At 65.3% G+C, this 55,050-nt stretch carries 56 protein-coding genes, 2 tRNA genes and 6 pseudogenes (2 of these 64 cut by a window edge); 20 read left to right on the top strand and 44 right to left on the bottom strand.

Annotated features, from left to right (window positions below; all coding sequences use genetic code 11):
* The 3 genes from LRS09_RS25655 to LRS09_RS25665 all read right to left on the bottom strand — a co-directional run.
* Window positions 1-197: the 5' end (the start) of a hypothetical protein gene (locus LRS09_RS25655; protein ID WP_257809872.1), read on the bottom strand. 2,704 nt of this gene lie to the left of the window's left edge; 197 of the gene's 2,901 nt are visible here — the first part of the coding sequence; it begins with the start codon at window positions 195-197; its stop codon lies off the left edge, out of view.
* A gap of 100 nt (window positions 198-297) precedes the next feature.
* Window positions 298-2,055 (bottom strand): arginine--tRNA ligase, encoded by a 1,758-nt coding sequence (gene argS, locus LRS09_RS25660; protein ID WP_257809873.1) that lies wholly within the window; start codon window positions 2,053-2,055, stop codon window positions 298-300.
* Between the two features lie 62 nt (window positions 2,056-2,117).
* A complete protein-coding gene (locus LRS09_RS25665; RefSeq protein ID WP_257809874.1) occupies window positions 2,118-3,341 on the bottom strand; it encodes a deoxyguanosinetriphosphate triphosphohydrolase in 1,224 nt (407 codons plus the stop codon).
* A gap of 74 nt (window positions 3,342-3,415) precedes the next feature.
* On the opposite strand from LRS09_RS25665, the gene erpA reads away from it, so the two are divergent.
* Window positions 3,416-3,766 (top strand): iron-sulfur cluster insertion protein ErpA, encoded by a 351-nt coding sequence (erpA, locus tag LRS09_RS25670; protein WP_257810314.1) that lies wholly within the window; start codon window positions 3,416-3,418, stop codon window positions 3,764-3,766.
* Between the two features lie 5 nt (window positions 3,767-3,771).
* Window positions 3,772-4,585, top strand: a pseudogene (gene xth / locus LRS09_RS25675) (exodeoxyribonuclease III).
* 15 nt (window positions 4,586-4,600) lie between these two features.
* Here xth and LRS09_RS25680 read toward each other — a convergent pair.
* The 3 genes from LRS09_RS25680 to LRS09_RS25690 form a co-directional block, all read right to left on the bottom strand.
* A complete protein-coding gene (locus LRS09_RS25680; protein ID WP_257809875.1) occupies window positions 4,601-5,392 on the bottom strand; it encodes a tetratricopeptide repeat protein in 792 nt (263 codons plus the stop codon).
* 394 nt (window positions 5,393-5,786) lie between these two features.
* Window positions 5,787-7,622: a dihydroxy-acid dehydratase gene (gene ilvD / locus LRS09_RS25685; protein ID WP_257809876.1), complete on the bottom strand. Its 1,836-nt coding sequence runs from the start codon at window positions 7,620-7,622 to the stop codon at window positions 5,787-5,789.
* 153 nt (window positions 7,623-7,775) lie between these two features.
* Entirely contained in the window at window positions 7,776-8,363 is a 588-nt protein-coding gene (locus LRS09_RS25690; protein WP_257809877.1) for a TetR/AcrR family transcriptional regulator, read from the bottom strand.
* A 140-nt stretch (window positions 8,364-8,503) separates the two neighbouring features.
* Between LRS09_RS25690 and LRS09_RS25695 the strand changes: the two genes are divergently transcribed.
* On the top strand, window positions 8,504-9,001 hold the full coding sequence (locus LRS09_RS25695) for a hypothetical protein (RefSeq protein WP_257809878.1): 498 nt from the start codon (window positions 8,504-8,506) through the stop codon (window positions 8,999-9,001).
* 43 nt (window positions 9,002-9,044) lie between these two features.
* On the opposite strand, the gene LRS09_RS25700 is transcribed toward LRS09_RS25695, so the two are convergent.
* The 7 genes and pseudogenes from LRS09_RS25700 to LRS09_RS25730 form a co-directional block, all read right to left on the bottom strand.
* Window positions 9,045-11,819 (bottom strand): valine--tRNA ligase, encoded by a 2,775-nt coding sequence (locus LRS09_RS25700; protein ID WP_257809882.1) that lies wholly within the window; start codon window positions 11,817-11,819, stop codon window positions 9,045-9,047.
* 140 nt (window positions 11,820-11,959) lie between these two features.
* On the bottom strand, window positions 11,960-12,133 hold the full coding sequence (locus tag LRS09_RS25705) for a hypothetical protein (protein WP_257809884.1): 174 nt from the start codon (window positions 12,131-12,133) through the stop codon (window positions 11,960-11,962).
* 247 nt (window positions 12,134-12,380) lie between these two features.
* Window positions 12,381-13,028 carry a PopZ family protein gene (locus LRS09_RS25710; protein WP_257809885.1) on the bottom strand — a complete coding sequence of 216 codons (648 nt, stop codon included), beginning with the start codon at window positions 13,026-13,028 and terminating at the stop codon, window positions 12,381-12,383.
* A gap of 192 nt (window positions 13,029-13,220) precedes the next feature.
* Window positions 13,221-14,532 (bottom strand): annotated as a pseudogene (locus LRS09_RS25715) (TolC family outer membrane protein).
* Between the two features lie 222 nt (window positions 14,533-14,754).
* The gene (locus LRS09_RS25720) at window positions 14,755-15,411 is read right to left on the bottom strand and encodes a protein-L-isoaspartate O-methyltransferase (protein ID WP_257809886.1); all 657 of its coding nucleotides are present in this window, start codon (window positions 15,409-15,411) and stop codon (window positions 14,755-14,757) included.
* An 81-nt stretch (window positions 15,412-15,492) separates the two neighbouring features.
* Window positions 15,493-15,566 (bottom strand) — tRNA-Cys (locus LRS09_RS25725).
* A gap of 101 nt (window positions 15,567-15,667) precedes the next feature.
* Window positions 15,668-15,946 carry a hypothetical protein gene (locus LRS09_RS25730; protein ID WP_257809887.1) on the bottom strand — a complete coding sequence of 93 codons (279 nt, stop codon included), beginning with the start codon at window positions 15,944-15,946 and terminating at the stop codon, window positions 15,668-15,670.
* 171 nt (window positions 15,947-16,117) lie between these two features.
* On the opposite strand from LRS09_RS25730, the gene LRS09_RS25735 reads away from it, so the two are divergent.
* A tRNA-Asn gene (locus LRS09_RS25735) sits at window positions 16,118-16,192 on the top strand.
* A gap of 540 nt (window positions 16,193-16,732) precedes the next feature.
* Here the strand turns inward: LRS09_RS25735 and LRS09_RS25740 are convergent.
* The 14 genes and pseudogenes from LRS09_RS25740 to LRS09_RS25800 form a co-directional block, all read right to left on the bottom strand.
* On the bottom strand, window positions 16,733-17,056 hold the full coding sequence (locus tag LRS09_RS25740; protein ID WP_257809888.1) for an SMP-30/gluconolactonase/LRE family protein: 324 nt from the start codon (window positions 17,054-17,056) through the stop codon (window positions 16,733-16,735).
* A gap of 447 nt (window positions 17,057-17,503) precedes the next feature.
* Window positions 17,504-18,276: pseudogene (locus tag LRS09_RS25745) on the bottom strand (enoyl-CoA hydratase-related protein).
* On the bottom strand, window positions 18,273-19,070 hold the full coding sequence (locus LRS09_RS25750; RefSeq protein WP_257809890.1) for an alpha/beta hydrolase: 798 nt from the start codon (window positions 19,068-19,070) through the stop codon (window positions 18,273-18,275). The pseudogene LRS09_RS25745 and the gene LRS09_RS25750 overlap by 4 nt, the downstream one beginning before the upstream one ends.
* Window positions 19,071-19,075: 5 nt before the next feature.
* Window positions 19,076-19,363 carry a carboxymuconolactone decarboxylase family protein gene (locus tag LRS09_RS25755; protein WP_308240368.1) on the bottom strand — a complete coding sequence of 96 codons (288 nt, stop codon included), beginning with the start codon at window positions 19,361-19,363 and terminating at the stop codon, window positions 19,076-19,078.
* Window positions 19,276-19,530 (bottom strand): hypothetical protein, encoded by a 255-nt coding sequence (locus LRS09_RS25760; protein WP_257809891.1) that lies wholly within the window; start codon window positions 19,528-19,530, stop codon window positions 19,276-19,278. Before LRS09_RS25760 ends, LRS09_RS25755 begins: the two co-directional genes overlap by 88 nt.
* Window positions 19,515-19,763 carry a hypothetical protein gene (locus LRS09_RS25765; protein ID WP_257809893.1) on the bottom strand — a complete coding sequence of 83 codons (249 nt, stop codon included), beginning with the start codon at window positions 19,761-19,763 and terminating at the stop codon, window positions 19,515-19,517. The genes LRS09_RS25760 and LRS09_RS25765 overlap by 16 nt, the downstream gene beginning before the upstream one ends.
* 12 nt (window positions 19,764-19,775) lie before the next feature.
* Window positions 19,776-20,801 (bottom strand): acyl-CoA dehydrogenase family protein, encoded by a 1,026-nt coding sequence (locus LRS09_RS25770; protein WP_257809895.1) that lies wholly within the window; start codon window positions 20,799-20,801, stop codon window positions 19,776-19,778.
* Window positions 20,798-21,961, bottom strand: coding sequence for an acyl-CoA dehydrogenase family protein (locus LRS09_RS25775; protein ID WP_257809896.1), 1,164 nt, complete (start codon window positions 21,959-21,961; stop codon window positions 20,798-20,800). The genes LRS09_RS25770 and LRS09_RS25775 overlap by 4 nt, the downstream gene beginning before the upstream one ends.
* A 3-nt stretch (window positions 21,962-21,964) precedes the next feature.
* Entirely contained in the window at window positions 21,965-22,771 is an 807-nt protein-coding gene (locus LRS09_RS25780; RefSeq protein ID WP_257809897.1) for an acetate--CoA ligase family protein, read from the bottom strand.
* 274 nt (window positions 22,772-23,045) lie between these two features.
* Window positions 23,046-23,231 (bottom strand): annotated as a pseudogene (locus LRS09_RS30445) (hypothetical protein); the annotation flags it as partial.
* Window positions 23,191-24,102: pseudogene (locus LRS09_RS25785) on the bottom strand (CoA-binding protein); the annotation flags it as partial. The pseudogenes LRS09_RS25785 and LRS09_RS30445, both read right to left, overlap by 41 nt.
* Complete coding sequence (locus LRS09_RS25790; RefSeq protein WP_257809899.1) at window positions 24,099-25,292, bottom strand: CaiB/BaiF CoA-transferase family protein; 1,194 nt, start codon at window positions 25,290-25,292, stop codon at window positions 24,099-24,101. The pseudogene LRS09_RS25785 and the gene LRS09_RS25790, both read right to left, overlap by 4 nt.
* Window positions 25,293-25,341: 49 nt before the next feature.
* Window positions 25,342-25,785 carry a MaoC family dehydratase gene (locus LRS09_RS25795; RefSeq protein ID WP_257809900.1) on the bottom strand — a complete coding sequence of 148 codons (444 nt, stop codon included), beginning with the start codon at window positions 25,783-25,785 and terminating at the stop codon, window positions 25,342-25,344.
* A gap of 10 nt (window positions 25,786-25,795) precedes the next feature.
* Complete coding sequence (locus LRS09_RS25800; protein WP_257809901.1) at window positions 25,796-26,089, bottom strand: hypothetical protein; 294 nt, start codon at window positions 26,087-26,089, stop codon at window positions 25,796-25,798.
* A gap of 310 nt (window positions 26,090-26,399) precedes the next feature.
* Here LRS09_RS25800 and LRS09_RS25805 point away from each other — a divergent pair, with 310 nt between their 5' ends.
* Complete coding sequence (locus LRS09_RS25805; protein WP_257809902.1) at window positions 26,400-27,314, top strand: LysR family transcriptional regulator; 915 nt, start codon at window positions 26,400-26,402, stop codon at window positions 27,312-27,314.
* Here LRS09_RS25805 and LRS09_RS25810 read toward each other — a convergent pair.
* Window positions 27,311-28,090, bottom strand: coding sequence for an alpha/beta fold hydrolase (locus LRS09_RS25810; RefSeq protein ID WP_257810316.1), 780 nt, complete (start codon window positions 28,088-28,090; stop codon window positions 27,311-27,313). The two genes, LRS09_RS25805 and LRS09_RS25810, sit on opposite strands and share 4 nt — an antisense overlap.
* Entirely contained in the window at window positions 28,087-28,965 is an 879-nt protein-coding gene (locus LRS09_RS25815; RefSeq protein ID WP_257809903.1) for an MBL fold metallo-hydrolase, read from the bottom strand. Before LRS09_RS25815 ends, LRS09_RS25810 begins: the two co-directional genes overlap by 4 nt.
* Window positions 28,966-29,193: 228 nt before the next feature.
* Here LRS09_RS25815 and LRS09_RS25820 point away from each other — a divergent pair, with 228 nt between their 5' ends.
* The 9 genes from LRS09_RS25820 to LRS09_RS25860 all read left to right on the top strand — a co-directional run bounded on the left by LRS09_RS25820 (window position 29,194) and on the right by LRS09_RS25860 (window position 38,200).
* On the top strand, window positions 29,194-29,973 hold the full coding sequence (locus tag LRS09_RS25820; protein ID WP_257809906.1) for an ABC transporter ATP-binding protein: 780 nt from the start codon (window positions 29,194-29,196) through the stop codon (window positions 29,971-29,973).
* On the top strand, window positions 29,970-30,839 hold the full coding sequence (locus LRS09_RS25825) for a branched-chain amino acid ABC transporter permease (protein ID WP_257809907.1): 870 nt from the start codon (window positions 29,970-29,972) through the stop codon (window positions 30,837-30,839). The genes LRS09_RS25820 and LRS09_RS25825 overlap by 4 nt, the downstream gene beginning before the upstream one ends.
* A complete protein-coding gene (locus LRS09_RS25830) occupies window positions 30,836-31,876 on the top strand; it encodes a branched-chain amino acid ABC transporter permease (RefSeq protein ID WP_257809908.1) in 1,041 nt (346 codons plus the stop codon). Before LRS09_RS25825 ends, LRS09_RS25830 begins: the two co-directional genes overlap by 4 nt.
* A 38-nt stretch (window positions 31,877-31,914) precedes the next feature.
* Window positions 31,915-33,117, top strand: a complete 1,203-nt coding sequence (locus LRS09_RS25835) for an ABC transporter substrate-binding protein (protein WP_257809909.1) — start codon at window positions 31,915-31,917, stop codon at window positions 33,115-33,117.
* Between the two features lie 5 nt (window positions 33,118-33,122).
* The gene (locus tag LRS09_RS25840; protein WP_257809910.1) at window positions 33,123-33,878 is read left to right on the top strand and encodes an ABC transporter ATP-binding protein; all 756 of its coding nucleotides are present in this window, start codon (window positions 33,123-33,125) and stop codon (window positions 33,876-33,878) included.
* Window positions 33,879-33,891: 13 nt separating this feature from the next.
* On the top strand, window positions 33,892-34,671 hold the full coding sequence (locus LRS09_RS25845) for an enoyl-CoA hydratase/isomerase family protein (protein WP_257809911.1): 780 nt from the start codon (window positions 33,892-33,894) through the stop codon (window positions 34,669-34,671).
* A complete protein-coding gene (locus LRS09_RS25850; protein WP_257809912.1) occupies window positions 34,668-35,636 on the top strand; it encodes a D-2-hydroxyacid dehydrogenase family protein in 969 nt (322 codons plus the stop codon). The genes LRS09_RS25845 and LRS09_RS25850 overlap by 4 nt, the downstream gene beginning before the upstream one ends.
* A gap of 26 nt (window positions 35,637-35,662) precedes the next feature.
* The gene (locus LRS09_RS25855; protein ID WP_257809914.1) at window positions 35,663-37,285 is read left to right on the top strand and encodes a GMC family oxidoreductase; all 1,623 of its coding nucleotides are present in this window, start codon (window positions 35,663-35,665) and stop codon (window positions 37,283-37,285) included.
* A gap of 546 nt (window positions 37,286-37,831) precedes the next feature.
* Window positions 37,832-38,200 (top strand): hypothetical protein, encoded by a 369-nt coding sequence (locus LRS09_RS25860; protein WP_257809915.1) that lies wholly within the window; start codon window positions 37,832-37,834, stop codon window positions 38,198-38,200.
* 249 nt (window positions 38,201-38,449) lie between these two features.
* On the opposite strand, the gene aroQ is transcribed toward LRS09_RS25860, so the two are convergent.
* The 9 genes and pseudogenes from aroQ to LRS09_RS25905 form a co-directional block, all read right to left on the bottom strand.
* Window positions 38,450-38,908: a type II 3-dehydroquinate dehydratase gene (aroQ, locus tag LRS09_RS25865; protein ID WP_257809917.1), complete on the bottom strand. Its 459-nt coding sequence runs from the start codon at window positions 38,906-38,908 to the stop codon at window positions 38,450-38,452.
* Window positions 38,909-38,916: 8 nt separating this feature from the next.
* On the bottom strand, window positions 38,917-39,291 hold the full coding sequence (locus tag LRS09_RS25870) for a 5-carboxymethyl-2-hydroxymuconate Delta-isomerase (RefSeq protein ID WP_257809918.1): 375 nt from the start codon (window positions 39,289-39,291) through the stop codon (window positions 38,917-38,919).
* A gap of 11 nt (window positions 39,292-39,302) precedes the next feature.
* Window positions 39,303-40,181 carry a shikimate dehydrogenase gene (locus LRS09_RS25875; RefSeq protein ID WP_257809919.1) on the bottom strand — a complete coding sequence of 293 codons (879 nt, stop codon included), beginning with the start codon at window positions 40,179-40,181 and terminating at the stop codon, window positions 39,303-39,305.
* 14 nt (window positions 40,182-40,195) lie between these two features.
* Window positions 40,196-40,951 carry a sugar phosphate isomerase/epimerase gene (locus tag LRS09_RS25880; RefSeq protein ID WP_257809920.1) on the bottom strand — a complete coding sequence of 252 codons (756 nt, stop codon included), beginning with the start codon at window positions 40,949-40,951 and terminating at the stop codon, window positions 40,196-40,198.
* A 71-nt stretch (window positions 40,952-41,022) separates the two neighbouring features.
* The gene (locus LRS09_RS25885; protein WP_257809921.1) at window positions 41,023-41,454 is read right to left on the bottom strand and encodes a type II 3-dehydroquinate dehydratase; all 432 of its coding nucleotides are present in this window, start codon (window positions 41,452-41,454) and stop codon (window positions 41,023-41,025) included.
* A gap of 4 nt (window positions 41,455-41,458) precedes the next feature.
* Window positions 41,459-42,760 (bottom strand): TRAP transporter large permease, encoded by a 1,302-nt coding sequence (locus tag LRS09_RS25890; protein ID WP_257809922.1) that lies wholly within the window; start codon window positions 42,758-42,760, stop codon window positions 41,459-41,461.
* Window positions 42,757-43,275 (bottom strand): TRAP transporter small permease, encoded by a 519-nt coding sequence (locus tag LRS09_RS25895; RefSeq protein ID WP_257809923.1) that lies wholly within the window; start codon window positions 43,273-43,275, stop codon window positions 42,757-42,759. Before LRS09_RS25895 ends, LRS09_RS25890 begins: the two co-directional genes overlap by 4 nt.
* 79 nt (window positions 43,276-43,354) lie before the next feature.
* Window positions 43,355-44,336, bottom strand: a pseudogene (locus LRS09_RS25900) (sialic acid TRAP transporter substrate-binding protein SiaP).
* Window positions 44,337-44,489: 153 nt separating this feature from the next.
* Window positions 44,490-45,185 carry a GntR family transcriptional regulator gene (locus LRS09_RS25905; RefSeq protein WP_257809924.1) on the bottom strand — a complete coding sequence of 232 codons (696 nt, stop codon included), beginning with the start codon at window positions 45,183-45,185 and terminating at the stop codon, window positions 44,490-44,492.
* 266 nt (window positions 45,186-45,451) lie between these two features.
* Here LRS09_RS25905 and LRS09_RS25910 point away from each other — a divergent pair, with 266 nt between their 5' ends.
* The 6 genes from LRS09_RS25910 to LRS09_RS25935 all read left to right on the top strand — a co-directional run bounded on the left by LRS09_RS25910 (window position 45,452) and on the right by LRS09_RS25935 (window position 49,916).
* The gene (locus tag LRS09_RS25910) at window positions 45,452-46,342 is read left to right on the top strand and encodes a dioxygenase (RefSeq protein WP_374684884.1); all 891 of its coding nucleotides are present in this window, start codon (window positions 45,452-45,454) and stop codon (window positions 46,340-46,342) included.
* Window positions 46,343-46,370: 28 nt separating this feature from the next.
* Complete coding sequence (gene hpaH / locus LRS09_RS25915; protein WP_257809927.1) at window positions 46,371-47,153, top strand: 2-oxo-hept-4-ene-1,7-dioate hydratase; 783 nt, start codon at window positions 46,371-46,373, stop codon at window positions 47,151-47,153.
* A gap of 10 nt (window positions 47,154-47,163) precedes the next feature.
* Entirely contained in the window at window positions 47,164-47,925 is a 762-nt protein-coding gene (locus LRS09_RS25920; protein WP_257809928.1) for an aldolase/citrate lyase family protein, read from the top strand.
* A gap of 32 nt (window positions 47,926-47,957) precedes the next feature.
* On the top strand, window positions 47,958-48,590 hold the full coding sequence (locus LRS09_RS25925; RefSeq protein WP_257809929.1) for a transporter substrate-binding domain-containing protein: 633 nt from the start codon (window positions 47,958-47,960) through the stop codon (window positions 48,588-48,590).
* A 79-nt stretch (window positions 48,591-48,669) separates the two neighbouring features.
* Window positions 48,670-48,918, top strand: a complete 249-nt coding sequence (locus tag LRS09_RS25930) for a hypothetical protein (RefSeq protein WP_257809931.1) — start codon at window positions 48,670-48,672, stop codon at window positions 48,916-48,918.
* Window positions 48,915-49,916, top strand: coding sequence for a YiiX/YebB-like N1pC/P60 family cysteine hydrolase (locus tag LRS09_RS25935; protein ID WP_257809932.1), 1,002 nt, complete (start codon window positions 48,915-48,917; stop codon window positions 49,914-49,916). The genes LRS09_RS25930 and LRS09_RS25935 overlap by 4 nt, the downstream gene beginning before the upstream one ends.
* A gap of 7 nt (window positions 49,917-49,923) precedes the next feature.
* Here the strand turns inward: LRS09_RS25935 and LRS09_RS25940 are convergent, their stop codons facing one another.
* The 6 genes in view from LRS09_RS25940 to LRS09_RS25965 are tightly spaced (at most 38 nt apart) and all read right to left on the bottom strand, a layout consistent with a single transcriptional unit that may run on beyond the window.
* Window positions 49,924-51,534, bottom strand: coding sequence for a molybdopterin-binding/glycosyltransferase family 2 protein (locus LRS09_RS25940; RefSeq protein ID WP_257809933.1), 1,611 nt, complete (start codon window positions 51,532-51,534; stop codon window positions 49,924-49,926).
* A complete protein-coding gene (locus LRS09_RS25945; RefSeq protein ID WP_257809934.1) occupies window positions 51,531-52,232 on the bottom strand; it encodes an XdhC family protein in 702 nt (233 codons plus the stop codon). Before LRS09_RS25945 ends, LRS09_RS25940 begins: the two co-directional genes overlap by 4 nt.
* Before the next feature lie 3 nt (window positions 52,233-52,235).
* Window positions 52,236-52,574 carry an XdhC family protein gene (locus tag LRS09_RS25950; RefSeq protein ID WP_257809935.1) on the bottom strand — a complete coding sequence of 113 codons (339 nt, stop codon included), beginning with the start codon at window positions 52,572-52,574 and terminating at the stop codon, window positions 52,236-52,238.
* 23 nt (window positions 52,575-52,597) lie between these two features.
* Window positions 52,598-53,854 carry a VWA domain-containing protein gene (locus LRS09_RS25955; RefSeq protein ID WP_257810318.1) on the bottom strand — a complete coding sequence of 419 codons (1,257 nt, stop codon included), beginning with the start codon at window positions 53,852-53,854 and terminating at the stop codon, window positions 52,598-52,600.
* Window positions 53,855-53,865: 11 nt separating this feature from the next.
* Window positions 53,866-54,798 (bottom strand): MoxR family ATPase, encoded by a 933-nt coding sequence (locus LRS09_RS25960; RefSeq protein ID WP_257809936.1) that lies wholly within the window; start codon window positions 54,796-54,798, stop codon window positions 53,866-53,868.
* A 38-nt stretch (window positions 54,799-54,836) separates the two neighbouring features.
* On the bottom strand, window positions 54,837-55,050 hold the 3' portion of the coding sequence (locus tag LRS09_RS25965; protein ID WP_257809937.1) for a flavin reductase. The gene runs 281 nt beyond the window's last position; the window shows 214 of its 495 coding nt (coding positions 282-495); its start codon lies beyond the right edge, outside the window; its stop codon occupies window positions 54,837-54,839.

The raw sequence follows: 55,050 nt of genomic DNA on the forward strand, positions 1-55,050 counted from the left end.
TCGACGTCGGCGGCGGGCTCCTTGCCGAAGAGTTCGCCCATCAGTTCCTGCTCGAGATCGATCCCGAAATCCGCCTCGGACGAATTGGCTGCAGCCTCTTCCTTCGCCAGACCCATGATGCGGCTGAGTTCAGCCAGCGGATCGGTCTCCGGGAACTCGGAGGGACGCGCTGCCTTCAAGACGGTCTTGCTTGCCATCGTTTTTTCCCACACTCAAAACCCGTCCCGACGTGGCGCCAGGAACAAGTGGCCGTACCAGCGCAATGTGGGCAAAAGGTGACAGGTATTCCGCGTGAAACTAGCGCATTTCCCGGGGCGCCTCGGCTCCGATCAACGCCAGCCCGGACGATAAGACGCCCGAAACGGCCTGCACCAGCCCAAGTCTGGCATAGGTCAATTCTGGGTCGTTAACCTTAATAAAACGTAAGCCGGGGTTGTCGTTGCCGCGGTTCCACTGCGCATGGAACGCGGTCGCCACTTCGTAGAGGTAGAAAGCCAGGCGGTGCGGCTCCTTAGCGAGCGCTGCGCCCTCGATCAGGCGCGGATATTCGGCGAGCTTCTTGATGAGCGCGATCTCGCTCTCGTCGACGAGCAGATGCGCCCTCGCCGCCAGGTCGCCGACGGCCGGCAGCGCGGCTCCAAGCTGCTCCTCGGCCTGCCGCATCGCCGAATGCGTCCGCGCCGAGGCATACTGCACATAGAACACCGGATTGTCCTTCGACTGCTCCGTCACCTTGGCGAAGTCGAAGTCGAGCGGCGCGTCATTCTTGCGGTAGATCATCATGAAGCGGATCGGGTCGCGGCCGACCTCGTCGACCACGTCGCGCAGGGTGACGAAGTCGCCCGAGCGCTTCGACATGCGCACAGGCTCGCCGTCGCGGAACAGCTTCACGAGCTGGCAGAGCAGGACGGTAAGTTCGATCGCGTCTCCGCCGACGGCCCGAGCCAGAGCCTGCATGCGCTTCACATAGCCGCCGTGATCGGCGCCGAGGATGAAGATCATGTCTCTGAAGCCGCGCGCATACTTGTCGCACAGATAGGCGACGTCGGCTGCGAAGTAGGTGTAGGAGCCGTCCGACTTCACCAGCGGCCGGTCGATATCGTCGCCGATCTCGGTCGAGCGGAACAAGGTCTGCTCGCGGTCTTCCCAGTCCTCGGGCAGCTGGCCTTTCGGCGGCGGTAGCTTGCCCTTGTAGACATGACCCTTCATCGTCAGCTCGTTCAGCGCCGTGCGGATCTTGCGGCCGCCGTCGGCATGCAGCGTGCGCTCCGAGAAGAACACCTCGTGATGGACGTTGAGCGCGGCGAGGTCCTCCCGGATCATCACCATCATGGCGTCGATGGTCCGGTCCTTGACGATTGCCAGCGCCTCGTCTTCCGGCATCTGGTTGAGGCCATGGCCGAATTCCTTGGCCAGCGCCTCGCCGACCGGCACGAGATAGTCGCCCGGATAGAGGCCGGGCGGAATTTCGCCGATCTCCTCGCCGAGCGCCTGCCGGTAGCGCAGCATCACCGAGCGGCCAAGCACGTCGATCTGCACGCCGGCATCGTTGATGTAGTATTCCTTCGTCACGTCGTAGCCTGCGAAGGCGAGAAGGTTGGCGAGCACGTCGCCCACCACAGCGCCGCGGCAATGGCCGACATGCATCGGCCCGGTCGGGTTGGCCGACACATATTCGACATTGGTCTTGCGGCCGGCGCCCACCTGCGATCGGCCATAGTCGGCGCCGGCCGCCAGCATCGCCTTCAGCGTCCCGTGCCAGAAGCCGTCCGAGAGACGGAGATTGATAAAGCCCGGACCGGCGACCTCGACCGAGGCAATGTCGGCATCGCTGCGCAGGGCGCCGGCGATCTTCTCCGCCAGCGCGCGCGGATTCTCGCCGACGCCCTTGGCGAGCACCATCGCCGCGTTCGTGGCGAGGTCGCCGTGCGAGGCATCTCGCGGCGGCTCGACCGTGACGCGGCTGGTGTCCAGCGCGCCGCCGTCCTTGGGCGTGAGCGCGAGAGCGTCCACCACCGTCCTGATCCGCGCGTTGAAGTCGGCGAAAATGTTCATCGCATCGTCCGTATCGAAGTATTCCGCAGGCCCGGCACCGCTGGCCGGGGCCGCGGCTGCGCCTATCCCAAATCGGGGGTGTGGTCAAACAGGCGCCGATGCTCCTTGAGCGCATAGGTGTCCGTCATGCCGGCGAGGAAATCCGCCACATGGCGCGCCTTGATCGTTTCGGTGGCATTGGCGAGCACGCCGCGCCAGCCTTCCGGCATCTCGCCCGGATCGGTCATGTAACGGGCGAAGAGTTCGCGCAGCACACGGTCCGCCTCCGCGCGCACCGCCATCACGGTCGGGTTGCGGTAGAGATTGCGGTAGAGGAAGGCCTTCAACTCGGCCTCCTGCGCGGTCATGTCCGGCGAGAACACCACCATGGCCCGCCCTGCCCTGCGGATGTCATCGGCGCTGCCGGGCTTTGTCTCGGTAAGCCTCTGCTGCGCCGTCACGATCACATCTTCCACCATGCGCGTGATCTGGCGCCGCACGAGTTCATGCCCCGTCCGCACCGGATCGAGCGCCGGATAGAGACGGCGCACCTCGCCGAGAATTCCGGCCGGCAGGCTCACCTCTTCAAGTGCGTCGAGCTTCAAAAGGCCGGACCTCAGCCCGTCGTCGATGTCATGCGCATTGTAGGCAATGTCGTCGGCGATCGCCGCGCACTGCGCCTCGAGCCCGGCATGTTCCGCAAGATGAAGGTCGTAGAGCGTGTTGAAGTCGCGGATCGAGCGCGGCACCGGCCCCTTCAGCCCCTTGCCCGCCGCATTGACCAGCGGCCCGTTGTGCTTCACGAGCCCTTCCAGCGTCTCCCAGGTCAGGTTGAGGCCGTCGAACTCGGCATAGCGGCGCTCCAGCTTGGTCACGACCCGCAGCGCCTGTGCATTGTGGTCGAAGCCGCCGAACTCGGCCATGCACTCATTCAGCGTGTCCTCGCCCGTATGCCCGAACGGCGTGTGGCCGAAATCGTGGACCAGCGCCACCGCCTCGGCGAGATCCTCGTCGGCTCGTAGTGCCCTGGCCAGCGCGCGGGCGATCTGCGCCACCTCGATCGAATGCGTCAGCCGAGTGCGGTAATGGTCGCCTTCATGGGCGATGAAGACCTGGGTCTTGTGCTTGAGCCGCCGGAAGGCGGTCGAATGGATGATCCTGTCGCGATCGCGCTGGAAAGGCGAGCGCGTCGGGCTTTCCGTCTCTTCGTAGAAGCGCCCCCGCGACCGCGCCGGGTCGCTGGCATAGGCAGCCCGCGGGCGGTAACCGAAGCCGATGCCCTCGAAGGTGCTGTTCTCCCCGGACATGGCGACCCGCCGCTGGTTGACTTGGATGGTGGCGCTTCATACCTATTGCTGAGAGACGAATGCAAGGTGACGCCATGGGCACGGACGCCAAGACTGCCATGAAGGGCATCGACGTGACGGACGCCGCGGCGTCGCGCGTCGCCAAGATCGTTGCGAAGGAGCCGGGCAAGTCGGCGCTTCGCGTGTCCGTCGAGGGCGGCGGCTGCTCAGGCTTCTCCTACAAGTTCGACCTGGTCGACGGCCGCAACGAAGACGATATCGCCATCGAGAAGAACGGCGCGACGATCCTGATCGACGAGCTGTCGCTTATCTACATGGGCGGTTCGGTGATCGACTTCGTCGACGACCTGATGGGCCAGTCCTTCCAGATCAGGAATCCGAACGCGGTCGCCTCCTGCGGCTGCGGCACCAGCTTCTCGATCTGACCGCGATGAAGATCGCCACCTGGAACATCAACGGCGTCAAGGCACGCATCGAGAATCTCGTCGCGTGGCTCAAGGAGAGCCAGCCCGACATCGTCTGCCTCCAGGAGATCAAGACGGTCGACGAAGGGTTCCCCCGTGCCGAGGTCGAAGCGCTCGGCTACAATATCGAGACGCACGGCCAAAAGGGCTTCAACGGCGTCGCGATCCTGTCGAAACTACCTTTCGGTGAAGTGATCCGCGGCCTGCCCGGCGATGACGAGGACGACCAGGCGCGGTTCATCGAAGGCGTGTTCTCGGTCGTCGACGCCAAGGGCCGCAAGACGGCACTGCGCGTCGTGTCCCTCTATCTTCCCAACGGCAATCCGATCTCGGAAGACCGCAAGTTCGGCTATAAGCTGCGCTGGATGGCCCGGCTCGAACGCTGGGCGGCCGAACGCCTTCGCCTGGAGGAGCCGCTGGTGCTCGCCGGCGACTACAACGTCATTCCCGAGAAGGAGGACGCCAGGCGCTGGCAGGACTGGGTGAACGACGCCCTGTTCCAGCCCGAATCGCGACAGGCCTTTCGCCGGCTGGTGTCGCTGGGCTTTACGGAATCGATCCGCTCCGTGACCGATTCGCCTGAGGTCTACACGTTCTGGGACTATCAGGCCGGCGCCTGGCAGAAGAACAACGGCATCCGCATCGACCACTTGCTGCTGTCGCCCGAAGCGTCGAACACGCTGCGCAGCGCATCAGTCGAAAAGCATGTGAGGTCCTGGGAAAAGCCCTCGGACCCACGTACCAGTCGCCATCGATCTGGAGATTGCCGCGCCTGCCTGAGACGCGGAGATAAGCCTATTTGGCGTTGCCGAGCATGTCCTGCGCAAGCGCGATCGCCGTGCGGCGGTCGGCCTCTGTCGCCAGCGCGAAGGCCTCTTCCTGCATGCCGCCGATCCACTGCCGGTCGCTCGGGTCGGCACGCTCCATCGCCGCCGTCAGCATCGCCAGGCCGCGCACGACCTTGCCGCGCTGGTAGAGCAGGTTGCCAAGGGTCGCCTGCGCGCCGGCATGCCCCTTTTCCGCCGCGAGCTGCAGCCAGCGGCCGGCCTGCTTGATGGAAGCCTTCACACCCTCGCCATTGAGGAACATGCGGCCGAGCTCGAACTGCGCCGTCGGGTTGCGGTAGTTGGTGGCCGCGTCGCGATAGTATTCCTGCGCAAGCACGGGATCGGCCTTGACCGGGCTTCCCGGAATGCCCTTGCGCACATAGCCGCCGATCGCCACCAGCGCGTCGGAGACGTAGGCCGCCTCGACGCTGCCGTGCTCGACGCCCTGGTTCACGATCTGGGAATAGAACTTGAAGGCCTCGTAGTCGTTCTGCGTGACGCCGTCGCCATCGGCATACATGCGCGCGAGCTTCCACTGCGCGCCGAGCTGGCCTTTCTCGGCCGCGTAGCGATAGGCTTCCATCGCCTCGCCCTTGTGGCCGCTGCGATATTTGTCGAAACCGTCGCGCAGCGCTTCCCAGGGATTGGACAGCGGCGCACTGCCCGTCGACGCCGGGTCCAGCGCCAAGGCCGAGCCCATGCCTGCAAGCAGCAGGCCGGCCGCGACGGCGCCGACTCGTATGGATCCCTGTATCCGCATCTCAGTCAAAATCGCTCACGCTCTACGCATCGCCCGGACGCTGCCCTGCGCCCACACCGCATCCGCGGCAACAGCCTTGAAAACGGAAAGTCTTCCTCCGCCCGTGCGGAGGAACCTGCTTCCAACCTTCATGCCGCTGCTGTTGGTCACGGCGTCCCTTTTTGTTGCGGCCGCTTGGCTGCGGCGCTGCCTTGTCCTGCGGCCCGCGGGCTGCGTTCGAAGTGGCCTTCGAGGTGCTCCGGGTTTATGGCGGGAAGTAGGCAATTCGTCCCCGCTGCTCTATAGCGCAAGGGATGTTGAAAGAGTGTTGCGGAATCGTCACAAAGCGCCGCGACGCTGAAACGCAAACGGCCCCCGAAGGGGCCGTCACGCGACGGAAAGGCTGGAAATCCGCCTATTCCGGCAGGATGCGCACCGCGCCCCGGTCAGCGCTCGCGGCAAAGGCCGCATAGGCCTTCAGTGCGGTGGTGACATTGCGCTTGCGTGCCGCCGCCGGCTTCCAGCCGAGCTTCTCCTGCTCGGCACGGCGGCTGGCGAGTTCCTCTTCGCCGACCTTGAGATTGATCGTGCGGTTCGGGATGTCGATCTCGATGATGTCCCCCGCACGCACCAGGCCGATCGCCCCGCCGCTCGCTGCTTCCGGCGAAACGTGGCCGATCGAGAGACCGGACGTGCCGCCGGAGAAACGTCCATCGGTCAGCAGCGCGCAGGCCTTTCCGAGGCCTTTCGACTTCAGGTAGCTGGTCGGGTAGAGCATCTCCTGCATGCCCGGACCGCCACGCGGCCCCTCATAGCGGATGACGACCACGTCACCGGTCTTGACCTCATTGGCGAGAATGCCCTTCACCGCAGCGTCCTGGCTCTCGTAGACCACGGCCGGGCCGGTGAACTTGAGGATGGACTCATCCACGCCCGCCGTCTTCACCACGCAGCCGTCGAGAGCGATGTTGCCCTTGAGCACTGCCAGTCCGCCATCTTTGGAGAACGGCGTCTCGGCCGAACGAATGACGCCCTTCTCGCGGTCGAGGTCGAGCTCGTCCCAGCGCCGGTCCTGGCTGAACGCCGTCTGGGTCGGCACGCCGCCTGGGGCTGCCATGAAGAATTCGCGCACGGAAGCGCTGTTGGTGCGCGAGATATCCCAGCGGTCGATCGCATCGCCCATGGTCGTGGTATGAACAGTCGGTCGGTCGCGGTGCAAAAGACCGGCGCGGTCGAGCTGGCCGAGAATGGCAAAGATGCCGCCTGCCCTATGCACGTCTTCCATATGAACGTCGTTCTTGGCGGGCGCCACCTTGCACAGCACCGGCACGCGGCGCGACAGCGCGTCGATGTCGTCCATGGTGAAATCCACCCCGCCTTCATAAGCCGCGGCAAGGATGTGCAGCACGGTGTTCGTGGAGCCACCCATGGCGATGTCCAATGCCATGGCGTTCTCGAAGGCTTCCTTCGTGACGATAGAACGCGGCAGCACGCTCTCGTCGTCCTGTTCGTAGTAGCGCTGGCAGAGATCGACGACGAGATGGCCGGCTTCGACGAAGAGGCGCTTGCGATCGGCATGCGTTGCGAGCGTCGAACCGTTGCCGGGCAGCGACAGGCCGAGCGCTTCGGTCAGGCAGTTCATCGAATTGGCGGTGAACATGCCCGAGCACGAGCCACAGGTCGGACAGGCGGAGCGCTCGATCGTCTTGACGTCCTCGTCGGACACCTTGTCGTCGGCCGCGGCCACCATCGCGTCGACCAGGTCGAGCGCGACCTTCTTGCCCTGCAGCACGACCTTGCCGGCCTCCATCGGGCCGCCCGAGACGAAGACGGCCGGGATGTTAAGCCGCATCGCCGCCATCAACATGCCGGGCGTGATCTTGTCGCAGTTGGAGATGCACACCATTGCATCGGCGCAGTGCGCATTGACCATGTATTCGACGCTGTCGGCGATCAGCTCGCGCGACGGCAGCGAATAGAGCATGCCGTCATGGCCCATGGCGATGCCGTCGTCGACCGCGATCGTGTTGAATTCCTTGGCAACGCCGCCCGCCGCCTCGATCTCGCGCGCCACGAGCTGGCCGAGATCCTTGAGGTGGACGTGGCCGGGCACAAACTGCGTGAACGAGTTCACCACCGCGATAATCGGCTTGCCGAAGTCCGAATCCTTCATGCCGGTGGCGCGCCAGAGGCCGCGCGCGCCGGCCATGTTGCGGCCGTGGGTGGTGGTGCGGGAACGATAAGCGGGCATTTCCGATCCTGGCTATTCTTGGCTTATCCGAGTTTCTTTAGGCGTTAACGAGCCGGATGACCAGACCTTCGGTCAGGCACGCCTCGTCCCAATCGACATATCTTTCTTCGACCGGCCGATCCGTGGCGCCGCAGGCCGGCCGTTCGGCCGCGATCAGGCTGCGAACTTGCGGGGGTCATCGAAGAAGAAGCCGGCAGGGATGCCGCTGCCGACGAGGCGGTGGAATATCGCGTCGACTTCCTCCGGCGACGTCTCCGACTGTTCCGAGAGCCACCACATCGCTACCGACATGAATGTTCCGGTGATGAAATCGAGGACAAGCTTGCGCGGCATCCCGCGATGCGCACCCTGCCGCGCATAAGCGCCAAGGAACCGAGCCAGTTCGCAGCGGATCGCGTCGAGCACGATCGCGTGCCCGGCCATGCCCTCGATTGCCGTCAGGAGCGGCCGATACTCCTTCATATGACGCAGCAACCCGAGCGTTCCTTGGCAGGACTCGATCCGAGGGTTGCGCAATTGCGCCTCGCGGCCGACCTGCAGGACCGGACGGAGCCGCTCGAGGCTGCGGGCGACAAGGTCGTCTTTGGAGCGGAATTGGGCGTAGAATGTCGAACGGCCCACTCTCGCTTCGGCGGCGATGTCAGGCACCGCAATCTCCTCATAGGGCCGCTCCAGCATCAGCCGGACGACCGCGTCGTAGAGCGCCTGTCTGGTGCGATGCACGCGTCGATCGATGGCCATTCCTCGCTCCCGTCGTAGTCAGACGTTCGGGCTTTGCGCCGGGATAGCAGACAGATTGCCAGAAGTGTCTGGCAACAGCCCGCCAGCATCGCAGTATATCGCGCTAACGCTCTTCAGTCGCAACACCACTGGAGAGCTCAATGTCGACCCAACTCATCTCCGGCGCGCCGGTAGCGCAGAACAAGCTCCGTCTGGCCGAGTTCCGTGCCGGCGCCGCCGCTCTGTTCATCCTCCTCCTCACCTCGGTGCACCACGTCTGGGGCGCCTATGTCTTCGACACGCCGTGGCGGCTACACATCGTCTTCGTCAGCATTCCGGTTGCCGCCGCGATCGTTTGTCTGCTCTATATTGCGGGCGTAGGAAATTCCCGAAACGCCAGGCTCGCGCGCTGGATGGCGATTGCGGTGATCGCCGCCTTTCCGATTATCGCGATCGGCTTCTACGAGGGCGGCTACAACCACGTCCTCAAGAACGTGCTCTTCTTCCTCGGCGGCGAAGGGGCCGCGCGCGCAACATTCTCGTCCTCGATGTACGAAATGCCCAGCAACATCTTCTTCGAGGTGACGGGCGTGCTGCAGTTTCCCGCCGCAATATTCGCCTCGCGCCAATTGTGGCGGCTCGTGCGCGCGATGCGCTGAAAGCTCGAGCGCCGGCACGGGCCGGCGCTCAAATGCCGTTCGATCAGCTCACCCGCGCCAGCGCCGTCTTGAGCCGTTCGAGCTGTTCCTTGAACTCGGCCAGCTTCTCGCGCTCCGCCTCGACCACCTCGTCCGCAGCCTTGGCGACGAACTGGGGGTTGTCGAGCTTCTTCTCGACGCGAGAGATCTCGCCCTCCACCTTGACGATCTCCTTGGCCAGCCGGGCGGCTTCCGCCTTGACGTCGATCAGGTCGCCCAGCGGCAGCGCAAAAGTCGCCTCCCCCAGAACCATCTGGGCGGAGGCTTTCGGCGCCGCCGTCGAATGGCCGACTTTATCGACGCGAGCAAGGCGTGCGATCGCCGCTGCATGGCGCTCGAGCCGCGCCTCGGTCTCTTTGCCCGCACCGATGACGCAGAGCGGCGCCACCGCGGATGGAGGCACGTTCATCTCGGCGCGCACGGAACGGATGCCGGAGACAAGGTCCACCAGCCAGTTGATCTCGGCCGCCGCCTCGGTGTCCTCGAAGTCCGGCTTCGGCCAGGCCGCATGGCACAGCAGCGTATTGCGCGTCTGCCCTTCGCCCGCCGTGTGCGCCCACAGTTCCTCGGTCATGAACGGCATCATCGGATGCAGCAGCTTGTAGATCTCGTCCAGCACGAAGGCCGCGACGGCCTGGGATTCGGTCTTGGCCGACACGTCCTCGCCGTTGAAGACCGGCTTCAGCAGCTCAAGATACCAGTCGCAGAACGTGTTCCAGACGAAGCGGTAGGCCGCCCCCGCCGCGTCGTTGAAACGGAAGGTCTCGATCGCGCTGGTGATCTCGCGCGCGGCGCGCGTCAGCTCGGTCAAGATCCAGCGGTTAACGGTGAGCTTCGCATCGGCAAGCCAGAATTCATCGTTCCGTGCCACGCCGTTCATCTCGGCGAAGCGCGTCGCGTTCCACAGCTTGGTGCCGAAGTTGCGGTATCCGGCAATGCGCGCCGGATCGAGCTTCACGTCGCGGCCTTGCGCGGCCATGATCGCCAGCGTGAAGCGCAGCGCGTCGGCACCATATTCGTCGATCAACTCCAGCGGGTCGATGACGTTGCCCTTCGACTTCGACATCTTGGCGCCGTTCTTGTCGCGCACCAGCGCGTGGACATAGACCGTGTGGAACGGCTCCTCGTCCATGAAGTGCAGGCCCATCATCATCATCCGGGCGACCCAGAAGAAGATGATGTCGAAGCCGGTCACCAGCACGTCGGTCTGGTAATAGGTCTTCAGCTCCTGCGTCTGGTTCGGCCAGCCGAGCGTCGAAAACGGCCACAGCGCCGACGAGAACCACGTGTCGAGCACGTCCTCGTCGCGCGTCAGGATCGCGCCCGGTTCGAAATTGTCGAGCTTCTCCTGCACGTAGGCCTTCCAGGGCCCTTCGAGCGCCAGATAGTATTCGACGGCGTCGTCCAGCGCCTCCTTCTCCGTCTTGGCGACGAAGACATGCCCGTCCGGCCCATACCAGGCCGGTATCTGGTGGCCCCACCACAGCTGGCGCGAGATGCACCACGGCTGGATATTCTCCATCCACTCGAAATAGGTCTTTTCCCAGTTCTTCGGCACGAATTTCGTCCTGCCCTCGCGCACGGACGCGATCGCCGGCTTCGCGAGTTCGGCGGCATTGACGTACCACTGGTCGGTGAGGAACGGCTCGATCGGCACGCCGCCGCGGTCGCCATGCGGCACCATGTGCTTGTGCGGCTCGATCTTCGCGAGGAAGCCGCCTTCCTCCATGATCTTCACGATGAGCTTGCGCGCCTCGAACCGGTCCAGGCCATGTAGCTGGTCCCAGACGCCCTGGCGCAGCGGCGTCACTTCAACGCCTTCGAGGAAATCCTCGTTATCGTTGATGTTTATCGCGCCCTCGACCGTCAGGACGTTGATGGCGGGCAGATCGTGCCGCTTGCCGACCTCGAAGTCGTTGAAGTCGTGCGCCGGCGTGATCTTCACCGCGCCCGTGCCCTTCTCCGGATCGGAATACTCGTCCGCTACCACCGGGATCTTCCGCCCGACGATCGGCAGCACGACGTTCTTGCCGACGAGATCGCGATAGCGCTCGTCGTCCGGATGCACCGCGACCGCCGTGTCGCCCAGCATCGTCTCCGGCCGCGTGGTCGCGACGGTGATATATGTCGAGGCATCTTCCGGATCGTAGGCCTTGCCCTCGACCGGATAGCGGAAATGCCAGAGATGGCCGTTGATCTCGACCTGCTCGACCTCCAGGTCGGAGATGGCCGTCAGCAGCTTCGGGTCCCAGTTGACCAGCCGTTTGTCCTTGTAGATCAGCCCCTGCCGGTAGAGCGTGACGAACACTTCGAGCACCGCCTCGGACAGGCCCTCATCCATTGTGAAGCGTTCGCGCGACCAGTCGCAGGAGGCGCCGAGCCGCTTCAACTGGTTGACGATGATGCCGCCGGACTCGGCCTTCCACTCCCATACCTTATCGATGAATTCGTCGCGCGTCAGCGAGCGGCGATGGATCTGCTTCTCCATCAGTTTGCGTTCGACGACCATCTGGGTGGCGATGCCGGCGTGATCGGTGCCCGGCTGCCACAGCACGTTCTTGCCGCGCATGCGCTCGAACCGGACGAGGATGTCCTGCAGCGTGTTGTTGAGCGCGTGGCCCATGTGTAGCGAGCCAGTCACGTTGGGCGGCGGAATCACGATCGCGAACGGCTCGGCTCCCTCCTCCGCTCCAGCGCCGGCGCGGAACGCGCCTTCGTCCTCCCAGGTCTTCGCGATCCGGGGCTCGATCGCCTTTGAATCATATGTCTTGTCGAGCATTGGGACGAACCGTGCGGCTGGGGGAGGATGGTGTCGCTGTAAACCGAAAGCCCGGATGGGAGTCAACTGCCACGCGGCGCGGCGCCTTCCCGTTCCCTGCCCAAGACTCCGCTACGGACGGGTCACGTGGACCGCAACGCCTACCATCCGGGATAGTAGACGCTGTCGCTGCGGCTCGCGAGTACCTTGCCCTGCGTGTCGCGCGCCATGATGCGTATCTCAACGAAGCTGCCTCTGCCGCGGGCGTCGCAGCCGATGAAATGGCGCACCGTCCCCGCAGCGAGCCGATCGCCCGCATAGGGCAGAACCTTCACGGTGGGAATCTCGGAGATTCCGCCCAGCGTGCGGATGCGAAGCTTGAGCGAACTGGCACCTTGGGCACGTCCGAGAGAAGGATTGTGGGACTGCGATTGTCGTCGCAGCTGCGTCCCGGCTCGGCCGGTATCTCCATGCGCATCGCCGCCGCAGGCAGCGTCCCGGCAGCAAACATGGATATCAGAAGAACGGCGCGCAACGGCTTCATGCGCCAAATCTAGGCCCGGCCGGGCCGCGCGGCAAGGCTCAGCGCGCCGCGCCCCGCGCCACGCGCTCGATCTCCTCGCGCACGAGGCGCTCGACCAACGTCGGCAGGTTGTTGTCCAGCCATTCCTGCAGCATGGGGCGGATCATCTCTTCCGCGATCTCGTCGAAGGAACGGCGCCGGCTCGCCGCAAAGGCGTCCGACAGTTCCCCAAAGGCGGCAGCGACCTGGCGGCCGGCCACGTCCGAGATGATCGACGTCCGCGCGGCTTCCGGCGCGGCGGCAGGTGCCTGCGCGGCAGGCGCCGGCTCGGGACTGACAGGCGTCGCAAGACGCTGCTTCCAGTCCGGCTGCGTCACAGGACCGGATACCGGTTCGACATGCGCGGTCTGCAGCGGCCGGTCGACCCGAGGCTGGGCCGGGGTCGCGGCAGGCGCGGGGCGATCGGCAGCCGTGGGCGCAGGCTGCGCCGGAGCGGTGGGGCGCGGCGCCTGCGCCGCTGCCTCCACGGTCTCGATCCGATCCTGGCGTCCTACTCCACGGAACTCTTCGCGAAATGCGTCCATATCGCCGCGTTCCATGCCGGGAGAGGAAGTATTGGCCGGGGGTGGTATGATGTTGTCCTCGGCGGAACGTCCGGAATCGCTGTCTTCGATGATGCGCCGGATCGAAGCGAGGATCTCTTCCATCGAGGGCTCGCGTTGCGCGCCTCCCAACTGCTGGACCACTGCTTCCGCTGCCTGTGACGGCATATCCCTTTACCCCGCAACTGAGGATTCGCGTTTCGAATCAGGCCTTCAGGGTAACTCACGCGGCGCGAGCGGTGAATCCCCGCCGCCGCTTATTCGGATTTGCGCACAGGATTAGTCGAACAGGCCGGATCAGCGCCCGTCCGGCGTGCGCGTCCCGATCCACTTGTCCTTGACCGCGTTGTAATGTTCCTGCGGCTTGTATTCGGCAACGTTGAGGCCGATCTGGCGCACGCTGAGACGCCCAATGGCGGACATGATCGCATAGCTTGCGACCACTAGATTGCGCTCGGAACTGATCTGGTTGATCTGCGCGGTGATCACATCGGCCTGCGCGTTCAGCACGTCGAGCGTCGTTCGCTGGCCGACATTGCGCTCCTCGATCACGCCGTTCAGCGCAAGCTGCGCAGCCGAAACAAGTTCGCGGTTGGCGACGACGCTCTCCTTCGCGGCCTGGGTACTGCGTCCAGGCAGACGCCACGGCCTGGCGAACCTGATCGTGGGCCACATCGACCTCGATGCGCGCTTGGCCGAGCGATTCCTTACGCTGCCGGACCGTCGCCGAGGTACGGCCGCCGGAGTAGATCGGAACGGTCAGCGTCGCGCCGATATTGGCGCGATCGCTCCAGCCATTGCTGCTGCCGACGCCCGGAAGCGTTTCCGAATAGTTCTGCGACACGCCAGCGGATGCGCTGATCTGCGGCAACAGAGCGCCTTCGGCTGCTTTGACCGAATAGTCGGAAGCGTCGACCAGATGCTTGTTGGCGATGATCGCCGGGTGTTCCGCGGCCGCGATCACGAACGCCTTGTCGATCCCGCTCGGCAGGCCCTTGGCCGGTCCCGCCCCGCTCAGCTTCCCGGGCGCCTCACCGATGATCTGGCGATATAACGCCTCGCTCGCCGCCGCCGTTGCGCGTGCCGCGGCCAGCTGGGCGACAGCCGCCGAGCGGCTTGCGTCCGCCTGGGCCACATCGGTGCGCGTGCCCTCGCCGACCTCGAAGCGCGACCGTGCCGCGCGAACCTGCTCGACCAGGAATTGCAGGTTCCGCTCTGTCAGCACCGCGATCTGCCGGTCTCGGATCACGTCCATATAGGCGCTGGCGGCATTGAACAGGATGTTCTGCTCGGTGTTGCGCAGCCCCTCGTTGGAGGCGCGAACCTGGGCTTCTGCCGCACGCACATTGTTGCGCGTCTGGAAGCCGTCGAACAGCGATTGAGAGATTGCCACACCGAAGGCCCCGGTGGTGATGCGTACGCCCGCCTGGGAAGCGTAATTGATGCTGCCCGAACCGGTAATCTGCGGACGGTAGCCCGACTTGGCGATCGCAACGCCCTCATCGGTGACGCGCACACCTGCCCGCGCCGAATTCAGTTCGGAATTGAACTGATAAGCCTTTGAAAGCGCGCCGAAAATGGTTTCGGCGAAAGCGGGCGATGCCCCCATCAACAGCGTTGATGAGATGCCCAAAACGAACAGTTTGCGCACGACGGACACGACTGACCTCGATTCCTGGCCAGTCGGACGACCGGCATCAGTTCAACCACGCGTGGCGGCCTCGGAAGGTCAGCGCACACCCCGTTGCGCAAACGCTCCCGCCTTGTCGGTCGGCGGATTCGTCGCTCGCGCCCGGCCAACATGGTTGCATGCGCGATTCAAATCAAGCGGTCAGAATTCGAAAACCGGGGCATTGTTGAAACCGGGCAACGCTTTAACCGCCGCGTTGAACGCCCGGCGGGCCGACACCGACGATCCGTGCTTCACGTAAATGTGCACGACGCCCGAATTGCCGAAGCCTTCCACGGCCAGCAGCCGTCCGCCGTCCTTCAACTGGTCGAACAGGACCGGCGGAATCTGCTCCACCGCGCCCTCGATCACGATGACGTCATAGGGAGCCTGCTCCGGATAGCCGGCCGTCAGCCGTCCTTCCACCACCGCCACCGTGTCGTAGCCCAGCGCCGACAGCACCGACTGCGCCTTCTCGGCGAGCGCGGGGTCCTGCTCCAGCGCCACGACCGACCCGGCGATCTTCGACAGCACGGCGGAGGAATAGCCTGTGCCCGCCCCGATATCGAGGACAAAGTCGCCGGGCTGGATATCGGCAAGCTGCACGATACGTGCGAACGGCGACGGCTCCATCAGATAGCGCCCGGGCGCGATCTCCAGGTCCTCGTCGATATAGGCGAGGCTCTTCTTCGCGGCCGGAACGAACTCCTCGCGCGGAACGGACAGCAGCGCGTCGAGCAGCGGCAGCGACGTGACGTCGGTGGTCCGCACCTGCCCGTCGACCATCTTGGTCCGCAATCCGGAGAAATCTGCCATCATTTTCGGCCGCCCAGTCCCGCGCAAATCGAGAGGCCGCCGGGCTCGCTATGCTCAGGCTGGCCCATGATGTTTCGCACCCACTGGAGGCCTCGCCCGGAATCGAACCGGGGTGCAAGGATTTGCAGTCCTCTGCGTAACCACTCCGCCACGAGGCCTCGCGGGTGCGAACGGCGCTCTGTTAACAGAGGGAATCCTGGGCCACAAGCCGTCGGCGTGCGCTTGCGTTTCTTTTCCCTTTCCGGGCGCCCGCGACCTTTCAGCCCTTCTTCTGCAGCTTGCGCCGCAGCCACACGCCGGAGCGCCTGTTGAAGCGCCGGATCAGCGGCGAATCGTGCGCCAGCACGAAAAGCCCGAGCGGAATCATCCAGAATCCCAGCACCGGCAGGAAACCCACCGTACCGCCGAGGACGAGCCCTCCGCCGAGCAGCAGGCGCGGAAGGCGCGACCGCGGCAGCGCAATCTCGCGGCCGAAAAGCCTGATCGTCGGCGCGGGACGCTCCTCGTCCGGCCGGCTGTCGGTGTCGCCTTCGATCATCGATCGGTCTCGAATAGATGCATGCTCCGTCCGTTCCATGCCCCGCATATCGGCGCCCAGCGCCCGGATTGCGACCGGCCTGCGGCAAATCGCCGAAAAAATCGGCGTTGACCTGTTGGCAAATCGGAATCGGGTTTGCTATAGGCACCGCACTTTGATGAGCACCAGTGTTCCCCGGTAGCTCAGCGGTAGAGCAACCGGCTGTTAACCGGTTGGTCGCTGGTTCGAATCCGGCCCGGGGAGCCAATTTTTTCCAAGCACTTGGAAACCGTCGTAAATCGCCGAAAGTCGAGTGATCTACGCTATATCTACGGAAATCGGATTCGCTAGACGTGCCGATCTACGTTGTTTATCCCCTGCCCTACTGTTTTCACGACGTTGGCGACTCAATCGAACCACGAACAATTCGCCTCGTCGCGGTGGCGGCAGCCTCGGGCGGGAACTCGCTTTCCATCATGAGCTCGGAATAGATAGGGGACGAGCGATCGGGCCTTAGGCTGCGTCGTCTGCGGTCGCCACATCGACGACAGGGCATATGCCGGGGAACCGGCGAACTTCGGCCGATGGCGATGAGGGAGCACAGAAGCCGAACGCCAGTCCCTGCTGCGTGGTAACTTGGTAGACCGGTTGGCGTCGTGGTTCCCATTGGCGAGGCATAGGCGATGTCTCAAGCTGACGACAGCTTCGACGAAGCCGTGTTGGGATTGGTGCTCAACTTTCATCGGACAAAGATGCGGCGATCCGTGAGGATCCGGCGTTTACCGCCAGTATCCGCTCCGCACAGTATCAAATACGAGCCCACGGTAGGATGACTGCGACGACACTCTGACGTAGAACGCGCACATTACCAAAACACCGGATCCAGCGCTCTAGGCTGTCGGCGACATACATGACGCGCCCGTCCGGACTGAAACAGAGCAGGTTGGAGATCCGGATGCCGCCGACGAGCGCCTGCGCGCGGCCGTTGTCGCGACATGCCGCAGCGTGCCTGAACACTGGCTCGAAGGCACCGCTCGCCAGGTCGAGCATCCAGATTCCGTTGGCGAGGCCGCAGACGAGCCTGCCTTCACCTTCAGAGCGATGGATCTGACCTTCGAGGGGGTGGTCCATTACTGCCGCTCGCCGCTTGCAGGATCGAGCCGATGCACGCGCCGCGCCATCCACCCAGAACAGCCGCCCGGACAGAAGTCCCACACCGGGCTCTCGCGCAGACGGTCGGGCGTATCCGACACGAGGTGAACAGTGGGCTTCGTGCCTTTTGGTTCTGCCGGCGCTTGCGCATCTGCTTGACAATGTTGAGCTGGTGCATCTGATCCGTCCCCTCGTGGAGGCGAACAGCCGCACGTAGCGATCGTAGCGTCCGATTGGCACATTGTCGGCCGCGTAGCCCGCGCCCACGAACACCTGGACCCAGCGATCCGCTACCGTGCCGCACGCTTCGAGGCGAAATACTTGCAGATCAACGCCTCGAGCGCGATGTCGCGGCCGTCGTCACGCGCCCGCGCAGTCTGCGGGATCAGCGCTCGTGCCGCCTCGATCGATAGGCGGAGCGGTCCTCTACTCGAAGGTCGGTTTGCGCTTCTCGATGAAGGCGGCCATGCCCTCGTGCTGGTCGGCACGTGCCGAAGAGGAGCTGCATGGCCTGCCGCTCCATCGTCAGCGCGGCCTCGAGCGGCAGGTCCGCGCCGGAAAGCTACCAGCTGCTTGATCCCGGCGAGAGCCTTCGCGGGCAGTGCCGCGATGGCGGCGGCGAGCTCCAGAGCCCGGAGCAGCACCTGATCGTCGTCGACGACTTCCGAGACCAGCCCTGCCCGCTCGGCCTCCTCCGCCCCGATGGACTCTCCGGTCATCAGGATCTTCATCGCCTTGAATTTCCCGACGGCGCGGACGAGACGCTGGGTGCCGCCGGCGCCGGGCAGGATGCCCACCTTGATCTCCGGTTGGCCGAACCGCGCGCCGCGGCCGGCGACGATTATGTCGCAATGCATGGCAAGTTCACAGCCGCCGCCCAGGGCCAGCCCGTTGACCGCCGCGATCACCGGCTTGGGAAAGTCCTTCAGCGGCCGCCAGAGCGGCGCGGTCGAGTTCGCCGCCGCCTCGTTGGCCGTCAGCGTGGCCATCGCCTTGATGTCGGCCCCGGCCGCGAAGAGCGTAGGGCCGCCCGTGACGACGACGCAGCGCACCGCCGGATCGGCCGCCAAGTCCTCGAACGCCGCGGCAAGGGAGCGGCGCATGCCGAGGCTCAGCGCGTTGCGCGCCTCAGGCCGGTCGAGCGTCAGGAGCACGACGCCGGCGCCCCTCGCCTCGACGATCAGCTCCGCTCCGCTCATCTGTCTTCCAGAAACGCGCGCGCGGCTTCGGCGACCAGATGCGGCGACTGGATGGTCATGAAGTGCCCGCCGTCGACCGTCCGGAAGCGGCGGTCCGGCAGCGCGGCGGTGCCGGCGTCGACCGCGTCGGGCCCGCTGAACGGATCGAAACGGCCGGCGAGCACGAGAACCGGGCATGCTACGCTGGCCAGTTCGGGCCGCAGATCATGGTCGACCAAGATGCGGTAGTTCGCGGCGTAGCCTTCGGGATCGGCGCCGAGCCAGCGGGCGATCGCCAGCGACTTGACTTCGAGTGACGTCCACAGTTCGTCGGGAAAGGCCTTGGGCAGCACGGCGTCGGCAATGGCGCGCATGCCCTCGCGGTCGATGCGGTCGGTGAGCTGGCGTGCAGCCTCGCGCCGCTCCTCCGGCACGCCGAGTGCCGGGCCGACAAGCACCATGCGCGCGAGGCGGGAGGGATGGCGGTTGGCGAAACGCACGGCGACGGCCGCACCCATGGCGGCGGCCATGACGACGACCGGATCGTCCGCGCCGGCATGATCGAGCAGGGCGGCGAGGTCGTCGGCCAGGGCGTCGATGGAGTTGGTGCCACGGGCCTTTTCCGACATGCCCGCGCCGCGCAGATCGTAGCGCAGCACACGCAGCGTCGCCGGCAGCAGCGGCAGTATGGCATCCCAGCTGTTGAGGCTGCCGCCGAGCTCGTGGATCAGCACCAGCGTGCGGGCCCCCTGTTCTGCCAGCGCATAACGGCAGGCGGCGCCATTGATCTCGGCGAAGGAAATGCTCTCTGCCACAGGCCTCACTCCACGAATTTTCCGGCCATCACGTCGTCGAGCGCCGGGATGCCGATGGTGCAGGTGTGGACGGACAGCGCTGCGGCGAGCTGCAGCACGGCGTAGACTTCCTTAGGGGACGCACCGAGATCCAGCGCGGCCTTCATGTGGCGGCGGATGCCGGGTTCATGCAGGCAGGTCGGCGCGGCGCAGACGGCTAGCGCGATCAGCTCCTTGTCCAGCCGCGACAGCGGGCCCTCGGTCCAGACCGCGTCGCCGTAGGCGTCGTAGCTTGCGGCGAGGCCGGCGTCGATCGGCGTGCGCGGATCAGCGGCATCGCCTTGCAGGAGGCCGCCGGGCGCCAGACGCCGAGGATCGCCAGCCCGAGATCGATCGGGTGATGCGCGGAAAGCACCGTCGTCAGCAGCACCACCTGAAGCAGTTCGTCGGGCGTCGCCCCGGCCTTTAGCGCGTGTTCCATGTGGCGGCGGCCGCCGCGCTCGCCATGTGGTTCACCGACAGGTCGATCGCGATGTAGATGAATTCGCAGAGCTTCTTCGGCAGCAGGCCGGGCCGCATCGGTGCGGACTGAAAAGCGACATAGGCTTCCAGAAACTGCGGCGAGCGGTCGAGCAGTACATCGTGGAAGCGGGCCCAATAGCCCCGCGCAGCCACGATCCTCTGTTTCAGGTCGGCTTTGGCGGCGGCGTCCATGTGGTCTCCTCCTCAGTCCAAGAGATGGCTTGCCAGTGCCTCGCGCGCGGTCCGCGTGCCGGCCAGCGTCGCGGTTCGGAAGACGAGGCGGCGGTAGGGCACATGCAGCCCGTAGTCCCAGGTAAAAGCAATGCCGCCATGCATCTGGACGCAACGCTCGGCGACCTTGCGCCCGTGCTCGCCGACGAAAGATGCGGCCGATTGCAGCGCGAGCCGCGCCTCGTCGACCATCGCCCCGCCCTCGCGGGCCGCGTCCAGGGCCCAGCCGGCATATTCCACCGCGGCCTTCATGGTCTCGACCGCGACGGCGCAGTCGGCGGCGATGTGCTTGACGGCTTGGTTGGAGCCAATCGGCTTGCCGAACTGCTTGCGCTCGGAAATGTAGCCGACGGTCCGCGCCAGCGCAGCATCGGCGGCGCCGACGATCTCGGCCAGCACGGCGAGCCGGAGGGCATCGTCCAGACTGACCGCGCCGGGCGCGAGTTCGGCCACTTCATTGGCGGAGCGGACCGTAATCCGCGCGGCCGCGGCGGTGATATCCATGGTCTCGGCCGGCGCCATCTCGGCCGCGGACGCCTTGATCAGCGTCCAGGAGCCGACGCCCTCTCGCTCGATCGGCGCGACGACGCATTCGGCCGCGCCGGCGTGCGGAACGACCAGCTCGCCCGACAGGCGGCCGCCCGCCTCGACCAGCACGCCCGAACTGGCGACGGCGACGACCTTGCCGGCCGCGAGCGCCTCGGCCAGGTCGGCATTGGCGCCGGAAAGCGCCACGCAAGCAGCGAGCGCTTCGGCGACCGGGGCCGCCACGACGGTGCGGCCCACTTCCAGCGCCACGGCCACCATGTCGGCACAGCCGAGCGGCGACCCTTCGGCGCCCTCGCCGAACAGGCCGAATGCAGCGAGGCGGCCGGTGACGTCGCCCGGTGCATAGGCGTAGGGAGGATGCGCGTTCACCGGCGGGAAGGACTGCAGGAGCTTGCCGACGCTCTCGGCCAGCGTCCGCTGCTCGAAGGAGAAATCGAATTGTAGGCTCATCGTCCCAGCCCCAGCATGCGTTCGCCGATGATGTTGCGCTGGACCTCGGAGGTGCCGGCGTAGATCGTCTCGGCGCGGATGTGCAGATAGAGGAAGCGAAAGCGTTCGGCCTCGGGCGTGTCGAGCACGAACTCGTCACCGAACACCTCGCCGGCGAAATCCATGATGCGCTGATGCATCTCGCTCCAGAAGAGCTTGACGATGCTCGCCTCGGCGCCGATGCCTTGTCCGTTGACGATCCGGCTTGCCGCCTTGAGGTTGAGCAGCCGATGCATGCGCAGCTCGGCCAGCAAGGCGCCGGCACGCTGGCGATACCAGCCGTCATTGGCCTTGTCCGGCCGCCGCTTCAGGCTGCCGACCAGCTGCAGGAATTCCGACAGGAAGCGCGACTGCCGGTAGAAGCGCGCCGTCGCCCGTTCGAGGCCGAGAACGCCGACTGCGGCGTTCCAGCCCTGGTTCACCTCGCCAAGGTGCGAACCCTCGGGCAGACGCACGTTCTCGAAGAACACCTCGTTGAATTCACTGCGTCCGGTGATCTGCTTCAGCGGGCGCACCGTGACCCCGGGTGTCTCCATGTCCAGCAGAAAGAGGGTCAGCCCCTTGTGCTTGGGCGCCTCGGGGTCGGTGCGGGCGAGCAGGATGCACTTGTTCGAGTGGTGGGCGAAGCTGGTCCACAGCTTCTGGCCGTTGACCACCCAGCCATTGCCGTCGCGCACGGCGCGGGTGCGCAGGCCGGCGAGGTCGGAGCCGGCATCGGGCTCGGAAAATCCCTGGCACCAGATGTCGTCGAGCCGGAGGATGCGCGGGATGTAGTGCTTCTTCTGCGCCTCCGTGCCGAGCGCCAGCACGATCGGCCCGACCAATTCCTTGCCGAGCGTGTTGATGCCTTCGGGCGCGGCGACCCGGCCCAGTTCCTCCGCCGCGATCAGCTGCTCGACGACCGTAAGCCCTTGCCCGCCATACGCCTTCGGCCAGTGGATGCCCTGGTAGCCCGCCGCGTAGAGGCGGCGCTCCCATTCCGTCTGGAGCACGGCGTTCTCGGCATCGTCCTCGGGTCCCATGAACCAGGGTCCGCCCCAGTCGGGCGCGAGGTTCTCAGAAAGCCATTGCCGGAAGCGCTGCCGAAAGGCCTCCTGTTCGGGCCTGAAGGAAACGTCCATGGCTCAGTTCCCCTCGCGGAGCTGCAGCAGCATGTCCAGCGCCACGCCGCCCTTGGGCAAGGCGACGAAGGGGTTGACCTCGACACTCGCGACGCTGTCGCGATTGGCGGCAGCAAAGCGCGACAGCGCGACGATGGCATGGGCGAGCGCGGTCTTGTCGGAAGGAGCGGCACCGCGCCACCCGTCGAGCACGGCGCTCGCGCGGATCGCGCCGATCATCCCGAGCGCCGTCTTCTCGTCCACCGGCGCGGGCGCGAACACCACGTCCTTCAGCGCCTCGGCCATGGTGCCGCCGAGGCCGAACATGACCACCGGCCCGAGGTCCGGATCGTTCTGCGTGCCGATGATAGTCTCGACGCCACCGGAAAACATCGGCGACACGGTCGCGCCGGCGATCCGCGCCGCCGGCGCGCACTTTTCGACCGACGTCATCATCTCGCTCCAGGCCTGGCGCAGCGCTGCCTCGTCGGCGAGTCCGAGCTTGACACCGCCGACCTCCGTCTTGTGCTGGATGTCGGGCGAGGCGATCTTGAGCACTACCGGATAGGCGAAGCCAGCTGCGGCGGCGGCCGCTTCGTCGACGGAAACGGCGAGACGCGCCGGAACGTCCGGGACCCCGATGCGGGCGCGCAGAGCCGCACCCGCGGCCGGGTCGGAGGCTGCAGCTTCGAGTTCTGCCCTCGGCGTCGGCGTCCGGTCGACCGCAGCCCAGGCCGGACGGTCGAAATGGCGGGCGAAGTGCAGCAGCGCGCCGACCGCAGCGACCGCACGGTTCGGATCCTCGAACACCACGAAGCCCGCCTGCGACATCTCGGATACGGAAATCGTCCGCCGCGCGCGTGACGATCGCCATGACGCGGTCCGGATAGCTGCCGGCGATCTCGCGCAGCATGGGCTTCAGTTGCCCCGTCACTGACGGCGTCTTGCCCATGTGGGCCATGAAGATGAACAGGATCGGCACGTCGGTGCGGGTGGCGACGATGTCGATCACCTGACCGTAGAGGCGGAAATCGTTCGAGACCTGCGCCGTCGTGTCAACGGGATTGCCGACGCTGGCGAACGGCAGCAGCGCCTTGATCTCGGTGGCGGCGCCTTCGGCCAACGGCGGCAGCGACAGGCCGGCTTCGATGCAGGCGTCCGCCATCATGATGCCAACGCCACCGGAAGGCGTGATGACCATGGCCTCGGCGCCCTTCGGCAGCTTGCCGGGTGCTGCAGGCGCGGGCGAGGTCAACGGCTTCCTCGATCGTGTTCGCTGGCCGGGCGCCATAGGCGCGCAGCACCGCGTCGAAGATCTGCTTCGATCCGGCCATTGAGCCCGTGTGCGACTTGACCGCGGCGAGGCCCGCTTCCGAGGCACCGGGCTTCAGCGCGATGACCGGCTTCCTCGCCAGGCGCGCGGCTTCCAGCGCCTGCTTCAGCCGGTCGCCGGAGCGGCAGCCCTCCATGTAGGCGACGATCACCTTCGTCTCTGGATCGGTCGCCATCCATTCGATGCAGTCGGCCACATCGACGTCAGCCTCGTTGCCGGTGGCGATGAAATGGCTGAAGCCGATGCCGGCCTCGGCCGCAAGCGCCATCACATAGGTGCCGACCGCACCGCTCTGGCTGGCGATGCCGACATTACCCTTCGCTGGCCAGACATTGTCGAGCGCCGCCGAGAAGGTGGCGAACAGGCCGGTGTGAAAGTTGATCAGGCCGAGGCTGTTGGGACCGAGCAGCCGAACGCCGGCGGCGCGGCATTTCGCGGCGATGCGCTGCTGGGCGGCGAGGCCCTCGGCGTCGATCTCGCCAAAGCCGGCGCTGAACAGGACGATGGCGCGCACGCCGGCAGCGACACAGTCGTCGATCGCGCCTTCCGCCACCGGGGCGGCGACGGCAACGACAGCGAGATCGGGCACCTCGCCGACCTCGGCGATGCTCTTCGCGGCCTTGAGGCCGAGGATCTCTGCACGGTTCGGATTGATGGGAACGACGGTGCCGGAAAAATGCGCCTTCATCAGCGCCACCGGCTTGCCGCCGATCTTGGCGGCGTCCGACGAGGCGCCGATGACGGCGGCCGAACGCGGCCGCATCATCGCCTCGAGGCTCTCTACGCCGGGCCGCGCGGCTTCGGTGACCGATCCTCCCATCGCGTTCATGCCGCTCCCCCGGCCTTTCTCAGTTCCGCGATCTCGGCCATCGAATAGCCGGCCTGCGCCAGAATCTCGTCGGTATGCTCGCCGAGCGCGGGATAGCTGCGTGTCATGCGGCCAGGCGTCTCGTGCAGACGGAACGGTGTGCCGACATAGCGCGCGCCGCTATCCTGGTCGCGGAAGATGCCGCCGACGGCCTCCAACTGGGGATGCTGCGTCGCCTCGCCGATATCGTGCACCACCGAGACGTTGACCTTGGCGGCGCTCAGCAAGGCGTGGATGTCGTGCTTGCCCATGGTCCGAGTGACCGAGGAAATGGCCTCGACCACCTCCTTGCGCAGCCGCAGGCGCTCGGACGCCGTGGCGAACTCCGGCACGCCCAGGACCTGCGGGCTCAACGCATCGACCAGCCGGCGCCACATCTCGTCCGACGGGGCGATGATGACCACGTAGCCGTCGTGGGTCGGAAAAGCTTGGTTGGGCACGCTCAGGTGGTTGGCAGTGCCCATGCGGCGGTGCTGGTTCCCGCTCAGCCAGTAGTCCTGGTAGAAATAGCTCATCAGATGCGCTGAGGAGAGCAGCAGCGAGGTGTCCACCCGCTGCCCCCTGCCCGTCCGCTCGCGATGGAACAGCGCAGCCAGAACGCCGCTGACAATGGCCAGGCTGGCATGCAGGTCGACGATAGCGCTGCCGGCGCGCGCCGGAGGCCCGCCCTCCTCGCCGGTGATGCTCATCAACCCGGAATGAGCCTGCAACGCGAGATCGTTGGCGCCCACCTGCGCCAGCGGTCCGACCGGTCCGTAGGCGTGGAAGTCGCAATAGACCAGGCGCGGATTGTCGGTGCCCAGATGCTCGTAGCCGAGGCCCCAGCGCTCCATCGTGCCCGGACGGAAATTGTTGACGACGACGTCCGCGCCCAGCGCCAGACGCCGCGCTGCCTTCCGGCCCGCCTCGGTCGACAGGTCGAGCGCGATCGAGCGCTTGTTGCGGTTGAAGGAGCGGAAGGAGGGGCTCGGCGCTCCGATGCGCTCTAGCTCCGCCTTGGTGGCGCCGAGATAGCGGCAGTCGTCGCCGCCGTCCGGGTCCTCGACCTTGACCACGTCGGCGCCGAGATCGCCAAGGATTTGCGTGGAATCGGGTCCCGCGAAGATGCGCGAGAAATCCACCACACGGATCCCTTCGAGGACCGCCGTCATCTGCGCCTCCCGCGGGCGGCGCCAATCGCTGGGCGAGCCGGCATCGTCTTCAGACGTAGACCGTGGCGTCACCCACGGTGAGCTTGGCGCCCGTATCGTCCTCGCACCAGACATCGAGCGCGCAGGCGGTCCTGCCGTCGGCCTCGGCCACGTCCGTGACCCTGGCGCAGGCGACAACGATCTGGTCTTCGTAGATGGGCGCGATGTATTTGGTGCGCAACCTGCATCGCCCGGCCACCTGGGCCCCGTAGACGTCGACCAACAGACCGAGGATCCAGTTGGTGGACACCATGCCGTCGGCGATGATGCCGGGCAGGCCTTGCTTGCGGGCGTATTCGTCGTCGTCGTGGATGGTCGGTTCCTGGGTGTGGACGCGGCCGTCGTCGGCGGCGATGGTGGGCTGGGCGTCGACATACCAGCGCATCCGCTCGCGGGTCATCGGGCGCGGCGCGAGACGGAACTCGGCGCCGGTGGTCAGAGCGTTCTCGACCATCATGTCCTCCTCAGGCTGCCTTCGAGGCTTCGCGGTAGGCAAGGATGACCTTGTCCTGGTAACGGATCAGCAGCTCGCCGGTTTCGGCGTTGCTCAGTTCCATGACGAGCACGACATAGTCGCGCCCGTTCTTCTCGTAGCGGTCGGTCACTTCGCCGCGCACGCTGAGCCGGTCGCCGACACGTACTGGTGCGAAGACCTCGCAATCATATTCGAAATGGATCCGCGCGCTGGGACCGGTGCCGCCCGGGCAGGCGTGGCGATAGAGCCGCAGCTTGTCCAGGTGGATCAGCGTCGGCGGCATCATCAGCTCGCTGACGCGACCCTGGAAGCAGGGTTGGTGAAGCTCGACGGCATGACAGATGCTCGCGCACCACGAAGGGGCTCAGGGTGTATTCGACCGGACCGAGCAAGTCGCCCTTGTCCAGATCGGTCACCACTCCGCCAATTGCCATCGCCACCTCCTCCTCGGGATCATTGTGCCTTCCGGGACGAGTAGCACGCGCCCGGCATGGCCTGAACGTTCAGTGACGACAGGCCATCTTTACACCATTTGAAAAGACAGACACGCCCGGCTACAGTAATTGTGCATTCTTGCAGAGGTTGGTCGTGCGATGGAGTGGGTTCAGACGCTTCGGTCCTTCGTCGGTGCCGTCCAGCAAGGCAGCCTTTCAGGCGCTGGACGGCTGCTTGGCAGTTCGCCCGCGTCCATCTCGCGGCACATTACCTCGCTGGAGGAGCAGCTCGGCACCCAGCTCCTGAAACGTTCGAGCCGTAACCTCGCGCTTACCGAGGCGGGTGAGCTTTACTACAATCAGGTCGAGCAGATCCTGCAGCAGCTCGCCGAAGCCAACCGCAGCGTGAACCAGCTGCAGACCAAGCCGGAAGGCGTGCTGCGGGTTCATACCCGAATGTTGGTTGGGCAGTTGATTGTCGTGCCCTACTTGCCGGAATTCCTCGCCCAGTATCCCGACATCCGCGTCGACATAGTGTTGTCGAACAACATTGCCCCGGTCATGGATCAGGGCATCGACGTAGACATCCGCATCGGCAAGCTGGAGGATTCCTCGCTGATCGCGCGCAAGCTCGCAAGCAGCGAGCGAATAGCCGTGGCGACCCCGGCTTATCTTAGGAGCCGGCCCCCCATCTATTCGCCACAAGACCTCAGGCAGCACAACTGCCTGACCTACCGCATCAATCTAGGCAACCCCGTCTGGCGCTTCATGGATGCGGAGAAGCGGATCGAGGAAGTGCCCGTGCGCGGCTCGGTGCAGACCGACTTCGGGCATGCGCTCGTGCAGCTGACCAAAGCCGACGTCGGCATCGCGCTGATGCCCGACTGGTCGGTGCACCGCGAGATCGCCGACGGGCGGCTGGTGCGCCTGCTGCCCGGCTACAAGGTGAGTCACGTCGATTTCGAGAATGGCGTCTACGCCGTCTTTCCCGCGTCCCGGCAGACCTCACTCAAGCTGAGGCTGTTCGTGGATTTCCTCGCTCAGGTGTTCAAGCGCGAGCTGGCGAACCTCTAGGCGCGCCAGCCGATGGCGTCGGCGAAGCGGCGCAACTCGGCGACAAAACGCTCTGGCGCCTGGAATGGGATGAAGTGGGCGACGTCCTCGAAGACCACCACTTCCGCCTGTGGCACGAGGCTCCTGATGACCTCGGCACTGTCCGAAGGCATCAGCACGTCGTTGCCGCCGGGGATGAGCAACAGCGGGCAGGACAGTTTCGGCAGCTCCGGTCGGATGTCGATGTCGAGATAGCCGAGCACCGACAAGGCATAGGCTTCCGGATCCTGGGCGACATAGCGATCGACATAGCGGTCGAAGCGGGCATCGCGCGGCATGCCGTAAAAGGAGCGGTCGGCCGCCGCCGGCAGCAGCACCTGCATGCCCTCTGCCCGCACCTGGTCCACCCGCGCCCGCAGGATGTCTTTGACTGCGTCCGCGTTGCGCACACCTGGATTGGTCATCAGCAATCCGGCGCAGCGCGCCGGCGCGGCAACCGCCGTCAGCGCAGCGACCATGCCGCCGATGGCGCATCCGGCGAACAGGGCTCTTTGGATGCCGAGGCTGTCCAGAACGCCGACGAGATCGAGTGCATGCTCCTGCGCCGTCACCGGCCTGTCCGGATTGGGCGTGCGCCCCGATGCCCGCAGGTCGGGCACGATGCAGAAGAAATCTCGTCCGAGCTCGGCGACCGCTTCATCCCAGAAACGGCCGTCGGTGCCCAGCGCGTGGACGAGCAGCAGCGCGGGCTTCGCCCGGTCCCCGCGGGTTTCGACCCGGAGCGGCTGCGCGGTCATCTCGTCCACGCAACCGGCTCGAAGCGATAATTTTTCCCGATGGAGCGGATGTAGCCGGCATGCGGGGCGCCGTAGTGGGCCGGAAGGAGCAGCGCACCCTCGTCGGCGGCGTGCTTCAGCACCTTCGCGCGAGTCTCGCGCGCCAGCTCCTGGTTCTCGCAGTAGCGGCTGTTCCACTCCGGATAATAGACCTGCAGCGGCTGGTGCATGACGTCGGCGATGAACACCGCTTCCTCGCCTCCCGAACGGACGCGCAGGCCGATCATGCCGGGCGCATGGCCTGGGATCTGAATTATGTCGAGACCGGGTCCGAGGTTCTCGGTGCCCTCGACCTGGTCGACGAGGCCGGCCTCCAGGATTGGCTTCACCGTGTCGAGATAGGTGTTCCAGCTTGCCGGTGGTCGCTCCTTCGCCCCCCGCTCCGGATCGCGCGCGGCGAGTTCGGTGGATGACACGACATATCGCGCGTTGGGGAACATCGGCACGAACCGATCGCCTTCCTTGCGCGTGTTCCAGCCGACATGGTCGACATGGAGATGGGTGAGGAAGACCATGTCGACCTTCTCCGGCTCTACCCCTTCGGCCAGCAGCGCGCGATCGAGGTGCCGCTTCTGCATGTGGAAGCGCGGCGAGAGCGGGCGGTCGCGGTCGTCGCCGCCGCTGGTGTCGATGATGATCGTGCGCTTGCCGTCGCGCAGGATCCACGTCTGGATCACGGAGAAGAAGACGTTGCGCTCGCCATTGTAGAAGTCCGGCTCCAGCCAGCCGCGGTGGCGCTCGCGGATCTCCTCGTTGAAGCCGGCCAGCAGCTCCACAGGCTCGTCGAGCACCACCTCTTCCACGCGCGAAATCTGAAAATCGCCGACCTTGATCAAGCGCCAACCTCCTTTTTCATTTTTAGGCATTATAGTCCGCGAAATAGGGAAGACGTTTGCATCGGACGCAACAATGGTTTGCAAAGCGCCCCGTTATTCGCTCCAGCGCTCTCCTATAGAGTCGAAACAAGCGCAACCTTTGCCGGTTGCCGGGAGGAGGTCCGATCCTCGCCCCGTGCCCGACCAAGCGGGCAGACCGGGGATCGGGCGAGCATCAAGCGGGACGAAATGGCTCCCAACCTTTTGGACGTGTCGAATATCGACCTCGCCTTCGGCGGCATCAAGGCGCTGACGAGCGTATCGCTCGGAGTGCCCGCGGGCAAGGTCACGGCCGTCATCGGCCCGAACGGCGCCGGCAAGACGACGCTGTTCAACGTCATCTCGGGTTTCTACAAGGCCCAGCGCGGCACGGTTACCTTCGCGGGGCAGGACCTGCTCGCCCAGCCTGCGCACACGCGCTCGCGTGCCGGCATCTCGCGCACCTTCCAGAATATTGCGCTGTTTCCCGGCATGACGGTGGCCGAGAACATCAAGCTCGGCGCCCATGCGCATCTCGATACGGGTGTCTTCGCCGCGGCGCTCTATCTCGGGCCCGCGGCGCGCGAGGAGCGCGCGATGGACCGCAAGATCGACCAGACGGTCATCCCGCTGCTCGGCCTCGAGGACAGCCGCGACCGCTCTGTCTCCGGCCTTCCCTACGGTTTGCAGAAGCGCATCGAACTCGCCCGCGCGCTGGTGACGGAGCCGAAGCTGCTGATGCTCGACGAGCCTTTCGCGGGTATGAACACCACGGAGAAAGCGAAGATGTCCGGCCAGATCCGCACGCTTGTCGCAGAGACGGACGTGACGGTGCTGCTGATCGACCACGACATGGAATCGATCATGACCATGTCCGACCAGATCGTCGTGCTCAATTTCGGCAAGGTCATCGCCGCCGGCACGCCTGCTCAGGTGCAGGCCAATCCGGCCGTCATCGAGGCCTATCTCGGGGCAGAGGACGCTGCATGAACCTGTTCCTCGAATTCAGCCTGATCGGCATCGCCTCGGGCGGCATCTACGTGCTCGCCGCGCTGTCGTTCGTCATCGTCTACAAGGCCACCAACATCTTCAATTTCGCCACCGGCGAGATGATGATGATGGGCACCTACTTCTTCTATCTGTTCGACACCCAGCTGGGCCTCGGCTGGATCGCAGGTCTCGGCGCCGGCCTATGCGCAGCCGCGCTGCTGGCGCTCGTGGTGGAGCGCTCGATGCTGCGCCCGCTGCTCGGCCGCCCGCATATCGTGCTCGTCATGGTCACCTTCGGCGTCGGCTCCATTCTGCGCGGCATCGCCGGGCTCGTCTGGGGCCCGAATTACGGCAGCTCCCCGAGATCCTGCCACGCAGGCCGGTCTTCCTGGGCGACATCCTGGTCCCGGGCAAGCTCGCCTGGGGCTTCGTCGCGGCAGGCGTCGTCGCCGGGCTGTTCATGCTCTACTACAAGTTCTCGCGCGCCGGCTGCCATCCGCGCCACGTCGACCGATCAGGTGACAGCCGAAAGCCTCGGGATCAACATCCGCGCCGTCTTCCTGCTCGCCTGGGCGCTGGCCGGCCTGCTGACGGCCACGTCCGGCATCATCACCGCCTCCGTCAACGGCGTGACCCCGCAGCTCGGACAGGTGGCGCTCAACGTTCTGGCGGTCGTCATGCTCGCCGGCATGACCAGCGTCGGCGGCGTGGTTGTCGCCGGCCTGTTCGTTGGCTGGATGGAGACGATCGTCGGCGCCTATCTCGGTGCCGCCTGGCAGAGCTTCATCCCCTACCTCGTGGTGCTGGTGGTCATGTTCGTCAAGCCAAGCGGTCTCTTCGGCGAACAGAGGGTCGAGCGCATATGAGTACTCCGGCCCAGACCATCCAGCCGTCCGCCACGACATCGGCGCCCAGCCCGCACGTCGAAACGATCTCGTGGATCCTACTCGCCATCGCCATGGCCCTCGTGCCGACGTTCGGTTCGGTCTACGTCATGTATATGGCCTGCCTGATCGGCATCAACGTGATCGCCACGGTCGGGCTCAACATCACCGTGGGCTATGCCGGGCTGCTATCGATCGGCCATTCCGCCTTCCTCGGCGTCGGCGCCTATGCCAGCGCGCTGATGTGGCTGCATCTGGACACACCGCTGGCGCTGAACATCGTGGTCGGCGCGGCCGCGGCTTTCGCGATCGGGCTAGTGTTCGGCGTCCCCGCCCTGCGCATCAAGGGCGTCTATCTGGCCATCGCCACCCTCGCGGCGCAGTACTCGCTCTACTTCGTCTTCCAGCAATGGACGCCGGTCACGGGCGGCGACCGCGGGCTCTCGCTGCCTAAGATCGACGTGTTCGGCTTCGGCGACACCGGCTTCTACTACGTGGTGGCTCTGGTGGCCCTGCTGACGACGCTCGCCGCGCGCAACCTCTTCCGCACCCGCATCGGGCGCTCCTTTATCGCGGTGCGTGAGAAGGACTACGCCGCCCAGGTGCTCGGCATCAACGTCGTGTCGACCAAACTCATCGCCTTCGGCATCGGCGCCGCCTATGCGGGCGTCGCCGGCGCGCTGCTCGCGGCCTTCCTGCGGATCGTCAATCCCGACCAGTTCACGCTCGTCTCGTCGGTGTTCTTCCTGGCCGCGGTCGTGGTCGGCGGGCGCGGTTCGATCCTCGGCTCGATCCTTGGCGCCGTCTTCATGACGCTGATGCCGGAGTTCCTGCGCGAGATCATCGCGCATCTCTCGGTCGAAGGCGCCGATATGGCGAGCCTGCTTTCGCCGCTGCGCGAGATCATCTTCGGCGCGCTGATCGTGCTCTTCCTGATCTTCGAACCGCGCGGCCTGGTCGGCTTCGTGCAGCGCGCCATGGGACGCGCCGAAGCGGTGGACGCACGGCAGGAACATTAGAGGCTGCCAGTTATCGACAACCAAGTGGAGGAACGGGAATGACGAAGTTGGTGAGGAGACAGGTCATCGCGCTGATGGGCGCGACGGTCCTGGCCGGTGCGCTCGGCGGTGCCGCCGTGGCGCAGGAGAAGGACCTGAAGTTCTGGGTGCCGCTGCCGCTGACCGGCCCCCTGGCCGTGACCGGTCAGGCCCAGCAGGTCGGCTGGCAGCACGCCGTCGATTGGATCAACAAGGACGGCGGCATCAAGGGCCGCAACATCGCCATCGAGTTCTACGACGACGAGTACAAGGTCGAGCTCGGCGTGGCCGGTTTCAAAAAGGCGGTCGCCAACGGCGACGTCGTCTTCTCCGGCGGTGACGGCACGCCCTTCGTGCGCGCCATCTCGCCGGAGAACAACGAGACCTACAAGGTGCTGATGTCGTCGACCGGCGCGGCGTCGGATCTCGTGGATACCCAGAAATACCCGCTGCACTTCCTGGTCGGCTCCAACTACTCCGACCAGATCAAGCAGCTCTTCAACTACATCAAGGCCAAGGGCGCCGGGAACAAGGTCGCCATCGTCTACAGCGCCTCCGAATTCGGCCGCGACCCGCTCGAGAACGCGCGCAAATACGCTGCCGAGATGGGCATCGATATCGTGCTCGAGCAGGAGACCAAGTTCGTCGAGGTCGACGTCACCTCGCACGCCATCCAGGTGCGCCAGGCGCGTCCCGACTACGTCATCTTCCACGGCTACGCCGCCAATGTGTGGCCCGAGATAGTCAAGCTGCTGCGCGACTACGGCGTCGAGGCGCAGGTGATGGGCACGATCTTCGGCTCGCACCCGGACGTTGTCTCGACCATCGGCGACGCGGCCGACAACTATCTCGGCACCGTCACGGTCAACCTGCTGGTCGGCCAGAGCGATACGCCCATGATGAAGACCATCAACGGCTATCTGAAGACCTGGACCGACAAGCCGCACACCGGCTACGCAAACATCGGCTACATGCAGAGCTGGGGCGCGGCCTTGCTACTGCGCGAGGCGATCGGCGCGGCCATCGAGAAGGGCGTCGAGCTCAACGGCGAGAACCTGATCAAGGAGATGAACGCGATCGAAGGCTTCGATGGCGGCGGCGTCTTCGGCACGAAGATCAAGTTCGAGAACAACCGCATCCCCTACGGTGTGCTCTACCGGTACAACATCAAGGACGGCAAGCTGACCGTCACCGAAGAGACCCCCTGGGGCAAGATCGAGTAGCAGGCATGACGGCGGCCCTGGAAATCACCGATCTGCGCGTGGTCTACGGCCAGGCGATCGAGGCGCTCGACGGCGTCTCGATCACCGTGCCGGAGGGTGGTTTCGTCGCCCTCCTCGGCGCCAACGGCGCCGGCAAATCGACCACGCTGAAGGCGATCTCGGGGTTGCTGCGGTTCGAGAACGGCCGCATCGTCACCGGCAACATCCGGTACCGCGGCGACGATGTCGCCGCGCTGCCGTCCTACCAGTTGGCCCGTCGCGGCATCCTGCATGTGCGCGAGGGCCGTTTCGTCTTCCCGACCATGACGGTCGAGGAGAACCTCGAGGCCGCGCTCTTCGCGCGCGGCAGCCGCGGCCCCTCCGTGGCCCGCCGTGTCTACGAGGAAGTCTATCACTACTTCCCCGCGCTCCAGGAGCGGGCGAAGTCGCAAGCCGGCTATTTGTCGGGCGGCGAGCAGCAGATGCTTGCCATCGGTCGGGCGCTGTTCGCCCAGCCCGAATTGCTGATGGTGGACGAGGCCTCGCTTGGCCTGGCGCCCAGGATCGCCGCCGATATCTTCACCATCCTCGGCAACATCAGCCGCGAACGCCAATTGTCGATCCTGGTGGTCGAGCAGAACGTTTCGCTGGCGCTCCGCCACGCCAACTACGGCTATGTTCTGGAGAACGGCCGGCTCAGCAGCGAGGGTCCGTCGGACAAGCTGCGCGATCGCGACAGCCTTTCCAAGCGCTATCTCGGCGGCACGGCCGCCGGCCACTGAAGAGGAAGACATCATGGAGCTCCAGACCTGCAGGCTCGAGGTCGCCGACGGAATTGCGGTCGTCACGCTGGCGCGGGCGCCGGTGAACGCGCAGAACCGGCGCATGCGGGAGGAACTGATCTGGATCTTCGATTCGATGTCTGATCGCGACGACGTGCGCACTGTCGTGCTCACGGCCGACGGCAAGACCTTCTGCGCCGGCGCCGATATCAAGGAGCGCCGGACCATGGTGAAGGAGCCGGGCGACTACATCAGCCACAACCGCATCACCCGCGAATGCTTCTACGCGATCTCAGACTGCACCAAGCCCGTGATCTGCGCGGTGAACGGTCCGGCGATCGGCGCTGGCTTCGTCACCATGCTCTACTCCGACATCATGATCGCCTCGGAGGACGCCTGGTTCACAATGCCCGAGATCGACGTCGGCCTTGCCGGCGGCGGCAAGATGATGATGGAGCATCTCGGCCGTTCCTGGGGGCGCTTGCTCTATTTCACCGGCCGGCGCATCAGCGCGGCCGAACTCTACCGACTCGGCGTCATCAGCGCCTGCGTACCGGGCGACAAGCTGATGGAAGAGGCCATGACCATCGCCCGCGAGATCGCCGCCAAGAGCCCCTTTGTCGTCAAGGAGATCAAGCGGGGCTTCCAGGCGGTTGAGCAGATGCCGGTCCGCGACGCCTACCGCTACGAGCAAACCATCACGCACGCGCTGTCGACCAGCGCGGCGACCCGCGAGGCGCAGACGGCCTTTGTCGAGAAGCGCAAGGCCGACTACTCTGGCATAACGCCATGACCGCCGTTCGCTGTGCCATCCTCGACGACTATCAGGACGTCGCGCTCGGCGCGGCCGGCTGGGCGACGCTTGCGCCTGCGGTCGCCATCACCCGCTTCGCCGACAACGTTGCGGACCGCGACGCGTTGGCGCAGCGCCTGGCGGCATTCGAGATCGTCGTCGCGATGCGCGAACGCACTACGTTCGACGCCGCCCTTTTTGCGCGGCTGCCGAACCTCAAGCTGCTGGTGACCACCGGTATGGTCAACGCCGCCATCGACATGGCGGCGGCGAAGGCGGCGGGCGTCACGGTCGTCGGCACGCGTGGTTCGGTCGGCCCGGCCGCTGAACTGGCCTGGGGGCTTCTGCTCGCGCTGATGCGCAACATCCCGGCCGAGAACGCCAATTTCCACGCCGGCGGGACGCAATGGCAGCTCACCACCGGCCGCGACCTCCATGGCAGGACACTCGGGGTCGTCGGCCTGGGCAAGCTCGGACAGCGGGTCATCGCCTATGGCAAGGCCTTCGGCATGGATGTCGTCGGCTGGTCGAAGAATTCGACGCCCGAGCGCTGTGAAGGCCTCGGCATCGGCCATGCGGCGTCGCTCCACGAACTCCTGGCGCGCGCCGACGTGGTGTCGCTGCATCTGACGCTGAACACCGAGACGCGGGGCATTATCGGCGCCGCTGAGTTCGAGCGGATGAAGCCGGGTGCGGTGCTCGTCAATACCTCGCGCGGCCCGCTGGTCGACGAGGCCGCTCTCGTCACGGCCCTGCGTGGCGGGGGGCTCGCCGGCGCCGGGCTCGACACGTTCGACACGGAGCCGCTGCCGCTCGACCATGCGCTCCGAGACCTGCCCAACGTGATCGCCACGCCGCATCTCGGCTACGTTACGGACGAGACCTACCGCATCTATTATGGTGACGCGGTCGAGGACATCAGGGCCTGGCTCGACGGCAATCCGGTGCGTATCCTCAATCCGTAGCCGGCCGTCTCCGGAGGGAAGTGACAATGACCGATTCGATCTCCGGGGGCGCGTTCGACTTCATCATCGCGGGCGCCGGTTCGGCGGGCTGCGTGCTGGCCAACCGGCTGTCTGCCGATCCATCGAAGCGCGTGCTCTTGCTGGAAGGGGGCGGCAAGGACAGCTGGATCTGGTTCCACATCCCCGTCGGCTATCTCTTCGCCATTGGCAATCCGCGCGCCGACTGGCTGTTCAAGACCGCCGTCGAGGAGGGCCTCAACGGTCGCGCACTCGCCTATCCGCGTGGCAAGGTGCTGGGCGGCTCATCCGCCATCAACGCCATGATCTACATGCGCGGCCAGGCGCGCGACTATGACGGCTGGCGCCAGATGGGCATGACCGGCTGGGGCTGGGACGACGTGCTGCCCTTCTTCCTCAAGCACGAGGACCACCAGAGCCCGCCCAACGACCTGCACCGCTCGGGCGGCGAGTGGCGGGTGGAGTATCCGCGCGTGCGCTGGGATATCCTCGACCGGCTGCGCGACGCGGCCGCCGAGGCCGGCGTGCCCAAGATCGACGACTTCAACACCGGCGACAATTCGGGCTCGTCCTACTTCCAGGTCAACCAGAGGCGGGGCCGGCGCTGGAGCGCGGCGCGCGGCTTCCTCAAGCCGGTTCTCGGCCGGCAGAACCTCGTGGTCGAGACCGGCGCCCATGTCGACCGCGTCGAGTTCGAGGACGGCCGCGCCCGCCGCGTCGTCTATGTCAAGGACGGCCGCCGGGTGACGGCCACCGCCCGCGGGGAGATTGTGCTGTCGGCCGGCGCCGTCGCCTCGCCCGGCATCCTCGAACGCTCCGGCATCGGCGACCCAGACCGGCTCAAGGCGCATGGCATCGTGCCGCTGGTGGAGGTGCCTGGCGTGGGCGAGAACCTGCAGGACCACCTGCAGATCCGTCCGATCTACAAGGTCAGCGGCATCCGCACTCTGAACGGCGACTACAAGAACCTCTTCCGCCGCGCCATGATGGGCGTCGACTACGCGCTCAGGCGCCGCGGGCCGCTGACCATGGCACCGTCGCAGATGGGCGCCTTCGTGCGCTCGCAGCCGCATTACGAGACGGCCAACCTCGAGTTCCACTTCCAGCCGCTGTCGCTGGACGCCTGGGGCGACGGGCTGCACCCGTTCGACGCCTTCACCGCCAGCGTGTGCAATCTGCGCCCGACCAGCCGCGGCTCGATCCACGTCTCGGGCCCGACCGTGACCGACCCGCCGGACATTCGCCCGCGCTACCTGTCGACGGAAGAGGACAAGCAGGTGGCGGTGGATTCGCTCAAATGGGCGCGCCGCATCGTCTCACAGCCGGCCATGGCGCCCTATCGGCCCCAGGAATACAAGCCGGGCGCCCACATTCAGTCGGACGCCGAGATGCTGGTCTCGGCCGGCGACCTCGGCACCACGATCTTCCACCCCGTCGGCACTGCCCGTATGGGCCCCGACGGCGACGAGCGTGCCGTGGTCGACGGACGGCTGCGGGTCCGCGGCGTCGCGGGCCTGCGCGTCATCGACGCATCGGTGATGCCGACGATCACCTCGGGTAACACCAATTCCCCCACCATCATGATCGCGGAAAAGGGTGCGGGCATGATGCTGGAGGATGCGAGGACCTGAGGGCCGCAAGGCCGTCCACAGGCCTATCATTGTAACATCTGACTTCCGATCTTCAGGTGGCAACCAGCGGCCATCGTCCAATTCAGGCGGGAGGCGCCTTAGCTTGTCATTATATGAAGTACATTCCTTCCAACGAATATTCTACTTCGTCGAACCTGTTGCTTCGGTTCGCTTGATGTCGCGCCTGAAGTAATTACGCCAAGTCCAGGACCGTTCGTATTAGCCGGAGCAGGCTTTTAGCCTCCGGTCCACACTGCCTGTCTGCAATGCGCCTCGATGCAGACGTTGCAGAGCTGGTTCGACATGCGGTCTTCTTCATTTATCCTTTCCGCTCGCATCTGTGCAGGCTGTGGCATCCACTTCCGTTCTGCCTGCTGGCGGACAAGACTCGCGTCTAAGGACGGGTGTTTGGAGCTGATGCTCTTATGGTAGATATTAGGCGTCCCGCCAGAATTCCATGATTGCCTCGACGAAGCCGCGCAGGCGTTCAACTGAGCCATCGTCGGCCCCGCCATGGAGGCGGCTTCACCCAGCCGCAGGACCTGCATGACCGGATACAGGATCTCCTCGGGTTCATCTGGGGGGGAGATCGAGAAAGCGCCCGCAGAGCAACTCGTCCTGCAGGAGATGACGCTCTACGTCCTGCGGGTTGCGCATGCCGAGCACCTTGCGGCCCAGAAGGAACGGGAAATCAGGTCTCTGTACAGCGCATACCTTCGCGATTGCCGCAACGTCCGCCCTGACAACGCGCCTCGGATCGAGGAAGGGACCGATTTCATCTATGCCTGTTTCGTAGGAATCCTGAATCAGTGGCTGACGACGAGGGACCGCGCCTCGCTCATGAGAACGACAGGCAACCTCATCGATGCAGCGCAAGCGTTGACCGGCAGGCTGCTCCCCCATTGTAGCCGATAATGGTAGTGCAGTCGCCTTTCAATCGCGCGACGAGGGGCAGCCTTGGCTCGTCTCCCGGTCGTAGCCGGACGGTCGGGACACGGCCCGCCCGCCGCACGGCAACCGGCCCGTTATGCCAGTCTCCAAGACCCCAAAACCGGACGACCCTCTTCACCTTCCTCGACCCGAACAGCTCACCATCGCCGGACCTGCCAGCTTACCGGTCCGGTTCGCGTACGAATGGACAACGCCGCGTCACAGCCAGCGTCACTATGACATCCTCTCCGTAGCTGTAGCAGCAAGCAGTTGTGCCATCCGCTGCACGGCGAAGACGTAGCCTTGGGTGCCGAATCCGGCGATCACCCCTGAGGCGATGCCCGAAACGTACGAATGATGGCGGAATGGCTCGCGCTTGTGGACGTTCGAGATGTGAACCTCGATGATCGGATGATCGAACGTGTTGAGGGCGTCGAGGATCGCCACGGAAGTGTGGGTGAACGCTGCAGGATTGATGACGATGCCCGTGGCCGCCTCCCGCGCTTCATGGATCCACTCGATGATCTGCGATTCCGAATTGCTCTGCATGAACTTCACGGCAAGGCCACTCTCCGAGCCGACCTTGATACATGCTTCCTTGACGTCCTCGAGCGTCTCGTGACCGTAGATGTGAGGCTGGCGCTTTCCCAGCAGATTGAGGTTGGGACCGTTGATGACGTAGATCGTGTTCATGCGGGCACCTATTCCTTTGGCAGCAGGTTTCGCTGGTGGGAGAGCTCGGGATCGGACTCCGTCACATCGACGCGAAGAGCGAAACGGCCGCGCGACCACGCATCGGGAACCGTCGCTGATGCCGCGTCGAAGACAGCTTGCGCGAAGGCCTTCCGGACCTCCCTGCTCCTGCCCGGCGCCATCCTTACGGTGATCTGGACGAAGTGGTTGAGCGGGTTCTCGTCGGCAACAAGGGAATAGTCGGCGCCGCGTGCGAGGGTTCGCACGACGTTTGGGGCGAAGTGGCCGCTGGAGCGAGCGGCGCGGTGCACGGCTTCGACCAGCCGTGCCATATCAATCACCTCGTCGGCACCGGAACTGTAGTCGATCAGGATATGCGGCACGCCCGACCCCCTTAGCCGATAAGGGTGGTGAAATGGCTGCGCATCCGGGCCGGGTCCGCCTCGATCCCGGCGAAGAGCCTCAGCGCGCCGACGGCCTGGTAGACGACCATGCCGCCGCCATCGAGCACACGGCAGCCGACTTCCCGCGCGCGGGCAAGCAACGGAGTGACCAGCGGCATGTAGACAATGTCGGCGATCCAATGACGGGGGAGCAGAAGATCCCCGTCGAGTGGAAGGCCCGGATGCTTCGCCATGCCCGTCGGCGTTGCGTGGATCAGTCCATCGGCCATGAACATCGCCTTCGGGATGTCGGACGCAACAACGGCGCGGCCCGCACCGAATTCCGTGTTCAGTCGGGCCGCGAGCGCGTCGGCGCGTGCTCGCTCGACGTCATGCACGAGCAAGGTCTCGACTCCCAGCGTGAGCGCGGCGTGCGCGACTGCGGAGCCGGCTCCGCCCGCACCAAGAAGCAGGGCGCAACGGCGCGGCACGTCGGAAAAGTTCAGGCGGAAGCTCTCGTGGAAACCGTACCAGTCCGTATTGTGTCCCATACGCTTTCCATCCCGCAGGACGACGGTGTTGACCGCCCCCAGGGAACGCGCTTCCGGAGACAGGTCGGTAAGATGTTCGATAACCGCCTGCTTGACCGGAAAGGTGATGTTGACTCCGGCAAAGCCCTTGTCCTCGACTTCCCTCAGGATCAGCGGCAGGGCTTCTGCGCCGCAGTTGTGAACGGCGAGATCGATCAACTCGTGCGAATAGTCGAAGCCGTGAAAGGCAGCTTCCCGCTCGTGCAGGGCCGGAGACTTCGATGCCTGGATCTCGGCACCGATTAAACCGACCTTGATTCTGGGCCTGGCGTCGAACGCACTGATTTCAGTCTGCGACATACGAAGAACCGGCCCTAGCGTTTCGAGAATGGTTTGCTCAGGGCTCTAAAGAGCCGCTGCGTGGAGGCCATCAGATGCCGGATATGCTCACCCGCCGAACGACTGGGCTCGCTCATGGGGACTTCGACGGAGATGCAGGTGGCCGGAGGCAAGGCGTCGAGCAAGTCGTGGAGGGGAAGGTCTCCCTCTCCCGGCGCGACGCGGCCGGCGCGGGCTTCCGCCGTCATGGCCTCGGACGTCGCCGGCGCGGGGCCGGTGACGTCGCAAAGCTGGACGCTATGAACACGGAGCAGGCCGCCGCGCAGTTGCGCGATGTCGCCGCCATTGCGGAAGAAATGGATCGCGTCGACCAGAACGCCGGCATTGTCGGCGCCAGCCGAGGCGACCAGCGCATCAGCCTGGGCATATGTCGCGATCGATCGCCACCCCATGTTTTCCATGTCGACGCTCACGCCATAGGGAGAAGCGAGCTCGCACAGGAGAGCGAAGTTGGCCGCCAGCCTTCCATGGTCGGGATCGTCACCGGCGACGGTCAGCCGGGTGGCGCGCAGTTCCGCTGCTGCCTCCAGTGTCGGCACCATTATACGCGGCGCGAATTCCGCATCGATCACCACAGCCTCGATGTCGTAGACGTCGATCCCCATGTCCGCGCAGAGGCGCGACAGAGTGCGAAGCGCATCCGACCCGGCGCGCAGCGGATAGTGCGGTGCTCCGGCAAATGGAGGGCACAGACGCAGCCCGATCCTGGCGTAGCCTGCGGCCGCAGCCATACGCGCAAACTCTTCCGGCGGGACATTGATTGCCGAGAAGTGGGCAAGGCCGAGTTGCGGGATCATGGCGATCAGGCGGATTCGCTGGCAAGGATCGCCGTGATCGCGGCGACGTAGCCGTGGACCTGCAGCCCGGCGATGACGGCCGTTGCCACTGGTGAGATCAGCGACTTGTGGTAGATCGCTTCCCGGCGATGCACATTGGAGATATGCAGCTCGATGATCGGGCCCTTGAACATCTTCAGTGCATCGAGGATCGGGATGGATGTGAAGGTAAGGCCCGCCGGGTTGATGACGATGGCCGCGCCTTCGTCGATCGCCTCGTGGATCCAGTCGACGATCTGGCCTTCCCAGTTCGACTGCCGGAAGACGATTGCCCGCTCGCCCGCCGCCTTTCGGCACATCTCCTCGACTTCGGCGAGTGTCGTTGTGCCGTAGATTTCGGGTTCGCGCTTGCCGAGGCGGTTGAGGTTGGGGCCGTTGAGGACGTAGATCGGCTTCATCGGGCTATCCCTGGTATCCGAAGAGGCGCGGCAGCCACAGCACCACGTCCGGGAAGAAGGTGATGATGATGAGCGAGGCGACCATCGTGTAGAGGAAGGGCAGCACGTCCCTGACGATATCCCACAGCGGCACATTGGCGATGCGCGTCATGATGAACAGCAGCAGGCCGTAGGGCGGCGTGACGAGGCCGAGCATGATGTTGACCACGCACATGACGCCGAAGTGGACCAGGTCGATGCCGAGCGCGTTGGCGGTGGGGATGAACACCGGCAGGATGACGAGGATGATCGTCGTTCCCTCGAGCACGCAGCCGAGGACCAGCAGGATGAGATTGACCATGATCAGGAAGCCGGTCGGCGACAGGTCCCAGCTGGTCAGAAGCACGCTCAGCGACTGCGGAATGTTCTCGACCGTGACGACGTAGTTGAGCACCAGCGCGCCGGCGATCAGCATGCCGATCGAGGAGGTGGTGCGCGCGCTCGCCAGCACCGAGCGGTAGAAGTCGCCGAAGGACACGCTGCGATAGAGGACCACCGAGATGAACAGCGCGTAGGCGGCCGCGACCGCTGCGGCCTCCGTCGGCGTCGTGATGCCCGAATAGATACCGCCGAGGAGAACGACCGGCATCAGCAGCGCCGGCAGCGCCTGCCAGGTGATGCGCGGTATCTCGCGCAGCGGCGTCGGCGCCTCGACGGGGAAATTGCGGGTGCGGGCGTGGATCGCGACCAGCGCCATCTGGAAGGCCGCCATCAGCAGGCCCGGAATGACGCCGCCGAGGAACAGGTAGCCGATCGAGGCGTCGGAGACGAGCGCATAGATGATCATCGGGATCGACGGCGGGATGATCGGCCCGATCACCGCCGTGGCCGCCGTCAGTGCGGCGGCGTAGCTCGCCGGATACTTGCCGTCGGCGGTCATCATGTTCTGCATGATCTTGCCGGAGCCCGCAGCGTCGGCGATGGCCGAGCCCGACATGCCGGCGAAGATGATCGACTGCAGGATGTTGACCTGGGCGAGCCCGCCGCGGAAGCGGCCGACGATAGCGTTGCAGAAGCTCATCAGCCGGTCGGTCATCGAGCCGATGTTCATCAGCTCGGCCGCCAGGATGAACAGCGGCACGGCGAGGATGATGTAGTTCGAATACATCCCGTTGAGGAACTGCTCGGCGGCCGTGCCCATGTCGAGCCCGGCCATCCAGAGATAGAGGATGGAGCCTGCGATCATCGCGTGGCCCACCGGAAGACCGAGCAGCGCCAGCGCCGTGATGGCGACGATACAGATCGAGAAGGGACTGGCGAGGCTCATACGCCGGATCCTGCCTTGGTGGGGTCGAATTCTTCGGGCGCCGAGCCGCGCAGCACCTGCCAGGACAGCCAGAGGTAGCGGACGATGATGGCGACGACGAAGACGATGTAGATGCAGAACACCCAGTCGAAGCGCAGCTTCAGATAGGCCGTCTTCTCGACCTTCATGAAGGTGACGTAGTCGACCACTGCCGGGAACGAGAAGCCGTAGAGGAAGATGAGCGAGGCAGCGCAGATCAAGAACATCGCGCCGCGCGTGCGCGGGCCGACCGATGCGTAGATCAGGTCGAACCGCATCTCCTCCTGCTCGGTCAGCACGAAGGCCGCGCCCCACAGCACGATCCAGATCCAGAGCACCGCGCTCAGCTCGTTGGTCCAGCCGGTCGGCCAGTTCAGCACGTAGCGGAACAGGATCTGCAGCAGGAAGGCGGCGAACATCACCGCCAGCATCCCCGCCAGCACGTTCTCCGCACGGGCATAGAGCCACCCGCCCGCCGCTCTCAGTCTCGGAATCATGGACGTTTCCCTCGGTCGTCAGACAACCACCGCGTCAAGGAATTAGGGGGCGGGCGCACAGGCCCCGCCCCCACTCGTGTCAGAGGGCGTTGATCTTTTCGATCATTCCTTCAGGCCATTCCTTGGCGAGATCGGACTCGAGGTATTTCTTCTGAGCATACTCGCGGAACGCTGCCACGTCGGGCGTGTACCTCAAGCCCGTGCTGTTTCATGAACTCGACCAGCTGGGCTTCCTTGGCGGTGTGCTGTTGCGCGCTCCATTCGATGACCTCGTTCGCGGCGGCCTGGACCTTCGCCTGCTGTTCCGGAGACATCTTGTCCCACGCAGCCTTGGAGATCGTCAGGAGATCGAAGCCGACGAGATGCGACGTCAGGACGATCTGGTTCATCACCTCGTAGAACTTGAGAGTCTGGACGTTCGGCAACGGATTGTCCTGCCCGTCGATCGCGCCGGTTTGCAGTCCGGTGTAGACCTCGGTCACCGCCATCGGCGTCGGGTTTGCACCCAGAGCCGAGCCGAGGAACTGCCATGCATCTCCGCCGGGCATGCGCAGCTTGATCCCGGCCATGTCGGCGGGCGTGTTGATCTTCTTGTTGCCCTTCAGTCCGACCTGCCTCGTGCCGAAGAACGTCGGGCCGAGGATTTTCACCCCGAGCTGATCCTCGACCAGCTTTTTCATCTCCGTCCCGACATCGCTCGCGAAGAACTTGTTGAGATGGTCCACATCGCGGAAGAGGTAGGCCGACGTGAGCAGCGACCAGGCGGGAACCTGTTTCGCGAAGTCCTGCGGGGCTATGTTGCCCATTTCGAGGTTGCCGCGCTGGAGCGCGACGAGCTCGGTTCCCTGCTTGAAGAGTGAACCGTTGTAATAGTTCTCGACGGCGAAGTCGTCGGCAACCGCCTTCTTGAACGTCTCCATCATCTCCGCACGGATGTCTCTGTCCGAGAAGATCGCGGAGAAGCGGAGCTGTGCCTTCTCTTGCGCCAGAGCCGGCAGTGACATCAGCATCGAGCCGATAGCGCATGCGGCGAGCAGGGCCCGTCTGTTCAGGATCGTCATGTTTTCCTCCCTAAGTATGACTGCGAACCGAAGGAGTCCTGGAACTCGTTTGGGTGGTGCAGCCTGTCAGCCACCCGCTTCGTCATTCACTGCGGAACCCTCCGCAGATCTTGCATAGGTTGCTGCCGCGACGTGGGCTTGCTGACATCCGCATCAGGTCACCCCCTTCGCGGCAATGTGCGTCAGAAGGTTTCCACCGGTCCGGCGTATGTGGTCGTGCAATTTCCGGGACGCGTAGTCGGCGTCGCGCGCCACGGCGGCGTGAGCGATCTCGCTGTGTTCGAAGGCGACGTTTCGATCTCCGGAGGTTGCGCGGAGAAACGTCCGCCGATAGCGGTCATTGAGGTTCAGGAGCACACTGCAGAAGTTCATCAGATGCGGCTTCCCGCATCCCGATATCAGCGTCAGGTGGAACTGGCGGTGGATCTGCTCCCAAGCCTCGAGAGTCGCAGGCCTTTCCGCATCGCGCTCCTCCTTGTTCAGCCGATGGAGCGCCCGGACGACATTCCCCTCCCAGGCTGCATCGCCCAGCCTGATCGCCTCGCGCAGAGCGAACAATTCGAACTCAAGGCGCAGGCTTGTGATCTCTTCCAGATCGGCGAGCGACATCGGCGCGACGCGATAGCCCCGATTGTCCTCGAAGGTGACCAGCCCGTCCGAAATCAGGCGCGCCAGCGCTTCGCGGAGCGGGCTCAGGCTGACCTGGAATATTGATCGCGCCTTTTCCAGGTTGATTTTGGCGCCGGCCTCGAGCTGCCCGGAGATGATGGCTTCGCGAAGTCGATCGACCAGCTGGCTGGCGATCGTGTTCTTGCCGTCGTCCACGAATCCATTGGCGACGACATGCATGGCGCGAGCGGCTGATCCGTCCACCTCCGCTTCTATGTCGTCACGAGAACTCGACACGTTAACCCTCCCCGATTTCGCGACGATTATGATAAACGATTATTCTTGTCAAACGAATGTCGCCTTGCAGACGGGAAACGGCTCCAGCGGGGAGAAATCGCCGAGATATCTCCCCCGCGAAGACCATGAGCGGTGATGCGAGCGTCCCTGCAGCTTGACAAATAATCGTTTATTAGTGAGTGGTTTCCGGCCTGGGAGGTCCGATGGTCATGATCAGAAACGAACGAGACGTTACCGAAGCCGCACTCGCGGTGATGCAGAAAACCGCCGACCCGCGGCTGCGGGAGATCATGACGGCGCTGGTGACGCATCTGCATGCGTTCGCGCGCGAGATACGACTGACCGAGCCGGAGTTCCGGGACGCCGCGGCGATCCTGAACGAGATCGGACAGCTGCAGACCGACAGCCACAATGAGATGGTGCTGATGTCGGGTTCTCTCGGGCTCTCGACCCTGATCTGCCTGCTCAACAACGGCAACAGGGGTCAGACGGAGACCTCACAGTCGCTGCTTGGTCCGTTCTGGCGCCTCAACTCGCCCCGGGTGGAAAACGGCGGCACGATCATTCGCTCCGACACGCCAGGGGAGCCGCTTTTCGTCAACGGCCGCGTAGTCGACGTCAACGGCAAGCCGGTCATCGGTGCTGAGGTCGATGTCTGGCATGCCTCACCGGTCGGGCTCTACGAGAACCAGGATCCCGATCAGGCCGAGATGAACCTGAGAGGCAAGTTCACCACGGACGAGGACGGTCGGTTCTGGTTCCGCACCGTCAAGATGGTCGGCTATCCCATCCCGACCAACGGCGTGGTGGGGCGACTGCTGAAGGCGCAAGGCCGCCACCCCTATCGCCCCGCCCACCTCCACGCCCTGATCTTCAAGGAAGGATTCAAGACGCTGATCTCGCAGGTCTTCGACCCGACCGACCCCCACATTTCGGACGATGTCCAGTTCGGCGTCACAGAGGCGCTGATGGGGGATTTCATTCGTCACGACGAACCCAATCCGGATCACAGCGACGCGGCCACGCCGTGGTTCTCCCTCGACTACACCTACGTCATGGAGAGCGGCGTCGCGACGCTGCCGAAGCCGCCGATCAAGTAAATCCCCCATTCGCACAGGAAACTCAGTCATGCTGACAGACGAGCAGAGGGCGGAAGCCGCAGGCCAGATCCTGCGGGCCGAGCGAGAGAGAAAGCCGGTCCGGCAGCTGAGCCAGACCTTTCCGCACATGGAGATCGAAGATGCCTACAAGATCCAGGACTTGTGGGCCGAGGAGCGCATTCGCGCCGGAGCGCGCGTGGCCGGGCACAAGATCGGTCTCACCTCGCGTGCCATGCAGATGGCGTCGAAGATGACCGAGCCCGACTACGGCCGGATCCTCGACGACGCCCTGTTCAACGACGGAGCACAGATCGACGCGTCGCTCTTCATCAAGCCGCGCCTGGAGGTGGAACTGGCGTTCGTGATGGGCAGCGACCTCGAAGGTCCGGCAACCCGCATCTATGACGTGATGCGGGCCACCGAATTCGTCGTGCCGGCGCTCGAAATCATCGACTACAGGACCGAGGTGCCCCGCGCGATCACCGACACGATTGCCGACAACGCCGCCTTCGGCGCCATCGTCGTCGGCGGCAGGACGATCCGCCCCATGGACGTCGACATACGTTGGGTCGGCGCGACCTTGTCGAAGAACGGCATTATCGAGGAGTCGGGCGTCTCGGCTGCCATCATGGGTCATCCGGCTGCCGGCATCGCGTGGCTCGTCAACAAGCTGCATGCAGTCGGATCGAAGCTGCTCGCGGGACAGATCGTGCTCGCCGGCTCCTTCACGCGCCCCGTCGACATCGCTGCCGGCGATGTGATCCACGCGGATTACGGGCCGTTGGGCGCCATCGGCGTGTCGTTCCGGTAGGGCCCCGACGATGGAACTGCCCCGCAATCACTTCAAGGCTGCGATCGCTTCCGGCCGCCATCAACTCGGCCTCTGGTGCAGCCTGCCCGGCGGCTATGCCGCGGAACTGGTCGCCGGTTCTGGCTATGACTGGCTGCTCTTCGACACCGAGCACTCGCCAAGCGATCCGATCGGCGTCCTTTCGCAGCTTCAGGCCGCCGCCGCGCACGACGTGTCGTCGATCGTCCGTCCTGCAAGCAACGATCCCGTCCTGATAAAGCGGATGCTCGATGTCGGCGCGCAAACGCTTCTCATCCCTTATGTGCAAACGCGCGAGGAAGCCGAAGCTGCGGTCGCGGCCATGCGCTATCCGCCGCGCGGCATCCGCGGTGTGTCCGGCCTCACCCGCGCCACCCGGTTCGGCCGTGTCCCCGGCTATGCCACAAAAGCAGAGAGCGAACTCTGCCTGCTCGTCCAGGTCGAGACCGGCTTCGCCCTCGACCGCCTCGAGGATATCGCTTCGGTGGAAGGGGTGGACGGCGTGTTCATCGGACCGGCTGACCTGGCCGCGAGCCTCGGCTTTCCGGGAGAGCCCGACCGCCCGGAAGTCGTCGCAGCCGTCGAGAACGCGATTGCCCGCATCAAGGCAGCGGGAAAGCCGGCCGGCCTCCTGACGCCCAACATCGGCTTCGCGCGACGGTGCATCGAACTCGGCACCCTGTTCACGGCAGTCGGGATCGACGCTGGCGTCCTCGCGCGTGGCAGCGAGGCACTCGTTAGGAACTTCCGCTAGAGGGTGCCAGGTTTGAGGGTGAGCAGTCGGCGATGATCAGGACAAGCCAGCCGGGCACGCTCCGCGCCGCCGTCAACATTGCCAACCGCGCGCTCGTGCAGGCCAATCCGGACGGCAGTTTCAAGGGCCCCAGTGCCGACATTGCGATCCGGCTTGCTGCGCAACTGGCCGTCGATTTGCGTTTTGTCGTCTACCAGTCGGCGGCACAGATTTATGCGGCGACCGATCGCGATGAGTGGGACATCGCATTCCTCGCCTCCGACCCCCAGCGCAGAGACCGCCTCGCCTTCTCGATCCCGTATCTCACCATTCAGGCGACTCTTCTGACAAGGGCGGATCGATCCGAAACTGCGCTGGCCGACTTCGACAGAGCGGGTGCCCGCATCGCCGCAGCCCGTGGGGCCGCGTATGAGCAGATCCTGCGAGGCATGCTTCAATCGGCGGAGGTGGTCGCCTTTGATACGCCCGCGGCAAGTTTCAGGGGATTTCTCGACCATCGGCTCGATGCTGTCGTGGGCATCAGACAGTCGCTTGAGGCCAACGCATCGTCCGAGATCGGTCTACGATTGTTGCAGGATGGCTTCGCTTCGATCGAACAATGTGTGGCGGTGCCTATCGATCACGCGACCGATCTCCCCTGGATCGAGAGACATATGGCGGTCTGATCCGGTCTGCGACTGCAGCCCCTCATGCAAACCTGAGCTCCAGGTAATGATCGTGAAGTGACCAACGACCGTTGCCCCGATGGAGCGAGCACAGAATGGCAACTTCCCGCCGGGTGTTCCCCCAGAACCCGCCCGTCAGGAATCGGCCCGCTCACTGCCGGAGAAAATCATTTCCGGCTTCAGCAAGCTGGTTACCGACAACGCCGAGCAGGGATGGTTTTTTGCCCGTTTGCTTGTCAGCGACCGGGCGAGAGATCCGATGTCAATCAGATTGAGCCGGCTGACAGCCCTGCATTCGGTTGACGTAGTTCAATCTCCGTTGAAATGACCCCGAGAGCCGATATCAATTCCGTCGGGCGCCAAGCGGCCACCACGCGACGGCCTGGGTGTCATCGGCCGACCTCATCTTGTTCATCGATTGACACCGATCAAGGCGCCTGCCCGCCCAAGGCCTATCGAGGCAAGAAGGATGGGGGCGAATCAGTGAAACGCAACGGCGTCGTCGCAGGCAGGCTGGCACCTGGACTGAAGGCACTGGCCTTGTTCGTGCCTCTCGGTCTTGCAGCCTGTGCCACCACCGGTGGACCGAAGAACGAGGTTGGCGCTTATCCGCCTTGGCTTATCAGCGTCGCAGAGCCCGCCGCGCCTGCCATTGGTATGGCGATCTCCGCGGTCCAATGGCGGCAGGGCCGTCTCAGTTCGGACGGCAGCGCGCTTGCCTATTTGCGCGCGCGGATGCAGCCGCTCGACGTGCTCCTGTTCAGCAACAAGCATCGGCTGTCCGGACATACCGGCGCCGGCCTGTTTGGCCATTCCGCCGTATATCTCGGCTCCGAGCGCGAACTGAAGGCCCTAGGCCTGTGGAGTCATCCAGCGGTCGTTCCCCATCAGGCAGCGGTTCGCGAAGGTCGACTGGTGATCGAATCGGCGCAGGCGCACGGCACGGCGCTGGCGCCGGTTGCTCACCTTACGGATACCGACCGCGTTGTCCTGCTGCGGCCTCGGCTCGGTAAGGCACGGAAGGAGGCAGACATCGTCCGGCTGTTCGGCTTTGTCGGCAAGCGCTTCGATCACCATTACCGCCTGGACGAGAGCGAGCGCGTCTTCTGCACCGAACTGATTGAACTGGGGATTCCCGAATTGAGATTGCCGCGCCGCGAAACCTATGGCCGCGAGGTGATATTGCCCGACGACATCGCCAGGCAGGCGATTTCAGGCAAGGGCCACCTGCGCTTCGTCACCTATCTGCGCGCCGATCTCGAAAGCTGGGAAAGAGCGGGTTCGGCGGATCTCGAGGCGGACATCGACAGCGCGGCGTCGAGATGATGTGCGATTAGCCCTGGAGCACCCCGCCGGCATCCTCCATCGCGTCCGGCGTATCCACGTCGAGGCTCGCCGAACGGCCGAGCTCCACGTCGAGCACCTCCGCCACGCCCGCCTCGATGACGTGACGCGCGCCGGTGTCACCCTCGATGCGCGCAACCTCCGCGAACACGGCACGCGGCAGGATCACGGGATTGCCACGCTTGCCCTCATGCGTCGCGCGCACGATCGCGCGACCGCCGGAGCGGCGGAAGGCGTCTATCAGTCGGTCGAGGTCCCCCGCCTCGATCTCGGGCATATCGGCGAGCAGGATCAGCGCGCCGGCAGCTTCGTCAGGCAGCGCGGCGATGCCCGCCTTGAGCGAACTCGCCAGGCCTGTGACGAAATCCGGATTCGTCGTGAAGGTGACGCCAAGGCCGTCGAGCGCGGCGCGCACCCGTTCGGCCTGGTGCCCGGTGACGACCGTCACACCGGCGACCTCGGTCGCCAGCGCGCCCTCGGCGACGCGCCGCACCAGCGGCTCGCCATGGAAAAGGGCAAGCAGCTTGTTCGGCCCGCCCATGCGGCTCGATCGTCCCGCGGCCAACACGACCGCATACACGGTCGCCTGCGCCGTCGGCGTCGGGCGCTCGCGCGGCTCGGGCCGGGTGGGGATTTCCATCAGCAGCCCTCCTACCCCCATGCCGGCGATCTCGTCCGCCGTCACGTCGAGGCCGGCCATCAGGCGGTCGAGCACCCAGTCGAAGCCGTTCTCCTTCGGGCTGCGCGCACAGCCGGGCGCGCCGAGCACCGGCTTGCCGCCCAGCCGCCCGAGCACCAGCAGATTGCCCGGATCGACCGGCATGCCGGCGGCCAGCACCTCGCCGCCGGCTGCACGGATCGCGGCGGGAATCACGTCGTTCGGATCGCACATTGCCGACGCGCCGAAGATCAGCAGCATGTCCGACTGCGCGGCCATGGCCGCGATCGCAGGCTCCAGCGCCTCCTCGCGATGAGCCACGCGCTCCTCGCCAATGATATGGCTGCCGGACCGGGCAAGCCGCGCGGCGGTGACTCGCGCCGTCTTGTCCATGACGCTCGGCTTCAGCGTCGGCAGCACGGTCTGGATCAGGCCGACGCGTCTCGCGGCAAAGGGGTGGACGTCGAAGGCAGGCCGGCCCTGGGCAAGCAGTTCCAGCGCGGCAAGCACCCTGCCCGGCACGGCGAACGGGATGATCTTGACCGTCGCCACCATCTGGCCGGCCTCGACCGCGGCGTGGTCGGGCACCGTGGCAATCGTCACTGCCGGGTCGACCCGGTTGATCGCGTCGATCAGCGCCCTGTCCACCGTAAAGACGCCGGCGACCTCGGCATGCAGGTTGACGCGTCCCGTCGCCGGCGGCTTTGGCGCGATCCCGGTAAACGCCAGCGCCGTCGCGACCCGCAGTGCCGCCTCGTCCTCCGCCACGTCGTCCGGGTCGAGCACGGCAGCGATCACCTCCGTCAGGCCCGCCGCGCGCAGTGCTGCGACGTCGTCACTCGTCAGGCGGCGGCTCTTGCGCAGCCTGACGTCGCCGACGCTGGTCGCATGCGCCAGGATGGCGCCTTCCGCCTCGCCCAGCGCGATCGGCCCGAACCTCACGCAGCACCTCTGCCCGCGAGGCCCCGCGAGCGGAACGCGCCGATGATCTGCGCCAGCACGGCGACCGCGATCTCGGCCGGGCTCGCCGCACCTATGTCGAGGCCGATCGGCGCCTTGACACGCGCGATCTGCGCCTCGCTTGCACCGAGTGCGGCCAGCCGCTCGACCCGCTTCGCATGTGTCTTGCGGCTGCCGAGCGCCCCGACATAGAAGCAACCCGCGTCGAGCGCGGCCTTCAGCGCGAAATCGTCGATCTTGGGATCGTGCGTCACCGCGGCCAGCGCGCAATAGGCGTCGAGCGGTCGCTCCTTCAGCACCGTCTCCGGCCAGTCTGCGAAGAGCGTGACACCTTCGAAGCGCTCGGGCGTCGCAAACGCCGTGCGCGGGTCGATCACCTCCAGGTCGTAGCCGGCGAGGCGCGCCATCGGCGCCAGCGCCTGGCTGATATGCACGGCGCCGATGACGACGATGCGCGGCGGCGGCAGGTGTGCGTTCAGGAACCAGCTCCTGCCGTCGGCTTCGACGGTTCCCGAAACGCCGGAGCGGAAGGTCTTGGCGATCGCCGACGACAGCTCGCCCGCCACCTCCTCGCCTTCGTGGATCACCCGGGCGGAACCGTCGGCGAGATCGGTGAGCAGGATCGCAGCGCGGCGCGCCGCGCGAGCCTCGTTCAACTCGCGGAGGGTCTTGAGGTCCATCGCTCAGGCCAGCCGCTCGACATAGACCTTGATCCGGCCGCCGCAGGAGAGCCCGACCCGCCAGGCGGTCTCGTCCGCAACGCCGAATTCAAGCATTCTTGGGCTTCCCGAACCGATCACGTCGACCGCCTCGGCCACGACCGCGCCCTCGACGCAGCCGCCCGACACCGAGCCGTGGAAATTGCCGTCGGCGTCAATGACGAGATGGCTGCCGACCGGACGCGGCGCCGAGCCCCAGGTCTCCACCACCGTGGCGAGCGCCACGTCGCGGCCCGCCGCCTTCCAGCGTTCCGCGATCGCCAGAGGATCGAGGTTGGCTTCAGGGGTCGATGCGATGTCCATGGCATGCTCCTCCCGTCGTTCGTTCACGCCGCCTGCCTGTTGGCGGCGGCGAGCCATCGTTTCGGATCGGCCTCGCGCGGCCGGCTGTCCGACAGCGAGGCGCAGAGGTCAGATAGCGCATTCAGCGTATGAACGGCGCGGAACTCATCGACATGCGGCAGCATGGCCCTCACGCCCCTCGCCCGCGCCTCGAACCCGTCGAAGCGCAGCAGCGGGTTCAGCCAGATCAGCCGTCGGCAGCTCTTGTGCAGCCGATCCATCTCGACGCCCAGCATCTCGACATCGTCGCGTTCTAGCCCGTCGGTGATCAGCAGAACCACCGCGCCCTGCGACAGCACACGCCGCGACCACAGCCGGTTGAACTCGGCGAGCGTCTCGCCGATACGCGTCCCGCCCGACCAGTCGCGCACGCTCGCCGCGGCATCCGCCAGTGCCTGGTCCGGGTCGCGGTTGCGCAATTGCCTGGTCAGGTTCGTCAGCCGCGTGCCGAATGCAAAAGTGTGGACCCGTCGCCGCTTCTCCAGCAGTGCATGAAGAAAATGCAGGAAGATTCTGGAATACCGGCTCATCGAGCCGGAAATGTCGGCCAGCACCACCAGCGGCGGATGGATCTCGCGCGCTTCGCGGAACTTCGGCAGGATCAGGTCGCCGCCAGTCCGCAGCGCCGACCGCATGGTGGCGCGTGGATCGACCCGGCTGCCGCGCGGATCGGGCCGGAAACGCCGCGTCTTTACCAGGTCGAAGGGCAGCCTGAGGTTTGCGATGGCCCGTTTGGCCGCGTCGAGTTCCTGCGCGTTCATCTGCGCGAAGTCCTTGGCGCGCAGGATCTCGTTGCCCGACACGGTCAGCCGCGCATCGATCTCCACTTCCGGCACCTCTTCCGGCTGCTGCCGCTTGCGGTGGCCCTCGAACATCGCGTCGCCGACCCTCGTCTCGGCCGCGCGCGGCTTCTCCTTCTGGCGCGTCTCGGGCGCCACCGGCGAGAACATCGCCAGCATCTTCTCGATTAGCTCGCGCGACTTCCAGAACAGCCGGAACGCCTCGTCGAACACCGGGTGGTCCTCGTGGCGGGTGACGAGCACGGCGTGCAGCGTCCAGTAGAAGTCGTCGCGGGTGCCGATGCCGGTCGTGATCACCGCATCGATCGCGTCGACCACAGAGGCCGGACCAACGCGCATGCCGGCCTTGCGCAACGCACGGGCGAAATAGACGATGTTGTCGGCGATGCGGCCGTCGGCTACCGCTTCCTTCGGCGTGTTCGGCGAAGAGAAGGTGCCCATCGCCACGACGGCTACTCCGCCGCCGCCGAAAGCTCCGCCTTGACCTCCTTGAGGATGCGGCGGCCTTCGCCCTGCTCGATGCGTGCGATGTCGTCCTGATATTTGAGCAGCACGCCGATCGTATCCGACACGGTTTCGGGATCGAGCGCCACCTTGTCGAGTTCGTTGAGCGCGCCGGCCCAGTCGATCGTCTCGGCCACGCCCGGCGCCTTGAACAGGTCGATCTGGCGCAGCTTCTGGATGAAGCGGACGACCTCTTCGGAAAGCCTCCGGTTCGCCTGCGGCACCTTGCGCCTGACGATCTCCAGCTCGCGCTCGGCATTCGGATAGTCGACCCAGTGATACAGGCAGCGCCGCTTCAGCGCGTCGTGAATCTCGCGCGTGCGATTGGTGGTGATGATGACGATCGGCGGCTCCTCCGCTCTGATCGTACCGAGTTCGGGCACCGTCACCTGGAAATCCGACAGGATCTCGAGCAGGAAGGCCTCGAAGGCCTCGTCGGTGCGGTCGAGCTCGTCGATCAGGAAGACCGGAGCCGCTCCCTTGGTGCCGCTCAGCGCGTCGAGCACCGGCCGGCGGATGAGATACTTGTCCGAGAACACGTTGCGCTCGATCAGATCCCGGTCCGTCTGGCCGGCCGCCTCGTCCATGCGGATCTCTATCATCTGCGCGGCATAGTTCCACTCATAGACCGCGGATGACACGTCGAGGCCCTCGTAGCACTGCAGCCGGATCAGCCGGCGGCCGAGCGAGGCGGCGAGCACCTTGGCGATCTCGGTCTTGCCGACTCCGGCCTCGCCCTCGAGGAACAGCGGCCGCTTCATGCGCAGGCTGAGGAACAGCACGGTTGCAAGCGCCCGGTCGGCTACGTAATCGGCCGCGCGCAGCATCTCCAGCGTTTCGTCGATGGACTGGGGAACGCCCCGGGGGTTGAGATCTGCCATGGTGCGTTTTCCGTCCGGCGGGCCCGGCGCGATATTCCCTAGAGGACGCGGTAGGCGCGATTGAAATAGGTCAGCGGTTCGAGGCTATCGCCGATGCGCACCCCTGTCACCTTGCCATAAAGCACACGATGGGTCGCCATGTCGGTCGTCTCGATGATCTCGCAGTCGAGGCTCATCATCGAATCGATGAGCACCGGCGCACCTGTCGACAGCCTGGTCCACTCGCCCTTGGCGAATCGCTCCTCCTGCGTG

The sequence above is a fragment of the Mesorhizobium sp. J428 genome, from assembly GCF_024699925.1.
Classification (GTDB): domain Bacteria; phylum Pseudomonadota; class Alphaproteobacteria; order Rhizobiales; family Rhizobiaceae; genus Mesorhizobium_A.

Coding starts and splice junctions, on each gene's coding strand:
- argS (WP_257809873.1), bottom strand. CDS start 2,055: ATGAACATTTTCGCCGACTTCAACGCGCGGATCAGGACGGTGGTGGAC.
- LRS09_RS25665 (WP_257809874.1), bottom strand. CDS start 3,341: ATGTCCGGGGAGAACAGCACCTTCGAGGGCATCGGCTTCGGTTACCGC.
- erpA (WP_257810314.1), top strand. CDS start 3,416: ATGGGCACGGACGCCAAGACTGCCATGAAGGGCATCGACGTGACGGAC.
- LRS09_RS25680 (WP_257809875.1), bottom strand. CDS start 5,392: ATGCGGATACAGGGATCCATACGAGTCGGCGCCGTCGCGGCCGGCCTG.
- ilvD (WP_257809876.1), bottom strand. CDS start 7,622: ATGCCCGCTTATCGTTCCCGCACCACCACCCACGGCCGCAACATGGCC.
- LRS09_RS25690 (WP_257809877.1), bottom strand. CDS start 8,363: ATGGCCATCGATCGACGCGTGCATCGCACCAGACAGGCGCTCTACGAC.
- LRS09_RS25695 (WP_257809878.1), top strand. CDS start 8,504: ATGTCGACCCAACTCATCTCCGGCGCGCCGGTAGCGCAGAACAAGCTC.
- LRS09_RS25700 (WP_257809882.1), bottom strand. CDS start 11,819: ATGCTCGACAAGACATATGATTCAAAGGCGATCGAGCCCCGGATCGCG.
- LRS09_RS25710 (WP_257809885.1), bottom strand. CDS start 13,028: ATGGAAGAGATCCTCGCTTCGATCCGGCGCATCATCGAAGACAGCGAT.
- LRS09_RS25720 (WP_257809886.1), bottom strand. CDS start 15,411: ATGATGGCAGATTTCTCCGGATTGCGGACCAAGATGGTCGACGGGCAG.
- LRS09_RS25730 (WP_257809887.1), bottom strand. CDS start 15,946: ATGATCGAAGGCGACACCGACAGCCGGCCGGACGAGGAGCGTCCCGCG.
- LRS09_RS25740 (WP_257809888.1), bottom strand. CDS start 17,056: ATGGACCACCCCCTCGAAGGTCAGATCCATCGCTCTGAAGGTGAAGGC.
- LRS09_RS25760 (WP_257809891.1), bottom strand. CDS start 19,530: ATGGAACACGCGCTAAAGGCCGGGGCGACGCCCGACGAACTGCTTCAG.
- LRS09_RS25765 (WP_257809893.1), bottom strand. CDS start 19,763: ATGGACGCCGCCGCCAAAGCCGACCTGAAACAGAGGATCGTGGCTGCG.
- LRS09_RS25770 (WP_257809895.1), bottom strand. CDS start 20,801: ATGAGCCTACAATTCGATTTCTCCTTCGAGCAGCGGACGCTGGCCGAG.
- LRS09_RS25775 (WP_257809896.1), bottom strand. CDS start 21,961: ATGGACGTTTCCTTCAGGCCCGAACAGGAGGCCTTTCGGCAGCGCTTC.
- LRS09_RS25780 (WP_257809897.1), bottom strand. CDS start 22,771: ATGTCGCAGGCGGGCTTCGTGGTGTTCGAGGATCCGAACCGTGCGGTC.
- LRS09_RS25790 (WP_257809899.1), bottom strand. CDS start 25,292: ATGACGGCGGTCCTCGAAGGGATCCGTGTGGTGGATTTCTCGCGCATC.
- LRS09_RS25795 (WP_257809900.1), bottom strand. CDS start 25,785: ATGGTCGAGAACGCTCTGACCACCGGCGCCGAGTTCCGTCTCGCGCCG.
- LRS09_RS25800 (WP_257809901.1), bottom strand. CDS start 26,089: ATGCCGCCGACGCTGATCCACCTGGACAAGCTGCGGCTCTATCGCCAC.
- LRS09_RS25805 (WP_257809902.1), top strand. CDS start 26,400: ATGGAGTGGGTTCAGACGCTTCGGTCCTTCGTCGGTGCCGTCCAGCAA.
- LRS09_RS25810 (WP_257810316.1), bottom strand. CDS start 28,090: ATGACCGCGCAGCCGCTCCGGGTCGAAACCCGCGGGGACCGGGCGAAG.
- LRS09_RS25820 (WP_257809906.1), top strand. CDS start 29,194: ATGGCTCCCAACCTTTTGGACGTGTCGAATATCGACCTCGCCTTCGGC.
- LRS09_RS25825 (WP_257809907.1), top strand. CDS start 29,970: ATGAACCTGTTCCTCGAATTCAGCCTGATCGGCATCGCCTCGGGCGGC.
- LRS09_RS25830 (WP_257809908.1), top strand. CDS start 30,836: ATGAGTACTCCGGCCCAGACCATCCAGCCGTCCGCCACGACATCGGCG.
- LRS09_RS25835 (WP_257809909.1), top strand. CDS start 31,915: ATGACGAAGTTGGTGAGGAGACAGGTCATCGCGCTGATGGGCGCGACG.
- LRS09_RS25840 (WP_257809910.1), top strand. CDS start 33,123: ATGACGGCGGCCCTGGAAATCACCGATCTGCGCGTGGTCTACGGCCAG.
- LRS09_RS25845 (WP_257809911.1), top strand. CDS start 33,892: ATGGAGCTCCAGACCTGCAGGCTCGAGGTCGCCGACGGAATTGCGGTC.
- LRS09_RS25850 (WP_257809912.1), top strand. CDS start 34,668: ATGACCGCCGTTCGCTGTGCCATCCTCGACGACTATCAGGACGTCGCG.
- LRS09_RS25855 (WP_257809914.1), top strand. CDS start 35,663: ATGACCGATTCGATCTCCGGGGGCGCGTTCGACTTCATCATCGCGGGC.
- LRS09_RS25860 (WP_257809915.1), top strand. CDS start 37,832: ATGACCGGATACAGGATCTCCTCGGGTTCATCTGGGGGGGAGATCGAG.
- aroQ (WP_257809917.1), bottom strand. CDS start 38,908: ATGAACACGATCTACGTCATCAACGGTCCCAACCTCAATCTGCTGGGA.
- LRS09_RS25875 (WP_257809919.1), bottom strand. CDS start 40,181: ATGTCGCAGACTGAAATCAGTGCGTTCGACGCCAGGCCCAGAATCAAG.
- LRS09_RS25880 (WP_257809920.1), bottom strand. CDS start 40,951: ATGGCTGCGGCCGCAGGCTACGCCAGGATCGGGCTGCGTCTGTGCCCT.
- LRS09_RS25885 (WP_257809921.1), bottom strand. CDS start 41,454: ATGAAGCCGATCTACGTCCTCAACGGCCCCAACCTCAACCGCCTCGGC.
- LRS09_RS25890 (WP_257809922.1), bottom strand. CDS start 42,760: ATGAGCCTCGCCAGTCCCTTCTCGATCTGTATCGTCGCCATCACGGCG.
- LRS09_RS25895 (WP_257809923.1), bottom strand. CDS start 43,275: ATGATTCCGAGACTGAGAGCGGCGGGCGGGTGGCTCTATGCCCGTGCG.
- LRS09_RS25905 (WP_257809924.1), bottom strand. CDS start 45,185: ATGCATGTCGTCGCCAATGGATTCGTGGACGACGGCAAGAACACGATC.
- LRS09_RS25910 (WP_374684884.1), top strand. CDS start 45,452: ATGATCAGAAACGAACGAGACGTTACCGAAGCCGCACTCGCGGTGATG.
- hpaH (WP_257809927.1), top strand. CDS start 46,371: ATGCTGACAGACGAGCAGAGGGCGGAAGCCGCAGGCCAGATCCTGCGG.
- LRS09_RS25920 (WP_257809928.1), top strand. CDS start 47,164: ATGGAACTGCCCCGCAATCACTTCAAGGCTGCGATCGCTTCCGGCCGC.
- LRS09_RS25925 (WP_257809929.1), top strand. CDS start 47,958: ATGATCAGGACAAGCCAGCCGGGCACGCTCCGCGCCGCCGTCAACATT.
- LRS09_RS25930 (WP_257809931.1), top strand. CDS start 48,670: ATGGAGCGAGCACAGAATGGCAACTTCCCGCCGGGTGTTCCCCCAGAA.
- LRS09_RS25935 (WP_257809932.1), top strand. CDS start 48,915: ATGACCCCGAGAGCCGATATCAATTCCGTCGGGCGCCAAGCGGCCACC.
- LRS09_RS25945 (WP_257809934.1), bottom strand. CDS start 52,232: ATGGACCTCAAGACCCTCCGCGAGTTGAACGAGGCTCGCGCGGCGCGC.
- LRS09_RS25950 (WP_257809935.1), bottom strand. CDS start 52,574: ATGGACATCGCATCGACCCCTGAAGCCAACCTCGATCCTCTGGCGATC.
- LRS09_RS25955 (WP_257810318.1), bottom strand. CDS start 53,854: ATGGGCACCTTCTCTTCGCCGAACACGCCGAAGGAAGCGGTAGCCGAC.
- LRS09_RS25960 (WP_257809936.1), bottom strand. CDS start 54,798: ATGGCAGATCTCAACCCCCGGGGCGTTCCCCAGTCCATCGACGAAACG.